Below are 57671 nucleotides of genomic sequence, written 5' to 3'. Positions count from 1 at the left end.
GTGTACGCGTGCTCGACGTCGCGGATGCACCCGCCGGCGGCGTCCGTGTCCAGCGATGACCAGCGGTTCGACGTCGAAAACGCCTGCGTCGTGCGGACTCCGCCCGGGGCCGCGTGGAACAGTTCGAGGGCGACCGGCGACGGCGACGAAGCCCGGATGTCCCACGCCGAAAGCCACGAGTCCAGGTCACGCGAATGCACCGACCACACGTCGGTGTTGAGCAGGCCGCCGCGGTACAGCTCGCCCAGGATCGCCGGGATTCCGCCCGCGCGGTGGACGTCCTCCATGTGGTAGTCCGAGTTCGGCGCCACCTTCGACAGGCACGGCACGCGGCGGCCGATCGCGTCGATGTCGGCGATCGTGAAGTCGACCTCGCCCTCCTGCGCGGCGGCGAGGATGTGCAGCACCGTGTTCGTCGAGCCGCCCATCGCCATGTCCAGGGCCATCGCGTTCTCGAACGCCGCCTTCGACGCGATCGAACGGGGGAGCACCGAGTCGTCGTCCTGCTCGTACCAGCGCTTGCACAGCTCGACGACCGTGCGGCCGGCCTCCTCGAACAGCGCGCGGCGCGCCGCGTGCGTCGCCAGCGTCGAACCGTTGCCCGGCAGCGACAAGCCGAGCGCCTCGGTGAGGCAGTTCATCGAGTTCGCGGTGAACATGCCGGAGCACGACCCGCACGTCGGGCACGCCGAGCGCTCGACGATCGAAAGGCCGTCTTCGTCGACCTCCGGGCTGGCCGACGCGGCGATCGCGGTGATCAGGTCGGTCGGAGCCTGCGCGACGCCGCCGACGACGACCGCCTTGCCGGCCTCCATCGGGCCGCCCGAGACGAACACCACCGGGATGTTGAGCCGCATCGCCGCGTTGAGCATGCCCGGCGTGATCTTGTCGCAGTTGGAGATGCACACCAGCGCGTCGGCCTGGTGCGCGTTGACCATGTACTCGACCGAGTCGGCGATGATCTCGCGCGAAGGCAGCGAGTAGAGCATGCCGGAGTGGCCCATGGCGATGCCGTCGTCGACCGCGATCGTGTGGAACTCGCGCGCGACGCCGCCGGCTTCCTTGACCGCCTCCGCGACGATCTCGCCGAGGTCCTTGAGGTGCACGTGGCCCGGCACGAACTGCGTGTAGGAGTTGGCGATCGCGACGATCGGCTTGCCGAAGTCGCTGTCGGTCATGCCCGTGGCGCGCCAGAGCGAGCGCGCGCCCGCCGCGTTGCGTCCGTGGGTGGTGGTCCGGGAACGAAGAGGCGGCACGGAAACTCCCAGGTCAAAGCGTGGTGGGGCAAACTGGTTCTACCAATTTACTCCGACGCGGAAGCTTCCGATCGGCCGGGTTTGATGTCCTCGGCATCCAACAGCCCGCTCGGGTCCGCGACGAGACCCTCGCTGACCAGCGAAAGCACCGGCAGGTGCCGGGTCCGCACGGTCGGCAGCGCCACCTTCGTGTCGTCCTTCAGCACCGCCAGCACCCGCGACTTCTTCGTGATCGCCAGGCCCTTCAACGCCGACCACGGGAGGTCCCGGTGGCCGAACATCGTGCGGATCGCCAGGCCTTCGCGGTTCGCGACCGTGCGGGTCCGGACCACGAACACCGCCAGCGCGATCGGGAAGATGTAGAGCCACTGCAAGTACGGGATGTCCCCGAGCGCGACCGGCGTCACGCAGATCGTCAGGAGGGCGATCGCCATGAACGACGTGCGGGGGATGCGGAAGACGGCCTTCCGGCCTTCGTCCTGCTCTTTTTCGGCCACCCCGAAATGGTGCACCGCGGCGCGGACCGGCCCGGACCCGGGTCGGGCGGGGGTGACCTGCGTCCACGATGCGGACACGTCGTCCCGCAGAGTTGACACTCGCGAGACCTTCGGACTAGCGTCAGCGTCGTGACACCGCTGACCGGCCTCGTACTTCCCAAGCGCGTCGACGCTTAGGGAAGACTTTCCGCTGCGTCGACGCGCGAACCCTCGTGCGACCTTACGGTCGGCGAGGGTTTTTTGTTGCCCTAGGGAAGAGATTCCCCGCCCCACCGCACCGATAGAGCTCAAAAAAGACCCGAACGAGTGACACCGAGACCCACGAGGCAGATCCGATGACCAGTGCCACGTCGCGCAGCGACGCGAAACCCGGGCCGACGCCCGGAACGCCCGGAGCACGTCCGAAGCCGGCGCCACCGGCGGGAACCCCGGTGCGCGTCACCGGTGCGCAGTCCCTCGTGCGCTCGCTCGAGGCGGTCGGCGCCGAGGTGGTCTTCGGCATTCCGGGCGGCACCATCCTGCCCGCCTACGACCCGCTGCTGGACTCGACGAAGGTCCGCCACGTCCTGGTCCGCCACGAGCAGGGCGCGGGCCACGCCGCCACCGGTTACGCGCAGGCCACCGGCAAGGTCGGCGTCTGCATGGCGACGTCGGGCCCGGGCGCGACCAACCTGGTGACGCCGCTGGCCGACGCGAACATGGACTCCGTCCCGGTCGTCGCCATCACCGGGCAGCAGTCGCGCTCGCTGATCGGCACCGACGCGTTCCAGGAAGCTGACATCTGCGGCATCACCATGCCGATCACCAAGCACAACTTCCTCGTCACCGACCCCGCGGACATCCCGCGGACGATCGCCGAGGCGTTCCACCTGGCGTCCACGGGCCGACCCGGCCCGGTCCTGGTGGACATCCCCAAGGACGTGCTGCAGGAGATGACCTCGTTCTCCTGGCCGACGGAGCTGCGGCTGCCGGGCTACCGCCCCACGCTGCGCCCGCACGGCAAGCAGGTCCGCGAAGCCGCGAAGCTCATCGCGAAGTCGCGCCGCCCGGTGCTGTACGTCGGCGGCGGTGTCATCAAGGCGGAAGCGCACGAGCAGCTGAAGCAGCTCGCCGAGCTGACCGGCATCCCCGTCGTCACGACGCTGATGGCGCGCGGCGCGTTCCCCGACTCGCACCCGCAGCACCTCGGCATGCCGGGCATGCACGGCTCGGTCGCCGCGGTCGCCTCGATGCAGCGCGCCGACCTGCTGGTCGCGCTCGGCGCGCGGTTCGACGACCGGGTCACCGGCCAGCTGTCGTCGTTCGCACCGGACGCCTCGATCGTGCACGCCGACATCGACCCGGCCGAGATCTCCAAGAACCGCAAGGCCGACGTCCCGATCGTGGGCGACTGCAAGGAGATCATCGGCGAGCTGATCGCCGCCGTCACCACCGAGTTCGAGCACGGCGGCAAGCCCGACCTCGCCGACTGGTGGACGCTGCTGGACGACTGGCGCAAGACCTACCCGGCCGGTTACGAGTGGCCGGACGACGGTTCGCTGTCGCCGCAGTACGTCATCGAGCGGATCGGCGAGCTCGTCGGCCCGGACGCCGTCTACGCCGCCGGCGTCGGCCAGCACCAGATGTGGGCCGCGCAGTTCGTCAAGTACGAGAATCCGCGCACGTGGATCAACTCCGGCGGCCTCGGCACCATGGGTTTCGCCGTGCCGGCCGCGATGGGCGCGCAGTTCGGCGTCCCGGACACCCCGGTGTGGGCGATCGACGGCGACGGCTGCTTCCAGATGACCAACCAGGAACTGGCCACCTGCGCCATCGAGGGCGCGCCGATCAAGGTCGCCGTCATCAACAACGGCAACCTGGGCATGGTCCGGCAGTGGCAGAACCTCTTCTACTCGGAGCGGTACTCCAACACCGACCTCGGCACGCACAAGCACCGCATCCCGGACTTCGTGCTGCTGGCCGAGGCGCTGGGCTGCGCCGGCCTGCGCTGCGAGACCAAGGAAGACGTCGACGCCACCATCCGCCGCGCGATGGAGATCAACGACCGCCCCGTCGTGATCGACTTCGTCGTGGGGAAGGATGCCCAGGTGTGGCCGATGGTCGCCGCGGGCACCGGCAACGACGAGATCATGGCGGTCCGGGGCATCCGGCCGCTGTTCGACGACGACGAGGTCTCGGTCGAGACGACCGAGGCCGCCGCGGAAGCCGCTGGAGAAGGTGAGCGCTGAGATGAGCGTCCACACGCTGAGTGTCCTGGTCGAGAACAAGCCCGGTGTGCTCGCGCGCGTGTCCGGCCTGTTCTCCCGCCGCGGGTTCAACATCGAGTCCCTCGCCGTCGGGCCCACGGAAAACCCCGAGGTGTCCCGCATGACGATCGTGGTCGCCGTGGAAGAGCTACCGCTCGAACAGGTGACGAAGCAGCTCAACAAGCTGGTCAACGTGATCAAGATCGTCGAGCTGGAGCAGTCGACCGCCGTGCAGCGCGAACTGCTGCTCGTGAAGGTTCGCGCCGACAACACCGTGCGCAGCCAGGTCCTCGAAACCGTCCAGCTCTTCCGCGCCAAGGTGGTGGACGTCTCTCCCGAGGCACTCACCGTCGAGGCCACCGGGACGTCCGACAAGATCGGTGCGCTGCTGCGGATGCTGGAGCCGTATGGCATCCGCGAGCTCGTGCAATCCGGCATGGTCGCGGTGGGGCGCGGCGCCCGTTCGATCACCGCAACCTCCCCGCGCTAGAAGCAAGTAAGTCAGGAAAGGAAGCAGTACCCCCATGGCAGTGGAAATCTTCTACGACGACGACGCCGACCTCTCGATCATCCAGGGGCGCAAGGTCGCTGTCATCGGCTACGGCAGCCAGGGCCACGCCCACTCGCTGAGCCTGCGCGACTCCGGCGTCGACGTCCGCATCGGCCTGCCCGAGGGGTCCAAGTCGCGGGCGAAGGCCGAAGAGCAGGGCCTGCGCGTGCTCACCCCGGCCGAGGCGTCGGCCGAAGCCGACCTGATCATGATCCTGGCGCCGGACACGAAGCAGCGCTTCATCTACGAGCAGGACATCGCGCCGAACCTCAAGGACGGCGACGCGATCTTCTTCGGGCACGGCTTCAACATCCGCTACGACCTCATCAAGCCGCCGGCCAACGTCGACGTCGCGATGGTCGCCCCGAAGGGCCCGGGCCACCTGGTCCGCCGCCAGTTCGTCGACGGCAAGGGCGTCCCGGCGCTCATCGCCGTGGAGCAGGACGCGTCCGGCAACGCCCAGGCGCTCGCGCTCTCCTACGCGGCCGCCATCGGTGGCGCCCGCGCCGGCGTCATCAAGACGACGTTCACCGAGGAGACCGAGACCGACCTCTTCGGCGAGCAGGCCGTGCTCTGCGGTGGCGCGTCCGCGCTGGTGCAGACCGGTTTCGAGGTGCTCACCGAGGCCGGCTACGCCCCGGAGATCGCCTACTTCGAGGTGCTGCACGAGCTGAAGCTGATCGTCGACCTCATGTACGAGGGCGGCATCGCCCGCCAGCGCTACTCGATCTCCGACACCGCCGAGTACGGCGACCTGACCCGCGGCCCACGCGTCATCTCGCCGGCGGTCAAGGAAGAGATGAAGAAGATCCTCGGCGAGATCCAGGACGGCACGTTCGCGCGTGAGTGGGTCGCCGAGGACGAGGCCGGCCGGCCGAACTTCACCAAGCTCGAGGAGCAGGGCAACCAGCACCCGATCGAGGCGACCGGCAAGAAGCTGCGCGACCTGATGTCGTGGGTGGACCGGCCGATCACCGAAACGGCCTGACGCTTTCCGGTAAAACCCGAAGGGGACGCCCGTTGCGGGCGTCCCCTTCGGTGCGTTCGGTGGTCGTTTCGCTACGCTTGGGACATGAGTGAGCAGCCGGTCGACGACAAGGCGCACATCCGGCACCACCTCGACTTCACGAAGGCGGAGTGGATCCGGGCGGAGCCGGAGGGCGTCACCCTCGACGACTGCGTCGAGTACGCCTTCATCGAGCACACCGACGGCGTCACCTACACCGCGATGCGGCAGTCGGCGAAGCCGGACGGCGTCATCCTCGTCTTCACGCCGTCGGAGTGGGACGCGTTCGTCAAGGGCGTCCGCGACGGCGAGTTCGACCTGCCCGAGGACCTCGCGGAGGCTTAAAGCTTCGCGGCGAGGTCCGGGATCGTGCCGAGGTCGCCGGCGATGCCGAGGTGGTCGCCGTAGTCGCGCGACTCGACGACCAAGCCGTCGCGGATCCGCATGGCGAAGATGTTCGCGATCCGCACCGGGCGGCCGCCGTGCTCGCCCTGGTAGGCGAACTCGGCGATCAGCACCTCGGGGTCGGTGCCCTCGTAGGTGACCAGGTCGGTCGCCTCGAAGCCGACGCCCATCGCCGCGGCCTGCTTGAAGTGCGCCCGCAGCTCGTCGCGCGTCCGGACGACGGCCGACCCCGGCTGGAACGGGTGCGTGACGTGCGTTTCCTCGGCGTACAGCTCCGCCAGCTCTTCGCCGCGCTTGTCCGAGACGCCGTAGACGAGCCGCTCGAACACCCCGCGCCGGCTCGCCGGATCGCTCGAAGTCCGTGGTCCGATCGGCGACAACTCCCGCGGCGGTGCCTGCTCGTAGGCCTTCGCCAGCTGGTCGACGCCGTCGCGGATCGCGGCGAGGCGCAGGTAGTCGTGGTAGTCGCGCGAGTGGACGATCAGGCCGCCCGAGACGCGCAGCACCTGGATGTTGGCCGTCGGCGTGGTCTTGCCCGTTTCGAGCGACTCGGCGTCGTAGTCGTATTCGGCGACGATCACCTCGGGGTCCGTGGTCTCGTGGACGACGACGTTCTTGCGCGTGAGCCGCACCGTCGAGGCCAGGGCGCCGGTGAACCGCTCGTGGACGGTCGCGCGGCCGGTGATGCGCGACGGCCGGGGCACGGCCTGCGGGTGGTCGACGACGGTGTCTTCGGCGTAGAGCGCCGACAGGTCGGCCCACCGCCCTTCGCTGATGCCGTCGGACAACGCGGTGAAGACGTCGCGGGGTGTGGTCACAAATCCTCCCAGTGGGCAAAACGGAGTCTGTAGTCCGCCTAGAACGATACGGACTACAGACTCCGGTTGTCTACCGGAGCAGGTCACGCGCCGCCGGCTGCCCGCACACCTCCGCCCACGTCTCGGGCGTGCTGTCGAAGTTCGCGTCCCGCGCGTCGACGTCGGCGCCGTGATCGACGAGGAACCGGAGGACGTCGAGGTGCCCGGACTGCGCGGCCAGGTGCAGCGCCGTGACGCCCTCGCCGTGGTTCGGGCCGCCGAACGTGCCCGCGTGGTTCACGTCGGCGCCGAGGTCCAAGAGCGTCCGGACGGCGGCGAGCCTGCCCTGCGCCGCCGCCCACGCGAGTGCCGTGCCGCGGTAGACGTCGGCGTTCACGTCGGCTCCGCGCGCGACCAAGGTCCGCAGTGCTTCGACGCGGTCGTTGCGCGCGGCCCAGGAGAGGGCTTCGTTCCGGACCTCGGCCGGGTCGTCCGCCGGCTGCCAGGCCGGGAAACCGCTGTGGGGCCGGTAGAAACCGCGGCGGGCCCCGGAGTCACCCGACGTCAGGAGCTCGTCGATGAAGCCGGTGTCGCCGAGCCCGGCCGCGACGCGCAGGTTGCCCGGCGCCCGGCTGTGCTCCGCCAGCGTCTCGGCGGCTTCGCGGTGGCCCCAGAACAGCGCGACGACCAGGGGAGTGCCGCCGTCGCCGCGGGCCGGGACGTCGACCGGGGCGCCGGCTCGGAGCAGCATGTCCAGCAGCAGCGGCAGGTTGCTGTAGGCGGCCTGGTGCAGGGGTGTCCAGCCGTGGACGTTGCCGCGTGCCGGGTCGGCGCCGTGGTCGAGCAGGATGCGGCTGAGCCGTTCGTCGTGGGTGGCGCCGGCCATGCCGAGCAGGTCGTTGCCGTTGGTGCCGCGGGCGGTGACGAGGCTCGGGAACTCGTCGAGCAGCTTCCCGAGGCCGTCGAGGTCCCTCGCTTCGACCGCCCGGTACGCGCGGGCGAACGGCTCGCCACTGTCCACAAGAGACTTGATGTGTGCTCGGAGTGCTTTCCAGGAGCCGAATCCGTGTTCCCGGGCGACGACCGCGCGGGCGCCGTCACGGGTGAGGGGCTGACTCCACCGCTCGAACGGCTCGCGGGCACCGGGCGTCTCGTCCTCGGCCGAGGCGAGCAGGCCGAGCGCGCGCTCGGCGTAGTACTCGACGTCCTGGTGGTACGGGTGCTGCAGGGTTTCGCCGTGTTCGGTGACGCGCCGGAGGTACGCCCGGAGTTTCGGCCAGCTCGGGAAGCCGTGGCCGCGGGCGATCCGGAACTGCGCTTCGGCGAGTTGGACGCCTTCGGCGCGCGCGAGTTCTCTGGCGCGCTTGCGGAGTTGTTCGAGGTTGAGTCCACCGGGCACCGTCGTGCCTCCTTTCCTCGTCGCCCGTGGTCCGCCGGCACCGGGCAGGAAAGAAGGTGCGGAGCTGGTGGTGCGGTGCTGCGGGGGTGGGCTCGGCCCTTTCCGCGGACGGGACGCGGCCCCGGCCGCGCCCCGCCAGCGTACCCCGGTCAGGGCAGGAGATCGGCCAGCCTGCGGTAGGACTTCTCCGTGCGGGCCAGCACCTGGACGCAGACGTGGTCGGCGCCCGCGTCGAGGTGGGCCCGGATCCGGTCCGCCACCGCCTGTTCGCCGGTCGCGACGACGGCGTCGACCAGGCGGTCGCTGCCGCCGTCGGCGAGGTCGGCGTCGGTGAAGCCGAGCCGGCGCAGGTTCGCCTGGTGGTGCGGGGCCTGCCGGACGTAGAGGCCGACGTGCTCCCGCGCGGTTCCGGGCGCCGCGTCGAGCACCACCGCCTGCTCGACGGCGAGGTACTTGCCCGGACCGAGCCGCTCGCGCGCCATCGCCGTGTGCTCCGGCGGGACGAAGTACGGGTGGGCGCCGTCGGCGCGTTCGGCCGCCAGGTCCAGCAGGTTCGGGCCCAGGGCGGCGAGCACCCGACGCGGGCGGGGAGACGGCTGGGGGAGGCCCGGCAGTTCGGCCGCGTCCATGCCGTCGAGGTACTCGCGCAACGCCGTCAGCGGCCGCGCGCCCGGCCGGTGCCCGCCCAGCCCGGCGATGAACCGGCCCGGGTACGCCTCGCCCAGCGCGCGGATGGCGCCTTCGGCCGCGAGCGGGGAGCGTTGGTCGAAGCGCGCTACTCCGGTGGCGACGGTCAGCTTCGACGTCGCCGCGAGCAGGAGTGCCGCCTGCGTGAACGCTTCCCGGCCGGCGTACTCGCCGAACCAGACCGCGTCGAAGCCGAGTTCTTCCGCTTCGGCGGCCGTTTCGCGGAGTTCGGTGATCGGTGCGCCGTCGAAGAACCGCCAGATTCCCACGCTCATCGGAGCACCTCCGGGGCCAGCTCGAGCAGGATGTCCACAGTGGACTCGAACGAAGCCGCGGACGGCGTCAGCAGCACGTGGTCCGCGCCCGCGTCCAGGAGTTCGCCGAGGCGGTTCGCGATGGTCGCGGCGTCGCCCCACAGGACGAGGTCGTCGACGAACCGGTCGCTCGGCCCCGCGATGTCGGCTTCGGTGTAGCCGAGCCGTTTCCAGCCCGCGAGGTAGACGGTGACGGAGTGCTCCCGCGACTGCGCGACCCGGCGCCGCACGCTCTCACGGGCGTCCTCGCGGCTGCCGAGCAGCACGGTCTGCTGCGGGATCAGCAGCTTGTCCGGTCCGAGGATTCCCCGCGCGTACGGCGTGTGCGAGACAGGCTGGGCGAACGGGTGCGCACCGTCGGCGTGGTCGCGCGACAGCTCCAGCATCCGCGGCCCGACGGCGGCCAGCACGCGTGGAAACGCCACCGGCGAAGGGCTTTCGGTCGCGGTGGTGTCCATTTCGGACAGGTAGTCCCGCATCCGGTCGATCGGCCGGTAGTCTTCGCCGAGCTTCGCGGCCTGGAACGCGTGCCCGACGCCGATGCCGAGCACGAACCGGCCCGGGTGGGCTTGGGCGAGCGTCGCTGCGCCCTTGTACGCGGTCGTCCCGCGGCGCAGCCAGGTGTTCGCGATGCCCGTGCCGAGCACGACGTCCGGCACCGTGGCCAGGAGGTCGCCGAAGTGGGCGAACACCTCGCGGGTGCCCGGTCCTTCGCCGCTCCACACCGAGCCGTAGCCGGCTTCGGCGAGCCGCCGCGTGGCCGTGCGCTCGACGTCCGGCGGTGGTCGCAGCGGCGCGCTGGGCAGCCAGGCGCCGATCGCGCCGAGCCGTGCCCGCGTGTCTTCGATCAAGGTCATCCTCGTTCCCTCCAGTAATGTGAGGCTGCCTCCGGTTAATATACGGAGGCAGCCTCCGATTGGCTACCCGGTAGGGTCGGAAGGGCGATGACCGAAGTCAAGCCGATGCGCGCGGACGCCCGCCGCAACTACGAGCGCCTCCTCGAAGAGGCGCAGCGCGCCTTCGCCGAGCACGGTGTCGAGGCGTCGCTGGAAGACATCGCGCGCCGCGCCGGCGTCGGCATCGGCACGCTCTACCGCCACTTCCCGACGCGGGACGCCTTGCTCGAGACGCTGCTGCGGGCCCGCTTCGACGGCCAGGCGGAGCGGGCGCGCGAGCTGCTGACCGACCCGGAGCCGCTGGCCGCGCTGCAGAGCTGGCTGGCCGGGCTCGGTGACGCGACCGGCACGTTCCGGGGCCTGGTCGAACTCACCGCCGACGCACTCAGCGACGAATCATCCCGGTTGTACGAATCGTGCCACGCGATGCGTGAGGCCGGTTCCCATCTGGTGGAACGCGCGAAGCGTGCAGGCGAGCTTCGCGCCGACGTCACCACGCACGAGCTCCTTCTGTTGCTGCACGCGGCATCCTGGGCGGGTGGGCACCACCCCGGCCCGGGCGGCATGCACCGCCTCCTGGCTCTTGTTTTCGAGGGATTACGGGTGAGTTAACACCGGGAGAAGCCAGCGGGCCGCCCTGCGGGTTAAACTCCGCCTCGACCGGGGCACAACGGCGTGCTGAGACCCTTTGTCGACACACAGCGTCCTGGAAATGACCAGATAGTGGGAGCCGCATCGTGAGCAAGCCCAGCAAACCCGTCGTCCTCATCGCGGAAAAGCTCGCCCCCTCCGTGCTGAGTGTGTTCGGTGACGAGGTGGAGGTCCGGAACGTCGACGGGACGGACCGCTCCGCGCTGCTGGAGGCGGTGAAGAGCGCCGACGCGCTGCTGGTCCGCTCCGCCACGAAGGTCGACGCCGAGGTCTTCGCCGCCACGACGCAGCTGAAGGTCGTCGCCCGCGCCGGCGTCGGGCTGGACAACGTCGAGGTGCCCGCCGCCACCGAGCGCGGCGTCCTGGTCGTCAACGCGCCGACGTCGAACATCGTCTCCGCCGCCGAGCACGCCGTCGCCCTGCTGCTGGCGGTCGCGCGCCGGGTCCCGGCCGCCAGCCAGAGCCTGCGCGGCGGCGAGTGGAAGCGCAGCTCGTTCTCCGGCGTGGAGCTGCAGGGCAAGACGATCGGCGTGGTCGGCCTCGGCAAGATCGGCCAGCTGTTCGCCCAGCGCCTCGCCGCCTTCGACACCAAGATCGTCGCCTACGACCCCTACGTCTCGGCCGCGCGCGCGGGCCAGCTCGGCATCGAGCTCGTCACGCTGGACGAGCTGCTGAGCCGGGCCGACGCGATCTCCATCCACCTGCCGAAGACGCCGGAGACCAAGGGCCTCATCGACGCCGAGGCGCTGAAGAAGACCAAGCCGGGCGTCATCATCGTGAACGCCGCCCGCGGCGGGCTGATCGTCGAGGAGGACCTGGCCGACGCGCTGCGCTCGGGTCACGTCGGCGGCGCCGGCATCGACGTCTTCGTCACCGAGCCGACCACGTCCAGCCCGCTGTTCGAGCTGGACAACGTCGTCGTGACGCCGCACCTGGGCGCGTCGACGGCCGAGGCGCAGGACCGCGCGGGCACCGACGTCGCGAAGTCCACGCTGCTGGCGTTGCGCGGCGACTTCGTGCCGGACGCGGTGAACGTCTCCGGCGGCGGCGCGGTGGGCGAGCACGTCCGCCCGTACCTGCTGCTGACCCAGAAGCTCGGCCAGCTGCTCACCGCCCTGAACCCGAAGGCGCCGACGTCGGTGACCGTGCAGGTCAAGGGCGAGCTGACCAGCGAGGACACCGGCGTGCTGCAGCTGGCGGCGCTGCGCGGGGTGTTCACCGGCGTGGTCGAGGACCAGGTCACGTTCGTCAACGCGCCGCAGCTGGCGGAGAAGCTGGGCGTGCAGGTCGAGCTGGAGACCGAGTCGGAGAGCCCCAAGTTCCGCAGCCTGGTCACGGTGCGCGCGGTGCACGCGGACGGCCAGGTGCTCACGGTGTCCGGTTCGGTCACCGGCAAGGACGAGACCGAGAAGCTGGTCGAGGTCAACGGCCGCGGGTTCGACCTGCGGGCCGAGGGCACGGTCCTGCTGGTCGAGTACGGCGACCGCCCGGGCGTGATGGGCCGCGTCGGCACGCTGCTCGGCGAGGCGGGCATCAACATCGAGGCCGCGCAGATCAGCCAGACCACCGACGGCTCCGACGCCGTCATGCTGCTGCGCGTCGACCGCCACATCGACGCGCACCTGCTGGAGCCGATCGGCGCCTCGGTCGGGGCGCACACGATTCGTGCGGTCGACTTCAACTGACGTAACACTTTAGAAGGCCCCCTGTCACTCGGCAGGGGGTCTTCTTGTGCAATCACATTCACGTAACGGAGTCCTTTGCCTACGTAAGTAGGTGATTTGGGGCATTAAGTTCTCCCCGCGAGGTTGAACCACGCGCCGTCGAGGGCACGGCGCTGTGCCGCGCTTCACCGTCGGGGGTGCCAGGAGCGGCAGGCAGGTTCGGGTCAAGACCTCGGGTAAGGGGCCGACTGATGAGCAGATCCCGCCTACCCGCGCGCGCGACCACGGCGGCCTTCGCCGTGGTGCTCGCCGCCGCGCTCGGGGCGCCGGTCGCGAGCGCGGCGGATGCCCCGCTCGCCGATCCCGTGGCGCCGGCGAAGATCGACGACGCCAAGCTGCAGGGCAAGGTTTCGCCCCGGCTCGGTGCCGCGCAGGGCCGCGTCACCGCGTTCGTCGAGCTGGCCAAGAAGCCGGCCGTCGACGCGTTCACGTCCGCGCAGCCCCAGGGCAAGGAGGCCGCCAAGCGCGCCGCCCGGGTCGCCAAGGACGACACCGCGGCCGCGGTGAACTCGGTGCTGGGCCAGCTGCGCTCGGCCGACGCCAAGCCGCAGGTCGTCACCCAGACCGCCAACGCCGTCCCCGGCGTGGTCGTCACGGCCGACGCCGCGAAGCTGCGCGAAGTCGCGAAGCGCGCGGACGTCGTTTCGGTGCGCACGGTCGTGCCGAAGACGCGCACCAACGCCAGCGCCGAGCAGCTGACCAACACGCTCGCCGCGTGGCAGCAGACCGGCAAGTTCGGCGACGGCGTCCGCGTCGGCGTCATCGACGACGGCATCGACTACACCCACGCCGACTTCGGCGGCCCGGGCACGAAGGCCGCCTACAACGGCGTCGACCGCACCAAGGCGACCCCGCTCTTCCCGAGCGCCAAGGTCGTCGGCGGCACCGACCTCGTCGGCGACGACTACGACGCCGCGACGCCGGGCAAGACCACCCCGGCACCGGACCCGAACCCGCTCGCCTGCGGTGAGCACGGCACGCACGTCGCCGGCACCATCGGCGGCTTCGGCGTCACGGCGGACGGCAAGACCTTCAAGGGCGACTACAAGAAGCTGGACGCCAAGAAGGTCGACGCGATGCAGATCGGCCCGGGCACGGCGCCGAAGTCGCTGCTCTACGCCATCAAGGTGTTCGGCTGCGAAGGCTCGACGAACGTCACCTCGCAGGCGCTCGACTGGGCCCTCGACCCGGACGGCGACGGCGACTTCACCGACCACCTCGACATCGTCAACCTCTCGCTGGGTTCGGACTTCGGCGCGCCGGACGACCCGGACTCGCTGTTCGTGCGCAAGCTCGCCGCGAACAACGTGCTGCCGGTGATCTCCGCGGGCAACGGCGGCGACATCAACGACGTCGCCGGCTCCCCGGGCAACACCCCCGAGGCGCTCACCGTCGCCAGCACCCGCGACGCGGGCATCCTGCGCGACGCCGCCGAGGCCACCGCGCCGACCGCGGCCAAAAGCCAGAAGACCGGGCAGTACAGCCAGAACTACACCGGCTACGACACGCTGAACCTGACCGCCCCGGTCGTCACGCTGTCGGCGGCGAACAACGCGGGCTGCGCGCCGTACTCCGCCGAGGACAAGGCGAAGGCGGCCGGCAAGTTCGTCTGGCTGGAGTGGGACGACAACGACTCGACCCGCGCCTGCGGTTCGGCCGCGCGCGCCAACAACGCGCAGGCCGCCGGGGCGAAGGGCGCGCTCCTTTCGTCCACTTTGGAACACTTCAGCGCGGGCATCGCGGGCAACGCGGCGATCCCGATGTTCCAGTTCACCGGCTCCGCGACCAAGACGGTCCGCGCGGCGCTGACCGCGGGCACGCTGCAGGTCCGGCTCTACGGCGCCGGGCGCGCCTCGATCCAGACCTACGACAAGACGATCGTGGACACCCCGAGCTCGTTCACCTCGCGCGGCACCCGCGGCCCGGCCGTCAAGCCGGACGTCGCCGCGCCGGGTGACACGATCACCTCGGCGTTCCGCGGCAGCGGCAACGGCCGGACCGTCCTTTCGGGGACGTCGATGGCCGCCCCGCACACCGCGGGCATCACGGCGCTGGTCCGCCAGTCCCACCCGGACTGGTCGGTCGAAGAGGTCAAGGCGTCGGTCGTCGACACCGCCGGCCACGACGTCTCCGACGGCGCGGGCCACACCTACGCGCCCCAACGCGTCGGCAGCGGCCGGATCGACGCCAAGGCGGCGCTGGACAACCAGGTGCTCGCCTACGTCGTCGACGACCCGGGCGCGGTCAGCGTCAGCTTCGGCACGGTCGAGGCCTCCGGGCCGGTGACGCTGTCGAAGACGATCAAGCTCGTCAACAAGGGCGTCACGGCGGCCGAGTACTCGGTGGCCTACCAGGCGGTCAACGCGCTGCCGGGCGTCGAGTACACAGTGGACAAGCAGACGGTGAAGCTGACCCCGCGCGGCACCGCCAAGGTCAAGGTGACGCTGAAGATCACCGACCCGAAGGCACTGCGCAAGGTCATGGACCCGACCATGCAGGCCACCCAGGCCGGCCTGGCGCGGCAGTTCGTCGCGGACGCTTCCGGGCGCGTCGCCTTCACGCCGAAGAGCGGCGCCAAGGTGCCGCTGCGGGTTTCGGTCTACTCCGCGCCGAAGCCGGTGTCGACGATTTCGACGCCGCAGTCGGTGAAGTTCGCCCCGGACGCCACCCAGGCCGTGCTCAACCTGACCGGCAAGGGCGTCGACCAGGGCAGCGGCGCGCAGCGGTACCGCTCGCTGATCAGCGTGCTCGAGCTGCAGGCGGAGTCCCCGCAGCTGCCCGAGTGCGACGCGGACGTGGTCACCGACTGCACGGTGAACACCACGGCCAAGGGCGGCGACCTCCGCTACATCGGCGCGGCTTCCACCGCTCCGCTGGCGAAGGAGCAGGGTGAGCCGGAGAACGCGATCCTCGCGTTCGGCCTGTCCACCTGGGGCGACTGGGCGAACATCGGCAGCAACACCTCGCCGTTCGTCGACATCGACACCACCGGGGACGGGACGCCGGACTTCGAGACCTACGTGACCAAGGCGACGTCCACGGACGTGCTGCTGGCCGTCACTGTCGCGCTGACCCCGGGCTTCCCGCAGGTGGACGTCCAGGCCGTCAACGGGCAGCTCGGCGACGTGGACACGAACGTGTTCGACACGAACGTGGTCACCCTGCCGGTTTCGCTGGCCGCGCTGGGCATCGACGCCAACGCCGACAGCCACCGCATCTCCTACACGGTCGGTGTGAGCGGTTTCTACGTCGCGCCGGGCACGACGAACGGGCTGATCGACTACGTCGGCACGCCGCTTTCGTTCGACGCGCTCGCGCCGGGCTACTCGGTGCAGGGTGGCGGCGACGCCGCGCTGGGCTACGTCGCGAAGCCGGGGACGGCGCTGGTCGTCAACCGCAACGCGGCCTCGGCCGCGGCCGACAAGGCGCTCGGGCTGCTCGCCATCGAGCACCACAACGCCGCGGGGAACCGGGCGAACGTGGTCAAGGTGGACGCCGCCCAGGGCGCCCGGCCGGGGAACGAGCGTCAGCCGATCGGGGCTGGTCACCGCTAGTCCCGGTCAAGATCGATCAGTGCGGGGTCAGGGGCGTCTTCGGTGGGTATCCACCGGGGGCGCCCTTGCCCGTGTTCACCCGATCGGGTGTCTCACCCTGCGGGAGGATGCGGCATAAGGGTGGTGCGGCTACGGCCGTTTGTCTACGGCCGGTAACCTTCCGGCTGCTGGCGTTTTGTTGCGGTGGGCCATCGGTGCGGCCGGTGGTCCGGTCGACGGAGGTGTGTGGATGCGGCTCGCGGTGATCCCAGGAGACGGGATCGGGCCCGAGGTGGTCTCCGAGGCGCTGAAGGTGCTCGGCGAAGTAGTACCGACGGCGGAGATCACGAACTACGACCTCGGCGCGGCCCGGTGGCACTCGACCGGCGAGCTGCTCCCCGAGTCGGTCCTCGGCGAGCTCCGCCAGCACGACGCGATCCTGCTGGGCGCGGTCGGCGACCCGAGCGTGCCGAGCGGCATCCTCGAGCGCGGCCTCCTGCTGCGCCTGAGGTTCGAGATGGACCACCACGTCAACCTGCGCCCGGCGCGGCTGTACCCGGGTGTCCGGGGCCCGCTGGCCGACGCCGGCGACGTCGACATGGTCGTGGTGCGCGAAGGGACCGAAGGCCCGTACGCGGGGACTGGTGGCCTGCTGCGCAAGGACACCGAGCACGAGATCGCGACGGAGGTCAGCGTCAACACGGCGTTCGGCATCCGCCGCGTGGTCGCGGACGCGTTCAACCGCGCCGAGGGCCGGCCCCGCAAGCACCTGACGCTGGTGCACAAGACCAACGTGCTCGAGTACGCGGGTTCACTGTGGTCGCGGATCGTGGAAGAGGTCTCGCTGGAGCACCCGGAGGTGACGGTCGCCTACTCGCACGTGGACGCGGCGACGATCCACCTGGTGACGGACCCGTCCCGGTTCGACGTGATCGTGACGGACAACCTGTTCGGCGACATCATCACGGACCTGGCGGCCGCGGTGACCGGCGGGATCGGGCTGGCGGCGAGCGGGAACCTGGACATCACCCGGCGGAACCCGAGCATGTTCGAGCCGGTGCACGGTTCGGCGCCGGACATCGCCGGGCAGGGGCTCGCCGACCCGACCGCTGCGGTGTTGTCGGTTTCGCTGCTTCTGGACCACTTGGGTCAGAAGGAGGCTGCTCGGCGGATCGAGGCTTCGGTGGCTTTCGATCTGGCTACTCGGGATCAGTCTTCTCCCGGTGCTACGACGGCTATCGGGGATCGGCTGGCGGCACTCGTGTCGTCGAACGTCCGCACCGCGGGCTGAATTTCCGGAGAAGCCCCGCACCCTGGTGGTGCGGGGCTTTTTCGTGCGTGGGGTGTTCCCGGATGGTGGGAGCTTGACCCATCTTGTGGACTTCGCCCGAACCCCTGTGGCATGATGCGACCGTGACCAGCTTCGCGATCATTATCATCGAGCGCGCCGGACGATAGCTCCACAAGAGCACCCGGCGCGCAACCTCTCGCACCCATGCGGGAGGTTTTTTTGTTGCCACGAAACGATTGGGAGAAGACCGTGACCCGCCAGGAGCCCGCCGATACGCCGCTCGGCGATGCCTTCCACCTCTACGACACCACCCTTCGCGATGGTGCTCAGCGGGAAGGCATCTCCTACTCCGTCCAGGACAAGCTCGCCGTCGCGCGGCTGCTGGACGAGCTCGGCGTCGGGTTCATCGAAGGCGGCTGGCCCGGGGCGCTCCCCAAGGACACCGAGTTCTTCGCCCGCGCGGCGAAAGGCGAACTCAAGCTGAACCACGCGGCCCTCGTCGCCTTCGGGGCCACGCGCAAGGCCGGCACCACCGCCGAGGCCGATCCGCAGGTGCGGGCCCTTCTCGACAGCGAAGCCCCCGTCGTCACCCTCGTCGCGAAGTCCGATCTGCGGCACATCGAACGCGCCCTCCGCGTCGACGTCGACGAAGCCTGTGCCATGGTCGAAGACACCGTCGCATTCTTGACCAAAGAAGGGCGCAGGGTCTTCCTCGACGCCGAGCACTTCTTCGACGGCTACGCGTTTTCCCCCGAAACCTCCCTCAAAGTCCTCGACGCCGCCGCCCACGCGGGGGCCGACGTCCTCGTCCTCTGCGACACCAACGGCGGCCAGCTGCCGCTGGGCCTCGCCGAAACCGTCAGGACCATCAAGGAAAAAACCGGGTTCCGCCTCGGAATCCACTGTCAGGACGACACTTCCTGCGCCGTGGCGAACTCCGTCGCCGCGGTGCAGGCCGGCGTGACGCACGTCCAGTGCACCGCCAACGGTTACGGGGAACGGGCCGGCAACGCCGACCTCTTCGCCGTGACAGGGAACCTCGTGACCAAGCTCGGCATGGACGTCCTCCCGACCGGAGGCGCCGCCGAGCTCACCCGGGTCTCCCATGCCCTTGCCGAAATCGCCAACCTCGCCCCCTACACCCACCAGGCTTACGTAGGGGCGTCGGCCTTCGCCCACAAGGCGGGACTGCACGCGAGCGCGATCAAGGTGGATCCGTTGCTGTACAACCACATCGATCCGTCTTCCGTCGGCAACGACATGCGGGTACTGGTCACGGAGATGGCCGGCAGGGCCAGCCTCGAGCTCAAGGGACGTGAGCTCGGGGTCGACCTTGCCGGCCGGCCCGAGGCGCTGACGAGCGCCATCACCAAGGTCAAGCGCCTCGAATCCGAAGGCTGGTCCTTCGAGGCCGCCGACGCCTCCCTCGAACTGCTGCTGCGCGCCGAGGCCGACGTTCCGGCCGAAGCGCCGTTCGAACTCGAGTCCTACCGCGTGGTCCTCGACCACCGCGCCGACGCCGAGGTCGTCTCCGAGGCCACGGTCAAGGTGCACGTCGGCGGCCAGCGCGTCATCGCCACCGCCGAGGGCATCGGACCGGTGCACGCCCTCGACGCCGCCCTGCGGAAGGCGCTGTCCCCGCACCTGTCCTGGTTGGACAGTGTGGAGCTGGCCGACTACAAGGTCCGCATCCTCCAGGGCCACCCGGGCACCGACGCGGTGACGCGCGTGCTGGTCGAGAGCACCGACGGCGAACGCGAGTGGACCACCGTCGGCGTGCACGGCAACATCGTCGAGGCCAGCTGGCTGGCCCTCTGCGACGCGCTGGTGCACAAGAGCACCACCGTGGCCCCGGTCACGCGCAGCGCGGACGTAGACTGACGCAGTGCGCCTAGCCCGTATTGCTCATCCCGGTGGAGTCGCGTTCGCTTCGGTCGAAGGGGACGGTGACGACGCCCAGGTCCTGGAAATCGCCGAGCACCCGTTCGGCAACCCCAACTTCACCGGCAAACGCTGGCCGCTGGCCGACGTCCGGCTGCTCGCGCCGATCCTGCCGTCCAAGGTGATCGCCGTCGGCCGCAACTACGCCAAGCACGCGGCCGAGTTCGGCAACGAGGTGCCCAGCGCCCCGATGCTGTTCCTCAAGCCGTCCACCACCGTCGTCGGCCCGAACGCGCCGATCCGCCGTCCGTCGGACGTCGGCCGCGTCGACTTCGAGGGCGAGCTGGCCATCGTCATCGGCCAGCCCGTCAAGAACGTGCCCGCCGCGCGCGCCGCGAGCGCGATCCTCGGCTACACGATCGCCAACGACGTCAGCGCCCGCGAGCTGCAGAAGTCCGACGGCCAGTGGGGCCGCGCCAAGGGCTTCGACACGTTCTGCCCGCTCGGCCCGTGGATCGAGACGTCGCTCGACGCGTCCGACCTCTCGCTCAAGGCCGAGGTGGACGGCGAGCTGAAGCAGGACGGCCGCACGTCCGACCTCGTCCACAAGATCCCCGAGCTGGTCGAGTTCGTCTCCGGCGTGATGACGCTGCTGCCCGGCGACGTCATCCTCACCGGCACCCCCGAGGGCGTCGGCCCGATCGAGGGTGGCCAGAGCGTCTCGATCACCATCGAAGGCATCGGCACCCTGACCAACCCGGTCGAGAACGTCTAGTTCTGCACCGCCGGCTCCATCGGCCGCCGGGCGAACGCCGGAGCGTGCTCCGGCCGCAGCCCCAGGCCGAGGAGCCGGGCCGGGAAGTACGACAGCCGCGGGAAGCGCGCGAACGCCTTGATCATCGGCAGCGGCGGGCCGTTGCGCTTGCCGCTCATCACCCCGCGCACGACGGTCCGGTGCATCAGGCGCTGCAGCCCCTGCACCATCAACGTCGGCGCGAGCCGCCGCGAGCGCACCTTCGCCAGGTCGTCCGGGGTCGGACGGCCCCGGCGCAGCGGCTCGGCCAGCAGCGTCGCCGCCGCGACCGCGTCCTGCACCGCCAGGTTGATGCCGACGCCGCCGATCGGCGACATCGCGTGCGCCGCGTCGCCGATGCACAGCAGCCCGTCGACGTGCCACTTGCGCAGCAGGTTGAGCCGCACGTCGAGGAACTTGACGTCGTCCATCGTCTCGAGCTCGTGCACGCGGTCGTGGAACTCCGGGCAGATCTGTGTGACGTTCTCGCGGAACGCCTCGATGCCGTGGGCGCGGAGGTCTTCGCCCTTCGGCGCGAGGTAGGCGACCTGGTAGAAGTCCGGCCGGGGGAGCGGCACCGCGAACCGGCGGTCGCGCATCTTCGGCAGCAGCATGTTCCCGGCCTCGCCGTCGCCGCGCGAGAGCCGGAACCACCAGACGTCGAACGGGCAGTCGTACTCGCGCGGCACCAGGCCGGCTTCGCGGCGGGCCAGCGACCAGCGGCCGTCGGCGGCGATCACCAGGTCGGCCCGGATTTCACCGGTCTCGCCGGTGGCCGTGCGGTAGGTGACGCCGGCGACGCGGCCGTGTTCGCGGACCAGGCCGGTGCACTCGGTCTCCATCCGCTGGACGAACGTCGGCTCCTTGCGCGCGCTTTCGGCGAGCAGGTCGAGGAAGTCCCACTGCGGCACCATCGCGATGTACGGGTGGGGGACCTTCAGCCGGGTGAAGTCGGCCAGCTTCATCAGCTCGCCGTCCTCCTTCGGGAACCCGGCCGCGGTCAGCTCGCTGTGCGGCAGCGCGTGGAACTTCTCGCCGAGGCCCAGCTCGTCCAGCAGCGTGAGCGTCGACGGGTGGACCGTGTCCCCGCGGAAGTCGCGCAGGAAGTCCGCGTGCTTCTCCAGCACCGTCACCTCGACGCCGGCCCGCGCCAGCAGGAGTCCCGTGACCATCCCGGCCGGCCCGCCACCGATGACGACGCAGCCCGTGCGCTCGGTCATCTCCACCATCTCCCCATCTATTCATCGCTTGTTGAATAAACCGAGGATGCCCCGGACCGGTCCCCGGCGTCAAGCGTTGTGGCGACGGATACGCTGATCGGGCTATGAGTGAGACATCGGTGGTTCGCGCGCGCTTCTGTCCTTCGCCGACCGGCACCCCGCACGTCGGGCTGATCCGCACGGCGCTGTTCAACTGGGCCTTCGCCCGGCACAACCAGGGTCAACTGGTGTTCCGGATCGAAGACACCGACGCCGCGCGCGACTCGCAGGAGTCCTACGAGCAGCTCCTCGACGGGCTGCGCTGGCTGGGCATCGACTGGGACGAGGGCCCCGAGGCCGGCGGCGAGTACGGGCCGTACCGCCAGAGCGAGCGGCGTGCCATCTACGCCGACGTCGCCGCGAAGCTCCTCGAAGCGGGGGAGCTGTACGAGGCGTTCTCGACCAACGAGGAGGTCGAGGCCCGGCGCAAGGCGGCCGGCCTGGACCCGAAGCTGGGCTACGACAACTTCGACCGCGACCTCACCGACGAGCAGGTGGCGGCGTACCGCGCCGAAGGCCGCGCGCCGGTGCTGCGGCTGCGCATGCCGGACACCGACCTCGGGTGGAACGACCTGGTGCGCGGGGACATCAACTTCCCGGCGAACACGATCCCGGACCCGGTGCTCGTGCGCGCCAACGGCGAGCCGCTGTACACGCTGACCAACCCCGTCGACGACGCGCTGATGAAGATCACGCACGTCCTGCGCGGCGAGGACCTGCTGCCGTCGACGCCCCGCCAGCTGGCGCTCTACGCGGCGCTGGAGCGCGTCGGCGTCGCGGAGTTCACGCCGAAGTTCGGCCACCTGCCCTACGTCATGGGCGAGGGCAACAAGAAACTGTCCAAACGCGACCCTTCGTCGAACCTCTTCAACTACCGCGACCGCGGCTTCATCCGCGAGGGACTGCTCAACTACCTGGCCCTGCTCGGCTGGTCGATCGCCGACGACCGCGACGTCTTCAGCGTCGAGGAGATGATCGCGGCCTTCGACGTCACCAAGGTCAGCGCCAACCCGGCGCGCTTCGACCTCAAGAAGGCCGAAGCGATCAACGGCACCCACGTGCGCGCGTTGCCGGCGGCCGAATTCGTTTCGCGCGTCACGCCGTACCTCGTTACCGCGGGTGTCCTCCCGGAATCGCCGAGCGAGCAGCAGCTGGCCCGGCTGGACGCGATCGCGCCGCTGGTCCAGGAACGCGTCACGGTGCTTTCGGACGCGGCGCCCATGGTGCGTTTCCTGTTCACCGACGAGGACGCTTTCGCGCCGGAGGAAGACGCGGCGGCGAAGAACCTCGGCGAGGCCGCGCGGCCGGTGCTCACCGCGGCGATCAAGGCCCTCGAGGCGTTGCCGTCGTGGGAGACCGCGGCGATCGAAGAGGCGCTCAAAGACGCCCTTGTGGACGGTCTGGGTCTCAAGCCCCGCAAGGCTTTCGCGCCGGTTCGCGTCGCCGTGACCGGCCGGACGGTTTCACCCCCGCTGTACGAATCGATGGAACTGCTCGGCCGCGACGTCTCACTGGGACGTCTTCGCCGCGCGTTGGTCGGATAACCGACAGAAGACGGTTCGCCAACTGGGAGTAGAACCGGTGCGCCGGAACAGGGGATCGGCAATCACCTCTTTGGCAGCGTCGCGAACGCGGCGGTTGCCCTAGCCTCACTGGGTGGATTTCGCTGTGGCACCCCGGACCCCGTCGCGAACCGCCCGCACCGAGGCGGCGCCCGAGCCCTGGGCGCCGCCTCGGCTGCGCCTGGTGTGCTTGGACATCGACGACACCCTGATCGACTGCACGGCCGCGATCCGCCGCAGCCTCCACATCCTGACCGGCCGGGGCGACCTGTGGCCGTTGTGGGACCTGATCACCGAAGAGCACGTCGCCCTCGTCGTCGCCGGCGAGCTCGACTACGCGACGATGCACCAGCGGCGCACCGACTGCTTCCTCGCCGAGATCGGCATCTCCGCCGACGCCGAGCAGGTGAGCTCGTTCGAGCGTCGCCGAAGAGAGCTGCTCGACCACTCGTGGCAGCTGTTCGAAGACGTCCTCGACTGCCTGGAGTGGCTGCGTGCGGCCGGCCTGATGCTGGCCGCCGTGACGAACGCCTCGGGCGTCCACCAGCGCAAGAAAATCGCCGACCTCGGGCTGGCACCGTTCTTCGACCACGTCGCCATCGCGGGCGAACTGGGCGTTGCGAAACCCGATCCGGTGATGTTCCACACGGTCTGCCTAGGCCTGGACTGCGCACCGTCCCAAGCGGTCCACGTCGGGGACAAACTGGACACGGACGCGATCGGCGCCCGCGACGCGGGACTGGGAGCGGTCTGGCTCGACCGCGACGCCATCGGCGAGCGCGTCCCCGAAGGCGTCCACCGCGTCGCCGGCCTGGCCGAGCTGCCTGAGCTGCTGGTTTCGGAGTACGCGACGATCGGCGTCCCGGCCCAGCGCGTGAGTGGGACCCCCGCTTTCACGGTGCGGAACGGCGTGCTCTAGTATTTCTCCTCGTGCGGTGCTGAACCGGCGGAGCTTCTCCGGGTCGGCGGTACCTCACTGGGGTATGGTGTAATTGGCAGCACGACTGGTTCTGGTCCAGTTAGTCTAGGTTCGAGTCCTGGTACCCCAGCTGCGGAGAGTGACCCCCCTGCAGAGCGAGAAATCGCCTCTGGTAAGTTCTCTCCAGCAAGAAAAACAGAAAAGCCCCTGGGAAACCAGGGAAAGATCCTAAGCCCCCGTCGTCTAGCGGCCTAGGACGCCGGCCTCTCACGCCGGTAGCGTGGGTTCGAATCCCATCGGGGGTACAAACAGCTACCACTCAAGTCCGTCTGACCCAGGTCAGGCGGACTTTTTGGTGTTCTGGGTGGCATGGCGTCGGAGATCCTTTTACGCAGCTTGCGCTGACTTGGGTAAGTGATCGACAGGTAGTTCAACTGTGATCGTGACCTCACTGCCCGCGGTGGACGTGGACACGGAGTCGGGTGCCTCGAACAGCTCGTAGAGAGCGGGGAACTCACGCCTCGACGGGAGGTGTCGGGTTCCCACCTCAACGCCCGCATCGCAGCATGAGCGGATATTCGCCGTCGTGAAAGGCCGCTGTGGCAGCCGATGTGTGGAGAAGGGCGCGCTGGGCATCGTTGCTGTGGGCGGCGTATCGACCTCGGCAACCTTGATCTGGATTGGGCAGCTGCGCTGGCGTCCGCTCGGTGCGCCGGCTGGCGTGAGCGCGGGCTTGCGGCGGCTGAGCTGACCTGGATGGACAACGACATCGGGGAAGGCGAGTCCTTGAGCTCGTCGCAATAGAGGATCCCGTCCAGCATCGGATGACCGACCGAGCCCCGAGCAGGATGTACGTGCCGATCGTGCCGAGCACCGCGCCGGCCCAGCAGGTCCCGTTGACCGCGATCTCCACCCGCCCCCGGTAGCGGGCCGGGATCAGCGTCCGCACCCCGGACCCCGCCGGTGTTGCCGCCGTCACGACCTCTCGAGAGCCAACCTCCCCGCGTGACTTCCCCCGGCAAAAACACCGGAAGCCCGGCCTAAACCGGGGAGCCCGCTGGAGCGTGCGCATTCCGGGGGATCGCACGGTGAAGGGAAATCGGTGAAAAAACGAATATTTGCCATCGTCCTGGGCACGGTGGCGAGCGCGCTGGTGTGGACCGGCCCGGCCGAAGCCACGACCGGCACGACCGCGGCGCTGCAGGCGACGTACGGGGCGGTGGTGGTCGAGCCCCAGGACCCGAACCGGCAGTACCGGGCCATGCCGTCGCTGCAGTACGTCACCTGGACCGACGCGGCGGGGGTGACCCGTCACCGGTTCGTCCGCAGCTTCCAGGTCAGCGCCGACGGCGATCCCGCTGTCAAGCTGCGCATCGAATACCAGGACGACGCCGGCAAGTGGCAGGCGGCGCTCGACGCCCGCACCGGCGGGCCGCTGCTGAACTCCGCGGACGCGCAGTTCGCCAAGGTCGGCAACGTCTTCACCGCCACCAACGGCGACCTCGTCGCGGTCGAGGAGCTGGGCCGGGTCGACGCGGCCGGGAAGCGGTACGCGGTCCGGTGGACCTCGGCCGATGGCGGGGCCAGCTGGCGCCCGAGCCGCGCCGATCTCGACTTCACCGGCGGCACCATCAGCTCCGGTACCGGGCGGCTCTTCCAGGGCGTGCTCACCCTGCCCGACGGCAGCCAGGTCGTGCCGTTCTACGCGGCGCACCAGAGCACCCTCTCGGCGGCGTACCTGCTGTCGGGCAACCACGACGGCACGGCGTGGAAGCGGGCGTCGACGGTCTTCCTGTCCGGCACCTACAACTACACGGAGGCCGCCGTCACCCGGCGCGCCGACGGCCGCCTGCTCATGGTGACCCGGCTCGACGAGATGTCCGGTGGGCTCGCCTACAGCCGGCTGCTCGGCCGGGTCACCACCGGCCCGGTGAATTCCGCCACCGACCTCGCCGCGGCCACCTGGGGCGCCGCGTACGCGCTGAAGGTGCCCGGTGCCGCGGACGAAACGGCCGTACGGGGCGTGAACCCGGTGCTGCACACCATGGACCAGGGCGTGCTGATGCTCGTGTTCGGGCGGCCGCGCAACAAGATCACGTTCAGCTACGACGGCGGCACGACGTGGACCACGGTCCACAGCTTCTACGACAACCTGCCCACCGGCTGCTCCGGCGGCTACGGCGTGCACCCGTGCGACTCGCTGGGGTCCAGCGGCTACCAGGGCGTGGCGGTCACCGGGCCGCGCACCGCGAAAGTGATGGGGGACAACTGCCAGTCGGGCTGGGGCTGCGCGGGCGCCTACACCTACCCGCACACCACTGACGACCGGCTGTGGAGTGCGACGGTCACGCTTTCCTGACCGGCGGTGGCGCAGTGCCGGTCCATTCGTACGCCTCGTCGATCGAGCGAGACCGGACCTTGCCTGCCCCGCGCACCGGATGCCGGACATCTCGCCCCGGTCGCGGGAGACGCATCGGGTGGTGGTCTCCCCCGTTGACGGAGGGACCACCACCCGGCAATTCACGGCACCGCCAGAGCTGTCAAGAGACAGTCACCAGCGGTTTCACTCCAACTTCGCCCAATTCCTCCTGAGGGTGACAACCGAATATATGAACAGCAGTGCGAAGATGACTGTTATAACGATCGAAACGGGGTTCCGCCAAATTATCGACATGACCACGAGAGCAATGAGCAGGGCTGCGGAAAAAGCGGTGAAGGCTACGCTTGCTGACTTGCTCATCGTTGTGCGTTCTCCTCGTGTCGGGGTGGTCGAGGTCAGCCGTTGCGGCACGCGAGTGCCGTACCACCGATGGCACCGACCGTGGTGAAGGACGTCCCCACCGCGAGGGGCGCAGTTATGCCGCCGGTGGCGACAGTGGAGGCCCAAGTCGCTGCCGCTCCGAGCAGAGCGAAGGCGGCGGTCGCGCCCGCGTTCACGCAGCCTGCCGAGACGGTTCCGGTCTTGTCAGTGCGATTGACCGGGTCTCCCTCGGCGTAGGCGTAGACGTTGAACTCCTGACCGGTGGGGTCGGGCTGGGTGAAGCGGTTGTAGGCGGGGTTGTAGTGGCGGTAGCCCGTGAGGTACGCGCTGCTCGCGAGCTGGTAGCCGCCGAGCCAGCGCAACCGGTTGGCCGACCCCGCCGGGCCGGTGATGCTGGTGTTGTAGCCGTACGGCGTATAGCCATACGTGGCCGTCACCGCGCCGCTGTCGTCGACGAGGGCGACGACACTGCCCTGGTAGTCGGTGATGGCGTTGTGGTGCTTGCCCGCGGCGTCGACGAGCCCGGTGAGGGTGCTGTCGACGTCGTGGGCGTAGGTGGTGTTCGCGCCGTTGTCCACGGTGCGGGAGATGCCCAGTGCGGTGCGGGTGAAAACATGCTGCGTGCTGGTGGACCCGGACTGTTCGGTGATCGACGCCGGCTGGGTTTGGTCGAGGGTGTCGTAGGAAGCGGTGAACAACGTGCTGGTGCCGGAGGTGACCGACGTCAGCTGGTTGGTGTCGCTGTAGTTCGCCTGGCCGCCCGGGGTGGTGGTGGTCAGGTTCCCGGCGCCGTCGTAGCCGACCGTCGTGGTGTCGATCTTGGTCATCTGGTTGGCGTTGTTGACGGTGTACGTGTGCCCGTCGCCGGCGGTGACGTTGCCGGCGTTGTCGTAGCTGTAGGTCCGGGTGCCGGCCTTGGTGAGGCGGCCGAAGCCGTCGTAGGTGTTGTCCGCTGTTCCGGTGGCGTCCGTGCGCGACTGGATCTGGCCGGTGTCGGTGCCGTCGGGCCGGGTGTAGCGGTAGGAGGTCGAGAACACCGCTGTCCCGGCCGGGTTCTTGACCGTGATCCCGGTTTGCCGGGCGGACTTGTCGAGGGTGATCGTTTCGGTGGTGCCGCCGGGCAGCGACGCCGAGGTGCGGTGGTCGGCGTTGTCGAACCCGTAGGTCGTGGTCTTGTTCGCCTGGTCCTTGACCGAGGTCAGCCGGTTGGCGGCGTCGTAGCCGTAGTAGATCCAGCCGGTGGCGTCGTCGACGGCGGTGACGTTGCCCGCCCGGTCGTAGTGGTAGGTCGCGGTGCCGGCGGTCGTGCCCGCGGTGCGCACGACGCGGGTCAGCAGACGTCGTTCGTAGCTGTTGGTCAGCGTGGCGCCCGCGGTCTGGGCGATGATGCGGTTGCCGGTCTTGTCGTAGGTGTAGGCGGCCAGGCCGGTGCCGCCGGCCTTGGCGACGGAGACGACGCGGTCGAGCTTGTCGTAGCCGTAGATCAGCTTGACCCCGTTGCCGTCGGTGACACCGGTGACCCGCGAGAGCGAGTCGTAGGTGTAGGTGGTCGGCTTCAGCGGCAGCGGCGGGGTGACCGTGGTGAGGTTCCCGGCGGTGTCGTAGCCGTAGGTGGTGGTGTGCCCGTTGCCGTCGATCGCCGAGGCGACCAGGCCACGCGCGTAGGTGTACTTGGCGACATCGGCGTTGAGCGCGGCGGAGTGCACGGCGGTCACGTTGCCGAAGGTGTCATAGCTTTTGGTGACCTTGTTGCCGGAGAAGTCCGCGATCTGGGTGGGCAGGTGCGGGTGGGCGGTGTCGGTGTAGCCGGCGCTCATCGTCGCCCCGGTGGGCAGTTTGCCGCCCTTGAGGTTGTTGAGCGGGTCGTAGTCGTAGGTGACCGAGTTGCTCAGCCCGTCGGTCAGCGACGCGACATCGCCGTGGGCGGACCAGGACTGGGCGCGGCTGTGGCCGAGGGCGTCGGTGGCTTTGGTCTGCCTGCCGTCATCGTCGAACGTGTAGGTGGTCTTGTGGTTGTTCGGGTCGGTCACGGTCGTCGTGTCGGTCCCGTAGGCGTAGCCGGTGGTGCTGGCGACCCCGTCGTAGTTGGGCTCGGCCACCTGCGTCACCGCGCCGTCCGCGTCGTAGGTCAGGGTGTAGACCCGCCCGAGCGTGGTGGTCAGGGACGTGATGCGGCCGTCGGCGTCGAGGCCGAAGCTCATCGTGTCCCCGGCCCGGTTGGTGATCGCCATTCCTCCGCTGGTCCAGCTGTAGGACGCGGCGACTTGCCCGGTCGGGTCGGTCACCGACCGCAGCCGGCCGTTGCTGTCGCGGTCGAGGGTGGTGACCCGGCCCTGGGTGTCGGTGATCGAGGCCAGCGAATAGTCGGCGTTGTACCGGTAGGTGATGGTGTAGCCGTTGCGGTCGGCCTGAGACGAGAGCTGCCCGTCGCCGGTGAACGACCAGACCTGGCCGGAGTCGTCCTGGGTGAGGTGGTAGGTGCCGTTGGCGAGCTTCGTCAGCGTCGCGTGCGAGCCGGACGGCGTGGTGTAGCTGCCGTCGGCGTTCTGGGTGTACTCCGAGCAGTACCCGGTCGCGTCCCGGAAGATGACCGAGCCGAACATCACCCGCAAGTAGATGTCGTGGCCGGCCGACACCGTCCAATGTCCACCCAGTTCGTTGCCCCACACGTCTTGGCTGTTGTAGGTGGCGTCGAAGGACATGTCCAGGCCGGTGCCTTTGACCGTCAGCTCCCGGTCGGTGATCACGGCGTTGCCGTTGGCCCGGTTGACCAGCAGTTCGGTGCGGTCGGAGATGGGATAGCGGTCCATCGCGAACCACGGCTGTGTCCCGACCGGCCCATCCATCGCGCAGGTCACCGTTCGCGGTGACTGCGTCGATCTCGGAGCCGTCTGTGCCGGTCTGGCCGAGAGCCGGTCGGCCGGGATACCGGTCGGCGTGCGGTTGACGTTGGCCGACGGGGTCCAGGACGCCGGCAGCGGCACCCCGTTCCGCGCCGGTTCGGAGGCCGCGGACGCGGTCGCCGGGACCGCCGCGATCAGCGCGGCGGCCGAGGTGAATGTGATTGTGCGCAGCACGCAGTGCCGCAACGACTTTCGTCGCATGGAAAGGTGACTCCCCTCGGAGCCTTCCGGCTCCACCCGATGGTTTTCGCGAACGTGGACGGCAGTTCGTACTGTTGACCGCGTGCCTACAGCGACTGCCGCTTGCTGGTGTTTCGACGCACGCGGCTGAAGGCCGCGGTGCGGAAAGCCAGCCACACCTCGGGAACTGAGAGTGGGCCACCGGCGCGCCGACGGGAGCACGCGCCGCAGCGGACATTACGCGCCGCAGGTTTCGCGAGGACAGGTCCGTTTGGAGGGACATGTCACCGGGGTGGCTCTACGCGATGTGGTTCAGGTGTTCGATGTCCACTCGTTTGGTCTATACCTGCAACTACTTGATCGCTTAGGCTTGTCGGGCTCGGCTCTCGACACGACGTGAGGGCGGCACCCAGGGGAGGGAGCGTGAGCCGAGTCGCGCGGTGCGTCGCCGAGCTGACGACGTTCTGAACGCGATGCTGTAGCCGGTCGGCGACGATTCGCCTTTTCCCGCGCGCTCCTGTCTTGGGGCCGCCCGTGCTTTCGAGCCTTCAACCGGTCTGACGGGATTGTCCAGTTGAGCAGGCAGCCGGACGAACCGCGGGCCGCGCCACAGATTCATCAGTTCTGGGAGTGGTCGTGACCACGAGACACCCGAAGCGCAGACGCCACGAGGGTCAGTGGCTCGTCGTCGACGAAGACAGCCTGCTTTACGCGATCGGCGATGTCCTTTACACCGGCGTTTCGCTGAACAACGCCGATTTGGTCGTCAGGAAAGTCGTCGCACCGATGATGGAAAGGGTCCGGAAGACCCGCGTCGAGCAGCGGGAGACGGTGCGCTTCGGCTACGACGCCTTCGATGTCCGGGCCAAACCGGCGTTGGGAGGCCGTGATGGTTCGCTGGTGGCGCTGCAGGCGTGTTACGTCCCGGCGGGCGAGCCGTTTCCGCCCCGGCCGCCGATCGCGGTGTGGGAATGGGAAGAGCCGGCGCCGGGCAGCGGCGAGTCGCTGCGGCAATGGTGGGGTGAAGAAGCGCCGCGCTTTTACGGAGTCGAGCCGCCGAGCGCCGACTGGGCCGGTGGGGCGACCGGCCTCGATCCCTACCGGTTCATGGACGGCGTCCTGACCGACGACTCCCGGGTGGCGATCACCGCGCTGATGCAGGACTTCCGCGAGGCGGAGATCGACGAGCCGATGATCATGTTCATGGAACAGCGCCACCTCGCAACACGTTCGCTGGGCGGCGTCCGAGCGGTCGGACGCCGGAAATCCGGCAGCTACTACGTCGGCTTCTCCGCGAAGGTCGGTCTGAGCCAGGTGCGCCAGGCGGTGTCCGGTCCGCTGATGCGGCAGCTCGGAGCCTTCTCGGCGATCGTCACCGACCCGCTCATCGTGGTCGACGCGGTGCACGAGGCCGTCGTCGTGACGAGCGACGACTTCGCGCACTTGGACGTTCCGGTGCCGGCGAACAGCAGTCTCCGGGCCATGGTCCACATGGACCACGTCGACGACGTGCTGGGGCTGGTTCGGTACTGCGCGAAGCATCCTGGTGAGCGGAGCCGGCCGGTGCGCGGGTCGCTCCGGACTCGTTCAGGTGCTTGGCTGGACGTTTTCGTCCATGCGGTGGGGGCCGGCGACAAAGCGAGGTCCGTCACCAAGTTCGTCATGTGCCGGCTGGAGGTGGCGTGAGTCCGGCCGACAACCGGTCGTCGGGATGAGCGTGTAGTCGGTGACCGGACAACCCGAACCGTCGTACTGCGGCACCAGTGCTCGGCCGGAGCGCAGGTCGTGCGTCACGGCTGCCCCGTGGTCCGGATCTTCGGCGCCTTCAGCACCATCCCTTCGGTGGTGGGACAAAGCACGCCAGACGAACTGGTGGGCCGGCTCAGAGCCAGCCGTTGGTTTCGGCGAGGCGGGCGGCTTCGGCACGGGTGCGGGCTTCGGTCTTGCCGATGGCCGACGACAAGTGGTTGCGGACCGTGCCCGGCGTGAGGCCGAGCGTCCGCGCGATGTCGGCGACCGTGCCCCCTTCGGCGGCTGCGCGCAGAACGTCGGCTTCGCGGTCGGTGAGCGGGCTCGCGCCGACAGCGAGGGATTCGGCCGCCAGGGCCGGGTCGATGAACCGGAGTCCCGTGTGGACCCGGCGGATCGCGTTGAGCAGCTGCTCGGGCCGGGAGTCCTTGACGACGAACCCGGCCGCGCCCGCGGACAGCGCGCGGGCGAGGTAGCCGGGACGGCTGAACGTCGTGCAGATCAGGACGCGGCACGACGGGAGCGCGTGCCGCAGCTCGGCGGTCACCGAAAGGCCGTCGCGGCCGGGCATCTGCACGTCGAGGAGGGCCAGGTCGGGCGAGGAGCGGCGGGCCGCCGGGACGACGTCGGTGCCCGAGCCGACTTCGGCCACGACGTCGATGTCCGGTTCGAGGCGCAGCATCGACGCGAGCGCGCCGCGGAACAGCGCTTGGTCGTCGGCCAGCAGGACGCGGATCACGCCGGGACCGCCTCGGCGCGCGCGAACACCCGGTAGCCGCCGCCCGGGCCGCGGCCGTGCTCGAGGTGACCGGAGACCGCGGCCAGGCGCTCCGCCAGGCCCGTGAGGCCGTGTCCGGCCGCCGGCTCGCCCACGACGGTCCCGTCGTCGGTGACCTCGACCCAGCCGGGTCCGACGCGGACCCGGCACTGTCCCGCGTCGGAATGCCGGAGCACATTGGTGACGGCTTCGCGGACGACGTACCCGAAAACGCCACGCAGCTCGGGCCGGACGTCGTCGATCGAAGAAGGCAGTTCGGTCTGCACCCCCGCGGCGCGCAAGGCCAGCCGGGCGCCCGAAAGCTCGGTGGCCAGCGACACCTCCCGGTACCCCGAGACGGTGGCGCGCACGTCGGCGAGCGACTGGTGGCACAGGGTTTCGAGGTCGCGGACCTCGGCCAGCGCCGGCCCGGTGTCGGCGGCCGACTCGAGGATCCGGCGGGCGAGGCCGAGCTTCACCGCCATCGTCGAAAGGTTGTGGCCGAGGATGTCGTGGAGTTCGCGGGCGACGCGTTCGCGTTCGGAGTCCACGGCCATCCGCCGGATCTGCGCGCGGGCGGCCTCGAGGTGCCCGGTGGTGAACGTCAGCGCGAAGACGGTGCCCACCGCCGCGGTGACCCCGCCGAGCGTCGCCACCTGGCTCCAGCTCACCTGCCCCGTGCCGGCGAGCATCCACGCGAGCTGGCCGGCCGCCGTCGCGAACCCGAGGGGGACGGAGTAGCGCAGCGGCAGCAACATCAGGCCGATGGCGATGGCGAAGGTCAGATCGGTCAGGTAGCCCGGCGATCCGAAGAGCAGCGCCGGGGTGACGCCGAGGACGAACAGCGCCGTCACGAGCACCGCCCGCTGCCGCCGTGGCGCGGACGGCCCGAACCACAGCGTGAAGACGTAACCGGCGCTGTAGACGGCGATGGCGGCGATCGCGAGCACCGCCCTGGCGGTCCCCTCGTGGACGATCGTGGTGACCCGGGGGATCAGCACCAGCACCGCGAGGCCGTTCACGACGACGGGCGCCACCCGGCGCCGCCGGTCCTCCCAGAAGCTCCAGTCCGGCCATTGCCGGACGGAGAACCGGCCGGGATCACGCTCGCTCACCGGCTCACCCTAAGCACCGGGGGCGCGAGCCGCCCCATGACAGATGGCACAGGCCGGTCCGGCGGGGCGGTGGTGCGGTGGAGCCATGGGACCGATGAGGAAGATCTTGCCGGCGGCGCTCGCCGTGGCCGCCGTGATGTCGGGGGTGTCAGCCGCGGCCGAGGGGACGTCGGTGGCGTGGGGACCGTGCCCGGCCGACGTCGCCAAACCCGGCTTGCAGTGCGCGACCCTGGACGTGCCGCTGGACTACCGGCACCCGGACGGGCGGACGATCAGCGTCGCGCTTTCGCGGCTGGCGAGCGCGAACCCCGCGCAGCGCCGCGGTGTCCTGCTGGTCAACCAGGGCGGGCCCGGCCTGACCGGCCTGGACTTCCCGGTGTCCCTTGTGGACGCGGGACTGCCGCAGGCGGTGCGGGACGCCTACGACGTCATCGGCTTCGACCCGCGCGGGGTCGGCCACAGCACGCCGGTGACCTGTGACATGACGCCGGAGCAGACCGTGGAGAGCGTGAACCCGCCGTTCCCGTACGGCCCGGCGGACGTCACGAAGGCGGCCGAGAGCGCGAAAACCGTTGCCCGGCAGTGCTTCGCGGCGGAGACGGCGGCGCTGCTGCCGTTCATCACGACCGCGAACACCGCGCGCGACATGGACCGGATCCGGGCGGCGCTGGGGGAGCCGAAGCTGTCGTACTACGGCGATTCCTACGGGACCTACCTCGGCGCGGTGTACACGACGCTCTACCCGCAGCGCAGCGACCGGATCGTGCTGGACAGCAGCCTGGGCCCGGACGGCTACGACGCCGAGGCGTTGCGAAGCCAGGGGTTGGGGTTCGAGACGCGGTTCCCCGACTTCGCGAAACTGGCCGCTTCCTCGCCCGCGGAGTACGGCCTGGGGGCGACTCCGGCCGCGGTGCGGGCGAAGTACTTCGAGCTCGCCGAGCGGCTGGACCGCGTGCCGGCGCAGGGGTACGACGGCACGACGTTCCGCATGATCACCGCGGCCCTGCTCCGGGCGGACGTCGCACTGCCTGCCCTTGCCAGGCTGTGGCACGACCTCGACGTGAATCGGCCGACGGCGCTCGCGGCCGCCGGTTCCGAGGCCGATGACAACTTCCCGGCGAGCTACCTCGCCGTGGTGTGCGGGGATTCGCGGTGGCCGCAGGCGGTGGAGACGTACCAGCGCGCGGTGGCGGTCGACCGGATCCGGTACCCGATGTACGGCCCGTACGCGGCCAACATCCGGCCGTGCGCGTTCTGGCCGGGGCCGGTGGAGCCGAGGGTGCGGATCACCGGCCGCGGCCCGTCCACGGTGCTCATGCTGCAGAACCTGCGCGACCCGGCCACGCCGATGCCCGGCGCGGTCGCTCTGCGCGCGGCGTTCGGCGACCGGGCCCGGCTGGTGACGGCGGACCAGGGCGGTCACGTGGCTTACCTCAACGGCGCGAACCAGTGTGCCAACAACGCGGTGAGCGATTACCTCGCGACCGGCCGTCGGCCGGCGCACGACACCTTCTGCCGAGCCTGAGCGAACGCGCTCACCAGCAGGTGAAGTGGGTTCGGCTCAGCGCGCACTGTGAGTCGAGTCGTCTCAGAGGATCCGCACGTCCGGGTCCTCGGTCACCGACCGCAGCGCCGTCAGCGTCGGGTGGCCTTCGGACAGCAACCGGGCGTCGCTGTCCGGCGGCAGCTCGCCCTCGACCGTCACGGCGGTGAGGCTGATCGCGCCGTCGTCGCCGTTCTCGATGTGGCTGCGGACCGTTCCGAACTCGGCCAGCCCGGTCTGTCGCGGCGTCCCGACCTCGGCCCGGTCGGGGACGTTCAGGTTCAGCACCGTCCCGGCCGGCAACGCGGCGAGCCGGTCGAACAGCGTCGCCGCGACCGCGACCGCGGTGTCCCAATGCGGGTTCGGACCCGGCTCCAGGCCGACGTCGAGCGACACCGCGAGTGCGCGCGCCCCGTTGAGGGACGCCGTCAGCGCCGCGCCCACCGTGCCCGAGTGCAGCACCGCGCGGCCCACGTTCGCGCCGCGGTTCACCCCGGACAGCACGACGTCCGGCGGATCGCCGAACGCCCCCTGCGCCGCCGCCAGCGCGATGAGCCCCGGGTGCGCGGCGACCGCGTGGGCCGGCACCCCGGGCAGGTCCGGCAGCTCGCGCCGCTCGACGGCGATCCGGCCGTCGTCGCCGGCGGCGGACAGGCCCGCGCTCGTGCCGCTGGCTTCTTCCGACGGCGCGGCGACGACGACCGTCCAGCCGTGCGCCACCGCGCCGCGGGCCAAGGCCAGCAGTCCCGGTGAGCCGATCCCGTCGTCGTTCGTGATCAACGCCCTCATTCGCCGTCCTCCCAGTTCTTGAGGCGCACGCGCCCGGCCAGCTCGCGCACCGCCGCGCCGCTGCCCGACCCGAGGCCGTGGCGCGTCACGTTCGCCGCTCCCGCCGCCGCTCCGAGCTTCAGCGCCTCTTGCGGCGACAAGCCCTGAGCCAGGCCGACCGCCAGCCCGGCGGTCATCGAATCACCCCCGCCGCGCGGGTCCACCGGGGTCAGCGCGGGCGACTCGACGAGCCACAACTCGTCTTCGACGAGCGCCAAAGTGTCCTCAGCGGCCCGCGACACGACGACAACGCGAGCGCCGGACTTCTTCGCCACCTCGCGGCAGCCGTTCGCCAGGTCGGCCACCGCGTCCGACTCCGCCAGCCCGTCGGCCACCAGTTCTTCGTGGCTGACCTTCACCACCTCCGGGCCGCCCGCGAGCGCGTGGGCGAGCCGTTCCCCGGACAGGTCCACGACCACGCGGACGCCCTGGCCGGCGAGGTCGCGGGCGAGCCGCTCGTACACCGAGTGGGGCACCGGGACGTCGTCCTCGGCCGGGCCGCTGAGCACGGTGACGTCGGAGTTCAGCGCCGCGACCAGCGTCAGCTCGTAGAGGTCGTCCAGTTCGTGCCGCGACAACGCGTCCGCGGGCATCCGCACCACCTGATCGCGCTGGCCTTCCCGGCGGTCGTGCACGTAGGCGCCGTTGCGCGCGGCGACTTCGCGCACCCGCAGTTCGACGCCGATCAGGTGCCGCAGCACCCGGCCGGTCTCTCCACCGAGCGCGCAGCACAGCACGGGAGCGGCGCCGAGCGACTCGACCATCCTCGACTGCCACACCCCCTGCCCGCCCGCGTGCACGTGGACGTCCGGTACACCTTCGAGTTCTTCCACCGTCACGGTCAGTTGCGGAGACGGCGCGAACACCGCCACTCGGCCCTCGGTCATGGCGGTCTGATACCCGTTTTGCCGGATTTCATGACAACGCGGACCAAGTCGTCGCGCGCTACGGTGGCCTGACGCCGGTCGAGCGGGCGGGAACGGAGTCGCCGGGATGAGCGGGCTGACGGGGCAGACGGTCGTACTGGTCGGCGGCAGCGCCGGCATCGGGTTCGAGACGGCGCGGCTGGCCCGCGCCGAGGGCGCCGAAGTCGTGCTCACCGGCCGCTCGCCGGACAAGCTCGCGAAGGCGGCGGAAGAAGTCGGCGCGCGCAGCACGGCCGCGTTCGACGTCGGCGATCCGGCCGCCGTGGCGGGTTTCTTCGCGGCTCTGCCCGGCACGATCGACCACGTGCTGGTCACCGCGGGCGGGCCGCGCTACGGGCCACTGCTGGAGATGAGCGCCGAGGACGTGCGCACGGCCGTCAGCGACCACATCGTCGTCGCCCTGGAGGTCGCCCGCCACGCCGCCCCGAAGATGCGTCCCGGCGGGACGCTCGTGCTGATGGGCGGCACCGGCGGGCGCCGCATCGGCCACGGGCTCGGCATCGTCTCGGCGGCGACCGCCGCGCTGCCGCCGTTCACCGCGGCGCTCGCGCTCGAACTCGCGCCCGTGCGCGTCAACCTGATCGCCGCCGGGTTCGTCGACACGCCGCTTTCGGCGACGCTGCTGGGCGACCAGCTCGAGAACCGCCGCGCCGAGCTGCGCGGCACGCTCCCGATCGGCCGGGTGGTCGGCCCCGCCGACGTCGCCGCGCTGGCCGTCCACCTCATGACCAACACCGCGCTGACCGGCGCGACCTACGACATCGACGGCGGCCAGCAGTTCGTCTGGTGAAGTCCGCCGCGCGCCAAAGCCCACGACGACTGGGCGCGCGGTTTCCTAGCCGAGCACCCCGACGCGGTGGTGCTACCTGGTGCCCGGGATGAGGAAGTCACCCGCATCGTGCGGTTCCGGTTCTGAACCGGGCGGGGTCATGTCCCCCGGCGGGTGACCGTCCGGAATGGACACCGGTGGCCGGTTCCTTCACCCCACGGGGCTGAGGGCCCGGCGCCAGTAGCCGGTGACGCTGCGCCGCAGCCGCTTGGTGTCGACGCTCTGGGGGTCGAGCAGGCGCTGCAGCGCGATCCCGCGCAGCTGGCCGACGACGGCGACGGCGACCTGGCCCGGGGTGACGCCGGAATCGATGGTGCCGTCGGCGATGCCCGCCTGGACGTCGTCGCTCAGGTCCTTGCGGAAGGCGGCGTCGCGCTCGCGGAAGATCGGGGCCAGCTCCGGCTGGGTGGCGGATTCGGCCCACAGCACCAGGAATGCCTGGTTGAACACGCCGATCCGGCCCAGCTCGCCGAGGTAGCCGTCGATCAGCCGCAGCAGGCGGTCGAGGCCGGGTGGTACGTCTTCGAGGCCGGGGACGAACCCGGTCTGGGTAGCGCGCGCCAGCCGTTCGACCAACGCCTGCTTGGCGCCGAAGTGGTGGGTGACGATGCCGCGGCTGTAGCCGGCGCGCTCGCCGACGCGGGCGAGCGTCAGGGAACGCACGCCCTGTTCGACGACCAGTTCGGCGGCGGCGGTCAGCAGGGCGGTTTCCGCTTGGTCGCGGCGTTCCTGTTGGGTCGGCATGGGGTCAGTCTAGCAACGTAACTTGCGTGTTGATCAACAAGTATATTTAGAGTGGTGGCACACCGACCTGAGAGGTTCCGATGATCGAAATCGAAGACCGCGCACTCGACGCTCTGCTCGCCGACGACCCCGGCGGCCCCGTCGTGATGCTGAACCTGTTGCGGTTCCGCCCGGACGGCGGCCGCGAAAGCTACCAGCGGTACGCGGAAGCCCTCGGCCGCTCGGTCAACGTCCGCTACGGCTTGACGGTCGAGTACCTGGGCGACGGCGGGCGGGCGCTGGTCGCCGAAGAGGGGCAGGCCTGGGACATGGTGGTGCTGGTCCGCTACCCGGACCGGCAGGCGTTCGCCGCGATGCTGCGCGACCCCGAATACCGGGCCGTCGCCCACTTGCGCGGCGACGCACTGCTGGAGTCGGTCCTGCAGCCGACCACGCCGGTCGGCCTCTGATGCCCGCGGTGTTCGTCCACGGCAATCCGGAGACGGCGGCGGTGTGGGAGCCGCTGCTGGCCGAGCTGTCCGCCGTCCGGTCCGATGTCGTCTGCCTTTCCCCGCCCGGCTTCGGCGCGCCGCTGCCCGACGGATTCGGCGCCACCCATGCGGACTACCGCGACTGGCTCGTCGGGGAGCTGACGGCGTTCGGCGAGCCGGTGGACCTCGTCGGCCACGACGTGGGTGGCGGGCACGTCGTGAACGTGGTGCTGAGCCGTCCCGATCTGGTGCGCAGCTGGGTGAGTGACGTGCTCGGCATCTACGACCCCGGGTACGGATGGCACGAGCTGGCCCGGCGGTGGCGGACGCCGGGCGCCGGCGAGGCGGACGTCGCGGCGCGCTTCGGCGGGACGGTCGAGGAGCGCACGGCGGTCCTCGTGGAACGGGGGATGGGCGAACAAGTCGCCGCTCGCGTCGCGGCGGGTCAGGACGCGGCGATGGGCCGGGCGGTGCTCGCGCTGTACCGCTCGGCGGGCACGCCGGGCCTCGGGCTGCCGTTGGAACGCGCGGCGGCCCGGCCGGGTTTGGCGATCCTGGCGACGGCGGACCGTGTTGTCGGCACCGAGGAGCAGCGCCGCCGGGCGGCCGCCCGCGCGGGGGCTCGGGTCGCCGTCCTCGAAGGCTTGGGGCACTGGTGGATGACCGACGACCCGGCCCGCGGTGCCGCGGTCCTCGCCGGGTTCTGGGCGACCGGGACCGGGTCGGACGGCTGACGTGAGTCCCTCGGCCGGACGTCGGCACCCGTTGCGCCATCTGGGTTTCCCGCGACCCGGGTCGAACAGCTGATCGACTGCGGAACCTTGTCCTATATGGACTCAGTCGGTCCATGCGTGGTGAACTAGCAGGTCAGAGCCGTCTTCACGAGTTTGAATCGTCGCGCCGGTGCCGGACGGGCCGATGCGGCCGGAAGACTTCCTTGGCGACACAACGGAGTTCAGGGTCACCCCTGTTTGGATTTTGTGGCGTCCTGGTAATACTCTGTGTGACGTCGGCCGATGGGCCTGACGGCTAGTTCCACTATGGAGGACTGGAATGACGAACAAGGCCCAGCTGATCGAGGCGCTGTCGGAGCGTCTGGGCGACGACAAGAAGGTGGCTGCGCAGGCCGTTGACGGTCTGGTGGACATCATCATCCGGACGGTCAACAAGGGCGAGAAGGTCAACATCACCGGCTTCGGCGTGTTCGAGAAGCGCGCTCGCGCCGCTCGTACCGCGCGCAACCCGCGTACCGGTGAGGCCGTGAAGGTCAAGAAGACCAACGTTCCCGCCTTCCGCGCCGGCACGACGTTCAAGGACGTCATCTCCGGTTCGAAGAAGCTCCCGAAGGCCACCCCGGTCAAGCGCGCCACGGCGACCGCGACCCGTGCGACGGCGACGAAGACCGCGGCTGCCGCGGCTCCGGCCAAGGCGACGACGGCCCGCACCACGCGTGCGGCGGCGGCCAAGCCGGCCACGACCACGCGGACCCGCGCCACCGCGGCGAAGCCGGCCGCGAAGGCCACCGCCACCAAGGCGACCGCCACGAAGGCGGCCCCGAAGACCGCGGCGGCGAAGACCACCGCGGCCAAGGCCACCACGGCGAAGGCGACCACCACGCGGGCGAAGGCCGCCGCCAAGCCGGCCGCCGCGAAGACCGCGACGGCGGCGAAGAAGCCGGCCGCCACCAAGGCCCCGGCCAAGCGCACCTCGGCCGCTGCCAAGAAGAAGTAACTCCCGCTTCACGTCGAAGGGCCCCGCACCGTCCTGGTGCGGGGCCCTTTGTCATGGCGGTCGAGAGTTTGTCGGTCAGCGGCGTGCTCGACTTCCGCCGCGAAAAGCGGATCGAGCAGAACGCGCTTCGCGAGCGTTGTTTACATGGATTCCTCAGCGAAGCGGCTCATGCCCTGGACGTCTCGAACACCCGGACAAAGGCCGCGCCCGCGAACCAAGGCGTCAGCGCCGGCTCGTGTTCGAGAGCCCGCCCGTATGCCTCGGAGGCTTCGGCGGCCGACGAGAGCCGGCGGGTCCGGGTGGCTCCCGAGGTCTCGAAGTGCGACGGGTCCGCCGCGCAGCGCTGGACGGCGCAGGGCTTCGGGGGAACCAACCGGTGGCAGTTCGCCAACGAGGCGAGCCACCTGTGCTTCGACACCTTCGACGGCGCCTTCAACGGTGCGCGCCTCCTGCAAAACCAGTGCGCGCCGATCAGCAACGACCAGTTCAAGAGCAGCAGATCGCTGCCGGACGTCGTGACGTTGATGGCCAGGGTCGGGTTCCGGGACACCGGCTTCTGCATCGACGTGCCGGGCAACGCGGGGACGCGGCGGCTCGCCGTGCAGCTGTTCCAGTGCAACAACACCGACGCTCAGAAGTGGCTGGTCGGTTTCGCGTGATGTGAGGGGTCTCCGTTGGCGGCGAGGACGGGTGGTCCTGGCCGCCAACGGGGCCGCGCGCCTCGATCTCTCCCCAGTGATCTCGCGGCCACCGCCTTACTTCTTGGCGGCGGCGACCTTCTTGCGCGGGGCGCGCTTGCGCGGCGCCGCCGGAGCCTCGGTCTCGGCGACCTGAGCCTGCTCGTAGGCCGCGATCACCTCGGACGACAGGCGCCCGCGCTCGGAGACCTCGTAGCCGTTCGCGTTCGCCCAGGCGCGGATCTGCTGGTTGCGCTCGCGGTCGGTCGTGCTCGTCGTGGTCGACTGCCCGGTGGCGACGCGCACCTTGCGGCCGCCGACGCGCCGGCCGGCCGCGATGAAGCGGGCGAGCTCGTCGCGCAGGGCGGCGGCGTTGTCGTCCGAAAGGTCGATTTCGTAGGTGACGCCGTCGAGGCCGAACTGAACGGTCTGGGCAGCGGTGCTGCCGTCGATGTCGTCCAGGATCTCGACGAGGACTTTCTGGGCCACGGGAATGCTCCTCAAGCTGGATGTGCGTCCGGGGAACGTGACGTGTGACAAGTTGCACAATGACCGACGTTCTCCGGTGGAGTGTATCCACCCGGGGATCGGTACGGCAATTTCCCGGGGACTTCCCGCGATTCGGCGGTCCTGATTGGACGTACCGCGCCGGTTCCGCGGAGGAGCCCGGCGCGGCGGCCGGGTGTCAGGTCCCGGACGGCGTCGTGCCCTGCTCGCCGTGGTGGTAGGGCGGATCCGTCTCGAGCGCCTCGTCGGCCTTCCCTTCGGCGGGATCCGCGAGCTGGGCTTCCGCGGCGGCCTCTTTGGCCTCTTCGATGTGCTGCCGCGAGCGGGCGAGGTCCGCTTCGGGGGCTTCGTGGTTGTCGTTCGCCGCCATCACAACTCCTTGCCGGGGGCAATTCCGTGGTGTGTGGTTACCCGCCCGGCGGGACGGCAACCGTCGGGGCGGGTCGATTCTTTCGGCGGGATTACGAAACGGGGCGGGAAATCGCGGCCACGGGCGGTGTGGGTGCGTGGGCTGGGTCTGGAGGGGCATTCGGGCGGCCTGAGGGCGGCTGAGGCGCTTCGCGCAGCCCAGTTGGGGTTGTGGTCCGCCTGCGCGGTGACGGCGGGTGTGGGTCGCTTAGAGGCAGTTTCGCCGGAGTCGGCCTGTCCCCTGCCTGGGGGAACCCGGGTGTCGAGTTGCCGTGGCAGAGCTTCGCCGGAGGCCGGCCTAGGCAGAACTCGCCGGAGCCGTGGGTGTTCCACCTGCGCCGCGCGGGGAGGTGAAATCGCCGAAAGTTCCGCCGTGAATTCTTTCGCTCTTCACCTGCTGTCCGGTGAGCGGATGTCCGGGACCGGTTCCGCTTCCCCCGCCCGTTGGACACCGTTCCCTGGAACGCCGAAGGGCCCCGCACCAGCCGGTGCGGGGCCCTTCCGGGGTGAAGCCGGAGTTACTTCTTCTTGGCAGCCGACGTGCGCTTGGCCGGGGCCTTGGCGGCTGTGGTCTTCTTCGCGGCGGCGGTCTTGGTCGCGGCCGGCTTGGCGGCGGCCTTCGCCCGCGTGGTGGTCGCCTTCGCCGTGGTGGCCTTGGCCGCGGTGGTCTTCGCCGCGGTCTTCGGGGCCGCCTTGGTGGCGGTGGCCTTGGCGGCCGGCTTCGCCGCGGTGGCGCGGGTCCGCGTGGTCGTCGAGCGCGTGGTGGCCGGCTTGGCGGCAGCGGCGCGCGTGGTGCGGGTCGTGGTGGCCTTCGCCGGGGCGGCGGCCTTGGTGGCGGTCGCGCGGGTCGTCGTCGCCGCGGTGGCGCGCTTGACCGGGGTCGCCTTGGCCAGCTTCTTGGTGCCGGAGATGACGTCCTTGAAGGTGGTCCCGGCGCGGAAGGCGGGCACGTTGGTCTTCTTGACCTTCACGGCCTCACCGGTACGCGGGTTCCGGGCGGTGCGGGCCGCACGGGCGCGCTTCTCGAACACCCCGAAGCCGGTGATGTTGACCTTTTCGCCCTTGTTGACCGTCCGGATGATGATGTCGACGAGACCGTCAACGGCCTGCGAAGCCACCTTCTTGTCGCCCAGACGCTCCGACAGCGCCTCGATCAGCTGGGCCTTGTTCGTCATTCCAGTCCTCCATAGTGGAACTACTAGTCACGGCCCATCTCGGCCGACACTGCACACGGTATTACCAATACCGCACAAAATCCAACCGGGGATCGAAATATTTCCTTGCGAGGACGCTGGTTCCGCCTCCCGAGGGACGTCCGTGAGACAAGTCCCGGAATGGAACCCGGACGTCGACCATGGCTCTGATCAGGCAAAATGCTGTGCGGAGCCGTCCACAGTGGTCGTCCATAAAGGACCCGGAGGCCGTTGGGCGACTTTTTTGCGCGACACGCCGATGAGAGGTCTCCGGGCGTGTGGCTGAGGCCACGCCGACCCCGATCCCGCGCTGCGGCGGGGGTTCCCGGACCCGCCGGCGGACCCCGGATCAGGCTTGTCCGGGCGCCGCCGGGGATCTCGCCGCGGAGCCCGGGAGGGCCAGCCAGCCGATCGCGTAGGTCTCCTTCACCGAAACTTCGACGGGGCGGAACGCTGCCGCGTCGATCGACGGCGTCTGCCGGACGACTTCGTCGTGGAACCAGGCGGAAGTGATCCCCGCCAGCGGAGCCGATGACGCCGACAAGGCGGCCTTCACCTGCGCCGCTTCCAGCAACCGGAAGGCGTGGTTGATCGACGGTGCCGTAACGCCGAACTCGTCGTGGACGACCTCTCCGGCGTGCAGGGCCAACCGCAGCCGCAGCTGTTCCTCGGCCCGATGCCGGGCGTTGTGGTGGTGCAGCCTGCGCACCAGTGCGCGTGGCAGGGACGCTGCGATGGGCCCTTTGGGGATTTCGGGCGGAACCAGGACCAGCACGCCGTCGCCGCAGTCGACGTGCCGGCAGTCCTTCCACGGCAGGCCCGCGTCGGCGAAAGCCCGCCGCAGGGCCTGATACAGCGCTTGCCGCAGGACCAGCCGGTGCCCGCTGGTCCGGCGGGTGTCCCCGTACCCGCAGACGTCGACCACGACGATCGTCCGGTGGACTGCCTGGCGGGGACCGGGTTCGCGCCTGCCCACTCAGATCACCTCCGTCGCGGTGAAGATCTTCCTCAACCGCGTGAGGGCGCGGTGCTGGGCGACGCGGACGGCGCCGGGCGTGGAGCCGACCGCGTCCGCGGTCTCCTCCGCCGACAGACCGACGACCACGCGCAACACCACGATCTCCCGCTGCCTGTCCGGCAACAGTTCGAGCAACTGCGACATCCGCTCGTTCAGCTCACCTTGCAGCGCCCGCTGCTCGGGGCCGACCCCGCCTTCGACCTCGTCGGGGATTTCGGCCACCGGCTCGGCTCGGTTGCGCGCCGCCGCGCGGTGCGCGTCGGCCACCTTGTGCTGGGCGATCCCGTAGACGAACGCCAGGAACGGGCGGCTTTGGTCGCGGTAGGAGGGCAACGCCGTCAGCACCGCCAGGCACACTTCCTGCGCGACGTCGTCCGCGGACGCGAACGAACGCTCACGCCTGCCGACCCGGGCGCGGCAGTACCGCACCACCAACGGGCGGATGGCCGCGAGCAGCCGCTCCACTGCTTGGGGATCTCCCTCGACAGCAGCGGCGACCGGCTCGTCCAGCCCGTCGACGACGGTGCTCGGGCCGCCGGCACCACGAGCGGAAGCCGTGGCGGCAATCGGGAGCGCGACAGTGCGCAGGGCGGCGGCCTGCCGCACGATGTTCCGCCGGAAGGCTTCCGTGCGCACCTCGTTGTCCAGGTCGGGCTTGAAGAGACTGTCGAGGTAGCCGTCCACGGCAGCGCTGCGCCGGATGAGCTCGTCGTCGTTTCCTCGGCTGATCATCGGTCCCTCCCTTCGAGTTTCGCCGGCAACCGTCTGCGGCCCCGGGACACCCTCTGCTCGGCCGCGTTGACCGGGATGTCCACCTCGAGGTGAAGGTCGGGCGAACCCCAGGTCGTCTGGCGCAAACGGTCACCGAGCTGCTGGATGTCCTCGTTGTCGAACCGCTGCTGGTGCCGCCGCGCGCTCATCACCATGTACCGCACCGTGCGGTACAGCCACGCGCTCTCGTTCCGGACCGGATCCTGGCCGGGCCGCTTCAGAGGACGCATGACCAGCTCGGCGACCGCGTCGTCCGCGAACGTCCGCGCGTCCGTGACGGAACTGCCCAGCCTCACGGCGAACGTGGCGAGATCGACGTAGTAGAGCTTGCGGAGGCTCATCGCGCGCTCGGCCAACGCGCGTTCTGCTTCACCGGTGCCGTCCGTCACGCCGGATCCGGATGTTCGGGCGCCGGCGGAAATCCGTGGGACGGCTCGGTGCACCGTGCGGTGTCGGACATCTGTTCGGCCGGTCTGCTCATCGTGGACTCCTTCGTCACGCCCATGTCGGTAAGTGACGGAAAAGCTCCGCGGTGACAAAGGATCTTCCCCACAGGGTGAACTCACTCGTTCGGCCCAGCGTGACGTCTCGGCCACCCCGCACGCACAACGCCGTGTTGGGCGCGGGACTGTCGGTGCGGCGGGCTAGTCTGCCGCGGGAGGAAGACCCGGGTGCGACAGGGAGAACCGTGGACCAGGAGACGCTCACCACCGTGGTCGGCCGGGTGGCCGGGACCGAGGACTCGACGCCGCTGCAGTTCCACGTGGCCATCGATCCCGAGGCCTACCTGCAGCTCGACGACGTCGTCGTCACCCGGCGGGAACTGCCCGGTCTCGGGGAAGTCACGTCCTACGGCGTCGTCACGCAGGTGAGCGCGCGGCACGAAGGCGCCAGCTTCGGCAGCGACGTCTTCCTGATCTCCGACGGTGTCCTGCCCGCGCAGGTGCAGGAGATCGCCGAGATCGCCACCACCCGCGTCGAACCCGAGTGCTACGTGCCACCGAAGCCGGGCAGCCAAGTCTCCCGGGCCGTGGGGGAGGATCGCGCGCAGGCGCTGTACTTCGACAACATGACCCGCCAGGTGGCCGTCGGGCTGGGGCGGGACGGCGAACCCGTCTACCTGAACCTGGACTTCCTCGACGGCACCCGCGGCGCGCACGTCAGCATCTCCGGTGTCTCCGGCGTCGCCACCAAGACGTCGTTCGCGTTGTTCCTGCTGCACTCGATCTTCCGCGGCGGCGCCCTGCCCAACGCCCACAACGCCAAGGCGCTCGTCTTCTCCGTCAAGGGCGAGGACCTGCTGTTCCTCGACACCCCGAACATCCACTTGGACGAGAAGCTCAAGGCCGAGTACGCCAAGCTCGGCCTGCCCGCGGAGCCGTTCGCGTCCGTCGGCTTCTACGCGCCGCCCACTCCGTCGGACACCACCGGGAAGCCTTACGTCACCGGGCGCACCTCCGGCGTCGGCGCCTTCTGGTGGACCATCGCGGAGTTCTGCGCGAACGACCTGCTGCCCTACGTCTTCGCCGACGCCGAAGACGAGCGCAACCAGTACACGATGGTCATCCACCAGGTCGCGAACCGCTTGCGGCTCGACAGCACCCCGGCGGGCAAGGACGGCGCCGCGAACGTCGACGGCGTCCTGTGCCGTACCTACGCCGAGCTCATCGACGTCGTCTGCGAGCGGGTCACCGACGAGGAAACCCGCGCGAGCTGGGCGGGTGCCGTCACCGGCGCCGGCACGGTCAACGCCTTCATCCGCCGCCTGCGCTCCAGCCAGCGCGCGCTCAACGGCCTCATCCGCGGCGACCTCGCCGACCACTCCGCCCGCAAGTTGTCCACGGAGAACCAGCAGGTGACCGTCGTGGACATCCACAACCTCGTCGAGCGCGCGCAGCGGTTCGTCGTCGGTGTCACGCTCGCCGCGGAGACCGCGCGCAAGGAAGCCGCCGGCCCGGGCGGGTTGCTGTTCACCATGCTGGACGAGCTGAACAAGTACGCCCCGCGCGAAGGCAGCAGCCCGATCAAGGAAGTCCTGCTGGACATCGCCGAACGCGGCCGTTCCCTCGGCGTCATCCTGATCGGCGCGCAGCAGACCGCCTCCGAGGTCGAACGCCGGATCGTCAGCAACAGCTCGGTGCGGATCGTCGGCCGCCTCGACGCCGCCGAGGCCTCGCGCCCCGAGTACGGCTTCCTGCCGCAGAGCCAGCGCGTCCGCGCGACCCTCGCCACGCCCGGCACGATGTTCGTGAGCCAGCCGGAGATCCCGGTGCCGATCGCCGTCGGCTTCCCGTTCCCGGCCTGGGCCACGCGGCTTTCCGAGGCCGGGCGGATCCCCTCGGCCACGGCGACGTCCAAGAAGTCCGATCCCTTCGCCGGCCTGCCGACGCGCGGCAGCGACCCGTTCGGCGACGACCCGCCGCCGTTCTGAGCCCGCCGCCCGCTGCCCGCACGGAAGAACGGAAGGACGAAGCGTGAAGTTCCTGCACACCTCCGACTGGCACGTCGGCAAGACGCTCAAGGGCCGCAACCGCCTGGACGAGCAGCGTGCGGTGCTCGGCGAGATCGTCCGGATCGCGCGGGACGAGCGGTTCGACGCGATCCTCGTCGCGGGCGACCTCTACGAGACGTCGGCGCCGTCGGCGGCCGCGCAGGAGCTCGTGGTGCGGGCCCTGATGGCGCTGCGCGAAACCGGTGCCGAGGTCGTGGCCATCGCCGGGAACCACGACCACGCGGCGACGTTCGAAGCCTATCGCCCGCTGCTGAAGGCGGCGAGCATCCAGCTCACCGGCGACCCGCGCCCGGTTCACGACGGCGGCGTCTACTCGTTCGACGCGCGGTCGACGGGCGAACGCGTCAACCTCGCCGTGCTGCCCTTCCTTTCCCAGCGCTACGCGGTCCGCGCGGCCGAACTGCTCGCCGGGACCCCGGCGGACAACGTCGGCGAGTACGACCAGCGCGTGCGCGACATCCTGGAGCACCTCAAGACCGGGTTCACGCCCGGCGCGGTGCACCTCGTCATGGCGCACCTGACGGTGACCGGCGGGACGATGGGCGGCGGCGAGCGCGCGGCGCAGTCCATCTTCGAGTACCACGTGCCGGCCACGGCGTTCGGCGCCGACCCGCACTACGTCGCCCTCGGCCACCTGCACCGGCGCCAGTCGCTGCCCGCCGCGTGCCCGGTGCACTACAGCGGTTCGCCGTTCGCGGTGGACTTCGGCGAGCAGGACAACAAGAGCGTCGTGCTGAGCGTCGAAGTGACGCCGACGACGCCGGCGAAGATCACCGAACTCCCCATCACCGCGGGGCGGCGGCTGCGGACCGTCCACGGCACGGTGGCGGAGCTGGTCGGCCGCGCGGAGGAGTTCGGCGAGGACTACCTCCGCGTCTACGTCCGCGAAGCGACCAGGGCGGGGCTGCGCGAGGAGGTCCAGGAAGCGCTGCCGAACGCCCTGGAAATCCGCATCGACCCGGAATTCGCGGCTCCGGTGACGACCTCGGGCGGCGACCGCGCGATCGCGGACCGTTCGCCGGGGGAGCTGTTCGCGAGCTACTGCGAAGAGCGGACGGTCGAGGACAAGCGCGTCCAGTCGCTCTTCGCGCGGCTGCACGACGAAGAGACGAGCGGGGTGTGACATGCGGCCAGTACTGCTGGAGATGACCGGCTTCGCGTCGTTCCGCGACAAGACCGAAGTCAGCTTCGAGGACACGGACTACTTCGCGCTCGTCGGGCCGACCGGCGCCGGCAAGAGCACGGTCATCGACGCGCTCACCTTCGCCCTCTACGGTTCCGTCGCCCGCTGGGACCACGAAGGGCTCGTCGCGCCCGCGCTCGCCCCGACGGCGAACCGCGCGACCGTGCGGCTGGTGTTCGACGCGGGTGGCGCGCGCTACCACGTCGTGCGCGAAGTCCGGCGCAGCGGCGGGAAGAAACCCACGGTCAGCGTCAAGAACGTCCGTCTGGAACGGCTCATCGACCCGACCGCGCTCGGCGGCCCGGAGGACGACGCCGACCCGGTCGCCGCGGACTCCGAGGTCACCCCGGCGGTGGAACGCCTGCTCGGGTTGACGTTCAAGCACTTCTGCACCTGCGTCGCGCTGCCCCAGGGCGATTTCGCCGAATTCCTGCACGCCAAGGCGGCCGACCGGCAGAAGATCCTCATCAAGCTGCTGGGCCTGGAGGTCTACGAGCGGATCGGCCGCCGCGCCGGCGTCACGGCGGAGCAGCAGAAGCAGCGCGCCGCCGTCCTCACCGAGCAGCTCGGCAGCTACGCCGACGCGACGGAGGAAGCCGTCGAAGAGCTGGCCGGGCGGATGACGGCGCTGGCCGACCTGGACGCGCGCGTGACCGCGGCCCTGCCAGGGCTCACCGACGCGACCCGCGCGCACGACGAAGCCCGGCAAAGCGTCGCGACGCTGACGAAGGAACTGGGCGTCCTCGACGCGCTGGAGCGCCCCGAAGGCGTCGAGGACCTCGAGACGCGGCGCCGCGCCGCGGCGGACACGGCGACCACGGCACGAACCGGGCTGGAGACGGCCGAAACGGCGGACGAGGCGGCCCGTGCCGCGCTCGCGGCCGCTCCGGCACGCGGCGAGCTGGAACGGATCCGCGCCGCGCGCACGGAGCTGACCGAGGCCGAGAAAGCCCTCCCCGGCCTGGAAGAGGCCGCGAAAACGGCGTCGGCGGCGAAAACGGCCGCCGCCGCGGCGGTGACGGAGGCCGTGGCCGCGGTGGACGTCGCCCGCCGGACGCGGGACACGACCGCCCGCGCGGCCGAGGACGCGGCGGCCGAAGCCGCGCGGGCCCGCCAGGACCGCGACCGGCTGGCCGGGCTGAAGCCGCCGTCCGATCTCGGGGACCTGGCGAAGGAAGCGGCGCGGGTGGCGAAGCGCACGTCGGACGCCGACGCGCGCCTGCGTGCCGCCGAGAGCGCCGACGCCGAAGCGCGTGCGGCGCTGGCCGCCCAGCCGGACGTCGCTCCGCTCGCGGCGGCCCGCTCCGACGCCCGGACGCTCTACACGGTGTGCGACGCGCAACGGAAAGCCGCGCCCGAGCAGGCCGCGCGCCGGACGGAACTCGAAGCGGCGCGAGCCACCTTCGCTCGCTTCGACGCCGAAGTCGTCGCGGCGAAGTCGGCGGTGACCGAAGCCGAACGGGCCGGGCAGGCGCTGACGCTGCGGGCCGGGCTCGCCGTCGGGCACCCGTGCCCGGTCTGCGAGCAGGAAGTCGCGACGCTGCCCGACGCCGGCGGCCACGCCCACCTGGCCGAAGCGGCGGAACGCCTCGAGCGCGCCGAACGCGAGCGCGCCGCCGCCGAATCCGCGCTGCGCAAGCTGGAGCGCGCCGTGGACCGCGACGCCGACTCGGCCGCGTCGGCGGCCGCGCAGGCGGAAGAACTGCGTGCGGTGCTCGCCGACGTCGACGGCCCACCGGAGTCGTCGGTGCTGCGCCGGCCGGTCGAGGCGGGTTTTTCCGAGCAGGACTACGCCGATCTCGTCACGGCCGTGCGCGAGCGGGGCGAGTGGCTGTCGGCGACGATCGACGGCCGCACCCGCGTCGCCGAGGCCGCGCACGCCGCGGACAAGGAACTGGCGGCGGCCCGCGCCGACCGCGCGGCGGCGCAGCAGGAGGCCGAGGGCGTCGAGAAGTCGTTCGCGGCGGCCAGGGAAGCGCTGCGGGTGGCGCGCGACCCGCTGGTGGAGCTGGGCGCGCCCGCGGTCGACGACGGCGACGTCCCGGCGGGCTGGCAGCGGTTGACCGCGTGGGCGGCGGCCACCCTGGAAGACCGGCGGACGGCGCTGGCCGCGCGCGAAGCGGCCGCGGAAGCCGCGGGCAAGGAAGCCGTCGTCGCGGCGGACGACCTCGCCTCGGCCGAGCGGACCGCCGAGCAGCGGCGGAAACGGGCGGGGGAGGCGGCGCTGGCCGAGCAGTCGGCGAGCACCGCGCTGACGACCACCCGGCGCCGGCACGGCGAACTGAGCGAGACCCTCGCGGACGCGCCCGCTGCCGAGGTCGTCACCGAGCAGCTCGCGAAGGTCGCTTCGCTCGAAGAAGCCGCGAAGCAGGCGGACGCGGAGCTGCGGACCGCCCGGGCTGCCGCGAAACAGGCCACCGAGGCCCAGGCACGGATCGCTTCGCAGGTCGACGCCGAACGGCAGCGGCTGTCCCGGGCGCGCGACCCCCTGGTGAGCCTGGGTGCGCCGCCGATCGACGGGGACAGCCTGCTCGGCGCGTGGACCGCGCTCACGGACTGGGCGGCCGGGCAGGCGAACGAGCACCGCGAGCGGCTGGCCGTCGCGACGACGGCCGAGGGCGAAGCGGCCGAAGCGTTGCGGGCGGCCGAACGCGCGGTCGTCGACGACGTCACGGCGCTCGGCGTCGCACTGCCGGAAGGGCCGGTCCGCGACCGCGTGCCGGTCGCGTTGGCCACCGCGCGGGCGCGCGCCGAAGCCGATCACACGGAGATGAAGCGGCGCGTGGCGCGCGTGGCGGGCCTGCACGGCGACATCGCGGCCGCGGAGTCCGAAGCCCAGGTCGCGCGGCTGCTCGCGGACCTGCTGCGCTCGGACAAGTTCCCGCGCTGGCTGATCGCCGGCGCGCTGGACACGCTGGTCGCGGAGGCGTCGGCGTCGCTGCTGGAGCTGTCCGGCGGCCAGTTCGAGCTGACCCACGACAAGGGCGACTTCCTGGTGGTGGACCACAACGAGGCCGACGCGCGGCGTCCGGTGAAGACGCTGTCCGGCGGCGAGACGTTCCAGGCGTCGCTTTCGCTGGCTTTGGCGCTGTCTTCGCAGCTGGGTGCGATGGCCGCCGAAGGCGCGACCAAGCTGGAGTCGATCTTCCTCGACGAGGGCTTCGGGACGCTGGACGAGGCGACTCTCGACGTCGTGGCGTCCACGTTGGAGAACCTGTCCGCGACGGGGTCGCGGATGGTCGGGGTGATCACGCACGTGCCGGCGCTGGCCGAGCGCGTGCCGGTGCGGTTCCTGGTCACCCGCGACGGCTCCGGCTCGCACATCAGCAGGGAGGGCGCATGACGGCGGTGGCCGGGACGCACTTCAGCGTCGACTCGTGGGACCCGGGCTACGGCAGCTCGATGGAGGCCGAGGAACTGGCGCGGTCCGGGGCCGAGGTCGAGCTCGAGGTCGAGGTGCCGATGGCCGAATGGGCCCCGATCGACCCATCGCCGGTCTCGGCGCCCGACGCGGTGTTGTTCGTCGACGGCGTCCGCCGCATCGACGCCCGGGTGTGGATCGACGACCCGGCGGGAACGAACTCGGCCTCGATCGGGCTGTGCGCGTCGTACGCGGCGGGGGTGGTGTGCTGCTGCAACGGGCGGGCCCACGTGGTGGCGAACGAGGTCCGGCGCGGGGTGTTCACGGTGGCCCCGGAAGCGGCCGACATCCCGACGTCGGCGGGGGTGTATGAGGCATTTTCGACGACGGCCAAGGACGACAAGCCACTCGCGGTGGTGCTGTCGTCGTTGCTGCAGGAGCGCCTGGCGGAGACGGAGCTGAAGACGGCGATGGATGCCCGCGACGCGATCGCGGGCCACGTCGGCAGCGACTTGCTGGTGGTGGACGGCCCGTTGAGCGGCCGCACGCACCTGCCCCGCGCGGTGGGGTTCATCAAGAGCCACCAGACGACGTACTTGCCGGGCGAGCTCAACGCGATGGTCGGCAGGCTGGAGCCCCACCAGCGGACCCCGGTGTTCCTGATGGGCACGACGTGGGTCCGCCATTCGTGGTACTTGCGGTTGCCATCGGTGGGAGGGCCGCCGTGGTCGGGAGTGGTCCGCGTGGAGGCGGCGCCGCACCTGGGGCGCGCGGAGGTGGCGGCGTTGGCGAACCTGACGCAGTCGGTACTGGGGCGGTTCGCTTCGGTGGAGTACAAGGACTCGCGGGCGCCGCAGAACTTGTATCCGATTGCGGGGTTGGAGCGGGATTTGCGGCATCGGCTGGGGGATCAGCAGTTCGTTTACCGGGCGTTGCGGGTGGCCGCGGCTCGCTGAGGTTCGGTCGGGTGGGGTCGCATGAACGACTCTTTCATGCGACTGGATGCGGTGAACGACCCTTTCATGACTTCCGGGCGGCAGTGGCCCGCCGAGACCAGGGCCCGCCGGAACCAGCCTCCCGCCGAGACCGGCGCCGGCCGGAACCGCCGCCCGCCGAGACCAGCCCCGCCGAGACCGGTGCCCGCCGAGACCGCCGTCGGCCGGAACCGGCGCCCGCCGAAACCAGCCCCGCCGAGACCGGTGCCCGCCGAGATCGGCCCGCTCTTCCCCGGCGGGGTTCCGGCAAGGTGCGCGGTGGCATGACCGGCGGTCCAGCCGAACGCCTTGAATGAGTCATTCAGGTCTCCGGAGGTCCTGAATGACTCATTCAAGACGTCTGGGCTTCGCTCCGGCGACCCGAAACGCCGACGTCGCCAGGCCCCTACCACCGAATGCGGTGAACGCCTCTCCCAGGAAATTCGTGCGAGTCACCTCGGGGCGACTCGCTTCTGCCGACCTATTTCCGGCCACTGCGGGCGGCCCCGGCCCGCAGAGACCGGCCCCCGCCCTTCCCTGGGGGGCGTCCCCTTGGCCAGTCTATCGGCGCCCACCGACAACCCCGGCGTTTCGGCCCTCCGCGGAGCCGGGTTGTCCACAACTGCCGAGCGGTGTGGACAACCCGGCTGCGCTGAGACCGGCCCGGCGGGAAGACCGCCGGGCCGGGCCCGCCCTCTGGGGTGGGCGGGCCCCCGGGGCGGCTGCCTGGGGGCACGCGCCCGCCCCGGGGTGTCCTTTGTGGATGGTCAACCCGCCGGGCGGTCACCCGCCGGCGCGACGACCGTGACGGTGAAGGAACCGGTGGCCGTCCGCCCATCGGTACACGGGAACACCGCCAGGTACCTGCCCGGCCGGTCCACCGCCGTCGCGTAACCGGCGTGCCGGCCCCAATCGCCGCCCTCCGTCCACCGCAACGGTGCCGTGAAGCCCCTCGACGTGACCGGTCCGTTCGGCGTGCAGCCCACGTCCCACTCAGCGAACACCACCGCCTGGACCTGCCCGCCCGGCGCGACGTCCTGGGTCAGCGACCACACCACGGCCTGCTCCGCGTGCGCCGGTGCCACCGGCACGAGCGCCGCCGTCATTAGGCCGATCAGGGTTTTCTTCAGCATGCTCAGTCCCCTCTCCTGCGTGGTCACTCCACGCTTGAGCCGGGGAAACGGTTGAGCCGCACCAATGTTCAAGTACGTGAACGACTATCGAATCTATGTTTCCCGGTCACGTATGCGTTAACTTGTCCGCCGTTGATCCCGTTCGACGACGAGGGAGACCGCGATGCGCACCGGCCGGCTCGTTCTTGCCGCGGTACTGGGATTGTCGATCGCGGCACCGGCGACGGCGGTCGCGGACGCTCAGCCGTGGCGCGACGCCCGTCAGTCGCCCGATCGGCGCGCCGCCGAACTCGTCGCCGCCATGACTCTCGACGAGAAGATCTCCCAGCTGCACCTGCAGCCCGACGCCGAGCACCAGCGGTTCGTCCCACCCATCCCGCGCCTCGGCGTCCCCGGCTTCCGGATCGCCAACGGCCCCGCCGGGATGGGCCCGGCCGACGACAAACCGCAGAAACCGGCGACCGCGCTGCCCGCCACGATGGCGCTCGCGTCGACGTTCGACACCGGACTCGCGCGCCGCTACGGCCGGCTGATCGGCGACGAAACCCGCGCCCTCGCGCACAACGTGTCCGAGGGGCCGGACATCAACATCGCCCGCGTCCCGCGCAACGGCCGGACGTTCGAGGGCATGGGCGAGGACCCGGTGCTCGTCGGGGCCATGGGCGCCGCCGACATCCGCGGCATCCAGGAGAACGGCACCATCGCCGAGGTCAAGCACTACGCGGCGAACAACCAGGAGACCCAGCGCCAGAGCATCGACGAGCACATCGACGAGCGCACCCTCAACGAGCTGTACCTGCCGCACTTCGAGCAGGCCGTCACCGAAGGCCGCGCGGGCTCGGTGATGTGCGCCTACCCGAAGATCAACGGGGTCTTCACGTGCGAGAACCCGGCGCTGCTGCAGGAAAAGCTGCGCGACGACTGGGGTTTCAAGGGTTTCGTCCAGTCCGACTGGGGTGCCGCGCACAGCACCGTCGGCTCGGCGAACGCGGGCATGAACCTCGAGATGATCGACGGCACCTGGTACGGCGAGAAGATGAAGCAGGCCGTGCTCGCCGGGCAGGTGAGCGAACAGCGCGTCGACGAGCTGCTGGTGCCGCGCTTCCGGACGATGTTCGCGTTCGGGCAGTTCGACCACCCGCCGGTGCTCACGCCGCTGCCGACCGCGCAGCACGACGCCGCCGCGAAGCAGTTCGCCGAACGCGGCATGGTGCTGCTGCGCAACGATCACGCCCAGCTCCCGCTCGATTCCTCGGTGAAGTCGATCGCGCTGATCGGGCCGTTCGCCACCAAGGCCAAGACCGGGGGTGGCGGCAGCTCCGCCGTCATCCCGACGTCCACAGTGGACCCACTGCCCGGGCTGCAGGCTCGCGTGCCCGGTGCCACGGTGACGTTGGACGACGGCAGCGACCCCGCGCGGGCGGCCGAACTCGCACGCGGCGCCGAAGTGAGCGTCGTGATGGTGGGCGACAACGAAGCTGAGGGCAAGGACCGGCCGAGCCTGGCCTTGGACGGCAACCAGGACGCGCTCGTGGCGGCGGTCGCGGCGGCGAACCCGCACGCGGTGGTCGTCGTGAAGAGCGGCGGCCCGGTGCTGATGCCGTGGGCGTCGTCGGTCCCGGCGATCCTGCAGGCGTGGTACCCGGGCCAGCAGGACGGCGCCGCGGTGGCGAGCGTGCTGTTCGGCGACGTCAACCCGTCGGCGAAGCTGCCGATCACGTTCCCCGCGGCGGACGCGGACACGCCGGCGAACACGGCGGCGCAGTTCCCCGGGGTGAACGGGGTCGCGGAGTACTCGGAGGGGCTGCAGGTCGGCTACCGCTGGTTCGACGCGCAGGGCCGCGCGCCGCTGTTCCCGTTCGGGTACGGCTTGTCGTACACCACGTTCGCGTTTTCCGGGTTGTCGGTGCGACCGACGCGCGACGGCGCGACGGCGACGTTCACGGTCCGGAACACGGGCCACCGCGCGGGCGCGGAGGTGGCCCAGCTGTACCTCGGTTTCCCGGCGGCCGCGGGCGAACCGCCGCGGCAGCTGAAGGGGTTCTCGCGGGTGGAGCTGGCGCCGGGGCAATCCCGCCGGGTGACGATCTCCCTGGACGCGCGCGACTTTTCGGTGTGGGACACGGAGACGCACGCGTGGGCGCCGGTGAAGGGCGGGTTCACGGTGCAGGTGGGCGACTCGTCGCGGTCGTTGCCGCTGCAGGCGCGGCTCATGCGCTGACGGGCGGTGTGTCGTCCACGGCGTTGGCGTTGGCGCTGGCGTCGCGGAGTTGTCCACAGCCCGGTCGTGATGTGGATCAGTGCGCCCGGGCGGTCCCTTTTTCCGGCTTTTCGTCGGTGGGGCCCGATACGCTGGAAGCGGGGACGCCCCCCAGGGAGGGCGGGGGCTGCCCGGCCCAGTCGTGCTTGCTGTCAGCAGCTTTCCGATTCCCGCCGTCGGCCGGCGTGGCGAGGTGCGGGCGGGCCGGACGGCATGAACGACTCTTTCAGCGCGTCGGACGACGTGAAAGGGTCGTTCAGAACGTTCGGTCGCCGCGTCGCCGTGCTCCCTGGCGGCCCCTTGACGGTAACCACTTGGTTGTCCACAGTGTCGCCGTGATGGGGACAAGCAGGCCCCCGAGAGGGTCGTTCACCCGGTTTCGTCGGTCGGTGCCGATAGACTGGACCGGGGTCAGCCCCCAGGGATGGGTGGGGTTTGCTTGCTGGGGTGGCCCGTCCTGCTGTCAGGCTTGAAGACTTTGCCGGAACCCTGCCAGGGAGGGTGGGGGTCGCCGGCCTCCGCTTCAGGCCTTGCAGCCCGGCGCGCTCGCCGCGGCGGTCAACAGTTCCGGGGACTCCGCCAACGGCGCCACCGGGTCGTACGTTCCGTCGACATCCTGTTGAGCCTGCTCCATCGCCGTCACCGCCGGCTGCTGGGAAGCCGCGTCGCCCGGCTTGGCGCCGTCCAGGGTCGTCTTCGCGTCGCGTGCCCGGTCGCGGGCCGTTGTGTACTTCGTGACGAATGCCTTCCGGACCGTCTCGGCCAGCGGTACCGGTGCCGGTGGGAGGGCCTGGAGCCGGTCGACCACCTCGCCCGTCCGGTCCGCGATACCACCCAGTTCCTGGCTCAGTGCCTTCTGCGCCTCCTCGACCGAACCCGGGTCGGACGTTCCCGGCACCGCCTCCGCGTTCGTGCGCTTCCGGTAGTCGTGGATCGCCGAACAGAACCCGTCGAGCCAGTCGAGCGCGGCCGGGTCCGCCGTCGGCGCGGTCAGCGGCGCCGTCACCGTCACCGTCGGCGGGGCCGGCGGGCCCGGCTCCGAACACGCCGTCAGCAGCAGACACGCCCCCAGCAGACCCGGCACGATCCTCATGGCTTCCCCTCCCGCTTTGCCAGTACACGCGCGAGGGGCCCCGCCGGTTGCGTCACGCCGCGGCGAGCGTGCCGCCCAGTGCCGACCGGCCGTCCTCCGTCAGCTCCGCCCGCGTCCACTGCCCGACGGCCACCACGCGGACCGGCCGGATCAGCCCCGCCCGCGCCAGCTCGTGCGCCGTCGCCTGGTCGCAGCACGGCAGCCCGTCGACCCGCAGGTCCGGTTCGCAGCTGCACGTCAGCTCGGCCCGCCCGGCGCCGACCGCCCGCAGCATCGCCAGTGCCCTTCTGTTCAACATCGTCGTTCCCCCTCCGTGGTGCTGTCCTGGAGGAGACGTGACCGCAGTCACCGAATACGCGGTTTTCGCGAGGTTCCCCCG

48 protein-coding genes and 2 tRNA genes (1 of these 50 only partly in view) are annotated in these 57671 nt (G+C 70.6%); 28 read left to right on the top strand and 22 right to left on the bottom strand.

Annotated features, from left to right (window positions below):
* Together ilvD and ACIQWX_RS42625 are read right to left on the bottom strand one after the other, a co-directional pair.
* Window positions 1-1256: the 5' portion of a dihydroxy-acid dehydratase gene (gene ilvD, locus ACIQWX_RS42630; protein WP_400884020.1), read on the bottom strand. It extends 589 nt beyond the left edge of the window; the window shows 1256 of its 1845 coding nt (coding positions 1-1256); its start codon is at window positions 1254-1256; its stop codon lies beyond the left edge, outside the window.
* 47 nt (window positions 1257-1303) lie between these two features.
* Window positions 1304-1753 carry a PH domain-containing protein gene (locus ACIQWX_RS42625; RefSeq protein WP_400884018.1) on the bottom strand — a complete coding sequence of 150 codons (450 nt, stop codon included), beginning with the start codon at window positions 1751-1753 and terminating at the stop codon, window positions 1304-1306.
* 335 nt (window positions 1754-2088) lie between these two features.
* Between ACIQWX_RS42625 and ACIQWX_RS42620 the strand changes: the two genes are divergently transcribed.
* The 4 genes from ACIQWX_RS42620 (at window position 2089) to ACIQWX_RS42605 (ending at window position 5900) form a co-directional block, all read left to right on the top strand.
* Window positions 2089-3981 (top strand): acetolactate synthase large subunit, encoded by a 1893-nt coding sequence (locus tag ACIQWX_RS42620; protein WP_400884016.1) that lies wholly within the window; start codon window positions 2089-2091, stop codon window positions 3979-3981.
* Window position 3982: 1 nt separating this feature from the next.
* On the top strand, window positions 3983-4489 hold the full coding sequence (ilvN, locus tag ACIQWX_RS42615) for an acetolactate synthase small subunit (protein WP_003080760.1): 507 nt from the start codon (window positions 3983-3985) through the stop codon (window positions 4487-4489).
* 34 nt (window positions 4490-4523) lie between these two features.
* Window positions 4524-5537, top strand: a complete 1014-nt coding sequence (gene ilvC, locus ACIQWX_RS42610; protein WP_013223583.1) for a ketol-acid reductoisomerase — start codon at window positions 4524-4526, stop codon at window positions 5535-5537.
* A gap of 84 nt (window positions 5538-5621) precedes the next feature.
* The gene (locus ACIQWX_RS42605; protein ID WP_086670329.1) at window positions 5622-5900 is read left to right on the top strand and encodes a DUF397 domain-containing protein; all 279 of its coding nucleotides are present in this window, start codon (window positions 5622-5624) and stop codon (window positions 5898-5900) included.
* Here the strand turns inward: ACIQWX_RS42605 and ACIQWX_RS42600 are convergent.
* The 4 genes from ACIQWX_RS42600 to ACIQWX_RS42585 form a co-directional block, all read right to left on the bottom strand.
* Window positions 5897-6778: a nuclear transport factor 2 family protein gene (locus ACIQWX_RS42600; RefSeq protein ID WP_400884014.1), complete on the bottom strand. Its 882-nt coding sequence runs from the start codon at window positions 6776-6778 to the stop codon at window positions 5897-5899. The genes ACIQWX_RS42605 and ACIQWX_RS42600 overlap by 4 nt on opposite strands.
* A gap of 70 nt (window positions 6779-6848) precedes the next feature.
* On the bottom strand, window positions 6849-8156 hold the full coding sequence (locus ACIQWX_RS42595) for an ankyrin repeat domain-containing protein (protein WP_400884013.1): 1308 nt from the start codon (window positions 8154-8156) through the stop codon (window positions 6849-6851).
* 149 nt (window positions 8157-8305) lie between these two features.
* A complete protein-coding gene (locus ACIQWX_RS42590; protein ID WP_400884012.1) occupies window positions 8306-9118 on the bottom strand; it encodes a TIGR03620 family F420-dependent LLM class oxidoreductase in 813 nt (270 codons plus the stop codon).
* A complete protein-coding gene (locus ACIQWX_RS42585; protein WP_400884011.1) occupies window positions 9115-10014 on the bottom strand; it encodes a TIGR03620 family F420-dependent LLM class oxidoreductase in 900 nt (299 codons plus the stop codon). Before ACIQWX_RS42585 ends, ACIQWX_RS42590 begins: the two co-directional genes overlap by 4 nt.
* Window positions 10015-10101: 87 nt before the next feature.
* Here ACIQWX_RS42585 and ACIQWX_RS42580 point away from each other — a divergent pair, with 87 nt between their 5' ends.
* From ACIQWX_RS42580 to ACIQWX_RS42555, 6 genes are all read left to right on the top strand, one after another.
* Window positions 10102-10665: a TetR/AcrR family transcriptional regulator gene (locus tag ACIQWX_RS42580; RefSeq protein ID WP_400884009.1), complete on the top strand. Its 564-nt coding sequence runs from the start codon at window positions 10102-10104 to the stop codon at window positions 10663-10665.
* Window positions 10666-10790: 125 nt separating this feature from the next.
* On the top strand, window positions 10791-12389 hold the full coding sequence (gene serA, locus ACIQWX_RS42575) for a phosphoglycerate dehydrogenase (protein ID WP_400884007.1): 1599 nt from the start codon (window positions 10791-10793) through the stop codon (window positions 12387-12389).
* Between the two features lie 230 nt (window positions 12390-12619).
* Window positions 12620-15982, top strand: a complete 3363-nt coding sequence (locus tag ACIQWX_RS42570; protein ID WP_400884006.1) for a S8 family peptidase — start codon at window positions 12620-12622, stop codon at window positions 15980-15982.
* A gap of 229 nt (window positions 15983-16211) precedes the next feature.
* Entirely contained in the window at window positions 16212-17252 is a 1041-nt protein-coding gene (locus tag ACIQWX_RS42565) for a 3-isopropylmalate dehydrogenase (protein ID WP_400884005.1), read from the top strand.
* A gap of 249 nt (window positions 17253-17501) precedes the next feature.
* Window positions 17502-19133 carry a citramalate synthase gene (cimA, locus tag ACIQWX_RS42560; RefSeq protein WP_400884004.1) on the top strand — a complete coding sequence of 544 codons (1632 nt, stop codon included), beginning with the start codon at window positions 17502-17504 and terminating at the stop codon, window positions 19131-19133.
* A 4-nt stretch (window positions 19134-19137) separates the two neighbouring features.
* Window positions 19138-19908 carry a fumarylacetoacetate hydrolase family protein gene (locus ACIQWX_RS42555; RefSeq protein WP_400884002.1) on the top strand — a complete coding sequence of 257 codons (771 nt, stop codon included), beginning with the start codon at window positions 19138-19140 and terminating at the stop codon, window positions 19906-19908.
* Here ACIQWX_RS42555 and ACIQWX_RS42550 read toward each other — a convergent pair.
* Entirely contained in the window at window positions 19905-21155 is a 1251-nt protein-coding gene (locus ACIQWX_RS42550; RefSeq protein ID WP_400884000.1) for an FAD-dependent oxidoreductase, read from the bottom strand. The two genes, ACIQWX_RS42555 and ACIQWX_RS42550, sit on opposite strands and share 4 nt — an antisense overlap.
* 95 nt (window positions 21156-21250) lie before the next feature.
* On the opposite strand from ACIQWX_RS42550, the gene gltX reads away from it, so the two are divergent.
* The 5 genes from gltX to ACIQWX_RS42525 all read left to right on the top strand — a co-directional run bounded on the left by gltX (window position 21251) and on the right by ACIQWX_RS42525 (window position 26025).
* Entirely contained in the window at window positions 21251-22729 is a 1479-nt protein-coding gene (gene gltX, locus ACIQWX_RS42545) for a glutamate--tRNA ligase (protein ID WP_400883998.1), read from the top strand.
* A gap of 202 nt (window positions 22730-22931) precedes the next feature.
* On the top strand, window positions 22932-23666 hold the full coding sequence (locus ACIQWX_RS42540) for an HAD family hydrolase (RefSeq protein WP_400884349.1): 735 nt from the start codon (window positions 22932-22934) through the stop codon (window positions 23664-23666).
* A gap of 58 nt (window positions 23667-23724) precedes the next feature.
* A tRNA-Gln gene (locus ACIQWX_RS42535) sits at window positions 23725-23796 on the top strand.
* Between the two features lie 102 nt (window positions 23797-23898).
* Window positions 23899-23971, top strand: a tRNA-Glu gene (locus tag ACIQWX_RS42530).
* A 797-nt stretch (window positions 23972-24768) separates the two neighbouring features.
* On the top strand, window positions 24769-26025 hold the full coding sequence (locus tag ACIQWX_RS42525; protein WP_400883997.1) for a sialidase family protein: 1257 nt from the start codon (window positions 24769-24771) through the stop codon (window positions 26023-26025).
* Between the two features lie 416 nt (window positions 26026-26441).
* Here ACIQWX_RS42525 and ACIQWX_RS42520 read toward each other — a convergent pair whose 3' ends face one another.
* A complete protein-coding gene (locus ACIQWX_RS42520) occupies window positions 26442-29237 on the bottom strand; it encodes an RHS repeat-associated core domain-containing protein (RefSeq protein WP_400883995.1) in 2796 nt (931 codons plus the stop codon).
* Window positions 29238-29376: 139 nt separating this feature from the next.
* Here ACIQWX_RS42520 and ACIQWX_RS42515 point away from each other — a divergent pair, with 139 nt between their 5' ends.
* Both ACIQWX_RS42515 and ACIQWX_RS42510 read left to right on the top strand, forming a co-directional pair.
* Complete coding sequence (locus ACIQWX_RS42515) at window positions 29377-29541, top strand: hypothetical protein (protein WP_400883993.1); 165 nt, start codon at window positions 29377-29379, stop codon at window positions 29539-29541.
* 605 nt (window positions 29542-30146) lie between these two features.
* Window positions 30147-31196, top strand: a complete 1050-nt coding sequence (locus ACIQWX_RS42510; protein ID WP_400883991.1) for a hypothetical protein — start codon at window positions 30147-30149, stop codon at window positions 31194-31196.
* 196 nt (window positions 31197-31392) lie between these two features.
* Here ACIQWX_RS42510 and ACIQWX_RS42505 read toward each other — a convergent pair whose 3' ends face one another.
* The gene (locus ACIQWX_RS42505; RefSeq protein WP_400883989.1) at window positions 31393-31998 is read right to left on the bottom strand and encodes a DNA-binding response regulator; all 606 of its coding nucleotides are present in this window, start codon (window positions 31996-31998) and stop codon (window positions 31393-31395) included.
* The gene (locus tag ACIQWX_RS42500) at window positions 31995-33131 is read right to left on the bottom strand and encodes a sensor histidine kinase (RefSeq protein WP_400883987.1); all 1137 of its coding nucleotides are present in this window, start codon (window positions 33129-33131) and stop codon (window positions 31995-31997) included. Before ACIQWX_RS42500 ends, ACIQWX_RS42505 begins: the two co-directional genes overlap by 4 nt.
* Window positions 33132-33225: 94 nt before the next feature.
* Here ACIQWX_RS42500 and ACIQWX_RS42495 point away from each other — a divergent pair, with 94 nt between their 5' ends.
* Window positions 33226-34656: an alpha/beta hydrolase gene (locus ACIQWX_RS42495; protein WP_400883985.1), complete on the top strand. Its 1431-nt coding sequence runs from the start codon at window positions 33226-33228 to the stop codon at window positions 34654-34656.
* A 63-nt stretch (window positions 34657-34719) separates the two neighbouring features.
* Here ACIQWX_RS42495 and surE read toward each other — a convergent pair whose 3' ends face one another.
* Together surE and ACIQWX_RS42485 are read right to left on the bottom strand one after the other, a co-directional pair.
* The gene (gene surE / locus ACIQWX_RS42490; RefSeq protein WP_400883983.1) at window positions 34720-35463 is read right to left on the bottom strand and encodes a 5'/3'-nucleotidase SurE; all 744 of its coding nucleotides are present in this window, start codon (window positions 35461-35463) and stop codon (window positions 34720-34722) included.
* Entirely contained in the window at window positions 35460-36374 is a 915-nt protein-coding gene (locus ACIQWX_RS42485; protein ID WP_400884347.1) for a PfkB family carbohydrate kinase, read from the bottom strand. The genes surE and ACIQWX_RS42485 overlap by 4 nt, the downstream gene beginning before the upstream one ends.
* A gap of 121 nt (window positions 36375-36495) precedes the next feature.
* Between ACIQWX_RS42485 and ACIQWX_RS42480 the strand changes: the two genes are divergently transcribed.
* Window positions 36496-37218, top strand: a complete 723-nt coding sequence (locus ACIQWX_RS42480; protein WP_400883981.1) for an SDR family NAD(P)-dependent oxidoreductase — start codon at window positions 36496-36498, stop codon at window positions 37216-37218.
* Between the two features lie 189 nt (window positions 37219-37407).
* On the opposite strand, the gene ACIQWX_RS42475 is transcribed toward ACIQWX_RS42480, so the two are convergent.
* Window positions 37408-38001, bottom strand: coding sequence for a TetR/AcrR family transcriptional regulator (locus tag ACIQWX_RS42475; protein ID WP_400883980.1), 594 nt, complete (start codon window positions 37999-38001; stop codon window positions 37408-37410).
* 80 nt (window positions 38002-38081) lie between these two features.
* On the opposite strand from ACIQWX_RS42475, the gene ACIQWX_RS42470 reads away from it, so the two are divergent.
* From ACIQWX_RS42470 to ACIQWX_RS42455, 4 genes are all read left to right on the top strand, one after another.
* Window positions 38082-38450: a DUF1330 domain-containing protein gene (locus tag ACIQWX_RS42470; protein WP_400883979.1), complete on the top strand. Its 369-nt coding sequence runs from the start codon at window positions 38082-38084 to the stop codon at window positions 38448-38450.
* Window positions 38450-39205 (top strand): alpha/beta fold hydrolase, encoded by a 756-nt coding sequence (locus ACIQWX_RS42465; protein WP_400883977.1) that lies wholly within the window; start codon window positions 38450-38452, stop codon window positions 39203-39205. The genes ACIQWX_RS42470 and ACIQWX_RS42465 overlap by 1 nt, the downstream gene beginning before the upstream one ends.
* Before the next feature lie 319 nt (window positions 39206-39524).
* Window positions 39525-40202, top strand: a complete 678-nt coding sequence (locus ACIQWX_RS42460; protein WP_400883976.1) for an HU family DNA-binding protein — start codon at window positions 39525-39527, stop codon at window positions 40200-40202.
* 53 nt (window positions 40203-40255) lie between these two features.
* On the top strand, window positions 40256-40861 hold the full coding sequence (locus ACIQWX_RS42455) for an RICIN domain-containing protein (RefSeq protein ID WP_400883974.1): 606 nt from the start codon (window positions 40256-40258) through the stop codon (window positions 40859-40861).
* Window positions 40862-40957: 96 nt separating this feature from the next.
* Here ACIQWX_RS42455 and ACIQWX_RS42450 read toward each other — a convergent pair whose 3' ends face one another.
* The 6 genes from ACIQWX_RS42450 to ACIQWX_RS42425 form a co-directional block, all read right to left on the bottom strand.
* On the bottom strand, window positions 40958-41368 hold the full coding sequence (locus tag ACIQWX_RS42450) for an Lsr2 family protein (protein WP_400883973.1): 411 nt from the start codon (window positions 41366-41368) through the stop codon (window positions 40958-40960).
* A gap of 196 nt (window positions 41369-41564) precedes the next feature.
* Entirely contained in the window at window positions 41565-41756 is a 192-nt protein-coding gene (locus ACIQWX_RS42445) for a hypothetical protein (protein ID WP_400883971.1), read from the bottom strand.
* 556 nt (window positions 41757-42312) lie between these two features.
* Window positions 42313-42969, bottom strand: a complete 657-nt coding sequence (locus ACIQWX_RS42440) for an HU family DNA-binding protein (RefSeq protein ID WP_400883969.1) — start codon at window positions 42967-42969, stop codon at window positions 42313-42315.
* A gap of 367 nt (window positions 42970-43336) precedes the next feature.
* Entirely contained in the window at window positions 43337-43963 is a 627-nt protein-coding gene (locus tag ACIQWX_RS42435; protein WP_400883967.1) for a hypothetical protein, read from the bottom strand.
* Window positions 43964-44572 (bottom strand): RNA polymerase sigma factor ShbA, encoded by a 609-nt coding sequence (gene shbA, locus ACIQWX_RS42430; RefSeq protein WP_400884346.1) that lies wholly within the window; start codon window positions 44570-44572, stop codon window positions 43964-43966.
* Between the two features lie 161 nt (window positions 44573-44733).
* Window positions 44734-45165 (bottom strand): sigma-70 family RNA polymerase sigma factor, encoded by a 432-nt coding sequence (locus ACIQWX_RS42425; RefSeq protein WP_400883966.1) that lies wholly within the window; start codon window positions 45163-45165, stop codon window positions 44734-44736.
* Between the two features lie 299 nt (window positions 45166-45464).
* Between ACIQWX_RS42425 and ACIQWX_RS42420 the strand changes: the two genes are divergently transcribed.
* From ACIQWX_RS42420 to ACIQWX_RS42405, 4 genes are read left to right on the top strand one after another with little or no spacing between them, the layout of a single operon-like run.
* Entirely contained in the window at window positions 45465-47207 is a 1743-nt protein-coding gene (locus tag ACIQWX_RS42420; RefSeq protein WP_400883965.1) for an ATP-binding protein, read from the top strand.
* Window positions 47208-47250: 43 nt separating this feature from the next.
* The gene (locus ACIQWX_RS42415) at window positions 47251-48411 is read left to right on the top strand and encodes an exonuclease SbcCD subunit D (protein ID WP_400883964.1); all 1161 of its coding nucleotides are present in this window, start codon (window positions 47251-47253) and stop codon (window positions 48409-48411) included.
* A gap of 1 nt (window position 48412) precedes the next feature.
* A complete protein-coding gene (locus ACIQWX_RS42410) occupies window positions 48413-51814 on the top strand; it encodes an AAA family ATPase (RefSeq protein ID WP_400883963.1) in 3402 nt (1133 codons plus the stop codon).
* Window positions 51811-52788, top strand: a complete 978-nt coding sequence (locus tag ACIQWX_RS42405) for a hypothetical protein (RefSeq protein WP_400883961.1) — start codon at window positions 51811-51813, stop codon at window positions 52786-52788. The genes ACIQWX_RS42410 and ACIQWX_RS42405 overlap by 4 nt, the downstream gene beginning before the upstream one ends.
* 785 nt (window positions 52789-53573) lie before the next feature.
* Here the strand turns inward: ACIQWX_RS42405 and ACIQWX_RS42400 are convergent.
* Complete coding sequence (locus ACIQWX_RS42400; RefSeq protein ID WP_400883960.1) at window positions 53574-53939, bottom strand: hypothetical protein; 366 nt, start codon at window positions 53937-53939, stop codon at window positions 53574-53576.
* Window positions 53940-54102: 163 nt separating this feature from the next.
* Between ACIQWX_RS42400 and ACIQWX_RS42395 the strand changes: the two genes are divergently transcribed.
* Window positions 54103-56160, top strand: coding sequence for a glycoside hydrolase family 3 C-terminal domain-containing protein (locus tag ACIQWX_RS42395; protein ID WP_400883959.1), 2058 nt, complete (start codon window positions 54103-54105; stop codon window positions 56158-56160).
* 562 nt (window positions 56161-56722) lie between these two features.
* Here ACIQWX_RS42395 and ACIQWX_RS42390 read toward each other — a convergent pair.
* Window positions 56723-57292, bottom strand: coding sequence for a hypothetical protein (locus ACIQWX_RS42390; RefSeq protein ID WP_400883957.1), 570 nt, complete (start codon window positions 57290-57292; stop codon window positions 56723-56725).
* Between the two features lie 52 nt (window positions 57293-57344).
* Window positions 57345-57590, bottom strand: coding sequence for a hypothetical protein (locus ACIQWX_RS42385; protein WP_372673104.1), 246 nt, complete (start codon window positions 57588-57590; stop codon window positions 57345-57347).
* Between the last annotated feature and the right edge of the window lie 81 nt (window positions 57591-57671).

Origin of the sequence: Amycolatopsis sp. NPDC098790 (genome assembly GCF_044759945.1) — a bacterium.
GTDB lineage: Bacteria > Actinomycetota > Actinomycetes > Mycobacteriales > Pseudonocardiaceae > Amycolatopsis.
This window is presented reverse-complemented; position numbering and strand designations above follow the sequence as displayed.

What these genes read in the sequence shown, in the direction of transcription:
- ACIQWX_RS42385 (WP_372673104.1), bottom strand. Translation starts at nt 57,590, where the DNA reads ATGTTGAACAGAAGGGCACTGGCGATGCTGCGGGCGGTCGGCGCCGGG.
- gltX (WP_400883998.1), top strand. Translation starts at nt 21,251, where the DNA reads ATGAGTGAGACATCGGTGGTTCGCGCGCGCTTCTGTCCTTCGCCGACC.
- ilvC (WP_013223583.1), top strand. Translation starts at nt 4,524, where the DNA reads ATGGCAGTGGAAATCTTCTACGACGACGACGCCGACCTCTCGATCATC.
- ACIQWX_RS42410 (WP_400883963.1), top strand. Translation starts at nt 48,413, where the DNA reads ATGCGGCCAGTACTGCTGGAGATGACCGGCTTCGCGTCGTTCCGCGAC.
- ACIQWX_RS42570 (WP_400884006.1), top strand. Translation starts at nt 12,620, where the DNA reads ATGAGCAGATCCCGCCTACCCGCGCGCGCGACCACGGCGGCCTTCGCC.
- ACIQWX_RS42460 (WP_400883976.1), top strand. Translation starts at nt 39,525, where the DNA reads ATGACGAACAAGGCCCAGCTGATCGAGGCGCTGTCGGAGCGTCTGGGC.
- ilvN (WP_003080760.1), top strand. Translation starts at nt 3,983, where the DNA reads ATGAGCGTCCACACGCTGAGTGTCCTGGTCGAGAACAAGCCCGGTGTG.
- surE (WP_400883983.1), bottom strand. Translation starts at nt 35,463, where the DNA reads ATGAGGGCGTTGATCACGAACGACGACGGGATCGGCTCACCGGGACTG.
- ACIQWX_RS42480 (WP_400883981.1), top strand. Translation starts at nt 36,496, where the DNA reads ATGAGCGGGCTGACGGGGCAGACGGTCGTACTGGTCGGCGGCAGCGCC.
- ACIQWX_RS42475 (WP_400883980.1), bottom strand. Translation starts at nt 38,001, where the DNA reads ATGCCGACCCAACAGGAACGCCGCGACCAAGCGGAAACCGCCCTGCTG.
- ACIQWX_RS42620 (WP_400884016.1), top strand. Translation starts at nt 2,089, where the DNA reads ATGACCAGTGCCACGTCGCGCAGCGACGCGAAACCCGGGCCGACGCCC.
- ACIQWX_RS42395 (WP_400883959.1), top strand. Translation starts at nt 54,103, where the DNA reads ATGCGCACCGGCCGGCTCGTTCTTGCCGCGGTACTGGGATTGTCGATC.
- ACIQWX_RS42605 (WP_086670329.1), top strand. Translation starts at nt 5,622, where the DNA reads ATGAGTGAGCAGCCGGTCGACGACAAGGCGCACATCCGGCACCACCTC.
- ACIQWX_RS42565 (WP_400884005.1), top strand. Translation starts at nt 16,212, where the DNA reads ATGCGGCTCGCGGTGATCCCAGGAGACGGGATCGGGCCCGAGGTGGTC.
- ACIQWX_RS42550 (WP_400884000.1), bottom strand. Translation starts at nt 21,155, where the DNA reads ATGGTGGAGATGACCGAGCGCACGGGCTGCGTCGTCATCGGTGGCGGG.
- ACIQWX_RS42580 (WP_400884009.1), top strand. Translation starts at nt 10,102, where the DNA reads ATGACCGAAGTCAAGCCGATGCGCGCGGACGCCCGCCGCAACTACGAG.
- ACIQWX_RS42495 (WP_400883985.1), top strand. Translation starts at nt 33,226, where the DNA reads ATGAGGAAGATCTTGCCGGCGGCGCTCGCCGTGGCCGCCGTGATGTCG.
- ACIQWX_RS42590 (WP_400884012.1), bottom strand. Translation starts at nt 9,118, where the DNA reads ATGAGCGTGGGAATCTGGCGGTTCTTCGACGGCGCACCGATCACCGAA.
- ACIQWX_RS42585 (WP_400884011.1), bottom strand. Translation starts at nt 10,014, where the DNA reads ATGACCTTGATCGAAGACACGCGGGCACGGCTCGGCGCGATCGGCGCC.
- ACIQWX_RS42405 (WP_400883961.1), top strand. Translation starts at nt 51,811, where the DNA reads ATGACGGCGGTGGCCGGGACGCACTTCAGCGTCGACTCGTGGGACCCG.
- ACIQWX_RS42400 (WP_400883960.1), bottom strand. Translation starts at nt 53,939, where the DNA reads ATGCTGAAGAAAACCCTGATCGGCCTAATGACGGCGGCGCTCGTGCCG.
- ACIQWX_RS42455 (WP_400883974.1), top strand. Translation starts at nt 40,256, where the DNA reads ATGGCGGTCGAGAGTTTGTCGGTCAGCGGCGTGCTCGACTTCCGCCGC.
- ACIQWX_RS42465 (WP_400883977.1), top strand. Translation starts at nt 38,450, where the DNA reads ATGCCCGCGGTGTTCGTCCACGGCAATCCGGAGACGGCGGCGGTGTGG.
- ACIQWX_RS42440 (WP_400883969.1), bottom strand. Translation starts at nt 42,969, where the DNA reads ATGACGAACAAGGCCCAGCTGATCGAGGCGCTGTCGGAGCGTCTGGGC.
- ACIQWX_RS42470 (WP_400883979.1), top strand. Translation starts at nt 38,082, where the DNA reads ATGATCGAAATCGAAGACCGCGCACTCGACGCTCTGCTCGCCGACGAC.
- ACIQWX_RS42445 (WP_400883971.1), bottom strand. Translation starts at nt 41,756, where the DNA reads ATGGCGGCGAACGACAACCACGAAGCCCCCGAAGCGGACCTCGCCCGC.
- ACIQWX_RS42390 (WP_400883957.1), bottom strand. Translation starts at nt 57,292, where the DNA reads ATGAGGATCGTGCCGGGTCTGCTGGGGGCGTGTCTGCTGCTGACGGCG.
- ACIQWX_RS42520 (WP_400883995.1), bottom strand. Translation starts at nt 29,237, where the DNA reads ATGGACCGCTATCCCATCTCCGACCGCACCGAACTGCTGGTCAACCGG.